This window comes from Vibrio sp. SNU_ST1 (genome assembly GCF_030563405.1).
Taxonomy (GTDB): Bacteria; Pseudomonadota; Gammaproteobacteria; order Enterobacterales; family Vibrionaceae; genus Vibrio.
The window spans coordinates 749,730-807,400 of the sequence record NZ_CP130748.1 but is presented as its reverse complement, the minus strand read 5'-3'; the positions used below and the strand labels follow the sequence as shown (position 1 = coordinate 807,400).

Here is a 57,671-nt window from a genome sequence, read left to right as displayed (position 1 = left end):
CACAATTTTCAGAAAGCTATCATGCGCAGCAGACACCAAATAGCACTGAACAACCACACTGGTCGCGCACTCAAGAACGCGGCACAGTACTCGGCATCAAACTATTGTTAGCTGTGTACTCCCTATTAGGCCGAAGTGTCTTCAACCTAATTTTGCGTGGTGTGATGCGTTACTACCATTTGACAGGCAAGCGCGCGCGAAACGCCTCTGAACAATACCTATTTCAGCTTAAGGCATACGCCGAACAACAGAATATTGAGTTACCGACTGAACTCACCAGTTATAATCACCTGCTTTCGTTTGGCCACACAATGCTCGACAAATTAGCCGCATGGAAAGGTGATTTTTCGGTAGATAATTTGACCGTCCATGGCCACGAGCAATTCGAGAGCATGGTAGAAAATAAGCAAGGTGTACTGATTCTTGGTTCTCATCTTGGCAATATAGAGCTATGCCGTGCTTTGGGCCGTAGACACTCACATATAAAAATTAATGCGCTGGTCTTCACGGAACACGCCGAGCGCTTTAATTCGGTAATGAAAGCCGTTAACCCACAGTCTGATTTAAATCTGATTCAAGTGACTTCGATGGGACCAGATACCGCTATCTTGTTACAACAGAAACTGGAACAGGGTGAGTGGGTTGTAATCGTTGGCGATAGAACCTCCACCAGCAAAGAGGGTCGCTCAGTATGGGCAGAGTTCTTGGGTAAAGAAGCCCCCTTCCCTCAAGGGCCATTTATGTTAGCCTCTGTTCTAAAAACACCAGTATTTTTACTGTTTGGCTTAAGGGATGACTCAAAAGCCAAGCCACATTTTAATGTCTATTTTGAGCATTTTAGCGACAAGATCGAGCTTCCAAGAAAGACTCGCGAACAATCTTTACAACAAGTCGTGCAACAATACGCAGACCGACTTCAGCACTACACACTGAAAGCACCGCTTCAGTGGTACAACTTTTTTAACTTTTGGACATTGAGCAACCAGCACCATGACGAAAAAAAATCCAAATAGCATCACCTTTGGTGCCGAACGCCTCACGATTGAAGATGTTGTCGCTATCTCACAGGGCGCACAAGCCTCGATGAACTCAAGCGATGAGTTCACATCGAAGATCGACCGTGGTGTCGCTTTTTTAGAACGTCTATTGAAAGAAGAAGGCGTGATCTATGGCGTGACAACTGGCTACGGCGATTCATGCACCGTTGCGATTCCACCAAACCTTGTTGATGAACTGCCTCTACACCTCACGCGCTTTCACGGCTGTGGTTTAGGCGAAATACTGTCTCATGAACAAGCTCGTGCCGTATTAGCGACGCGTCTCTGTTCATTGTCGCAAGGAGTATCTGGTGTGACTCACGATCTACTCAACCAGATCGTCACTCTGATTAACCAAGATATTTCGCCACGTATTCCTCAAGAAGGATCGGTTGGTGCCAGTGGCGACCTAACACCTCTTTCTTATTTGGCCGCAGCACTGATTGGTGAGCGTGATGTTATCTACAAAGGTGAAGTTCGCCCAACCAGTGATGTCTACAAAGAGCTAGGTATTAACCCTATCAAGCTCAAGCCAAAAGAAGGCTTGGCCTTAATGAATGGTACTTCTGTAATGACTGCGCTAGCTTGTATCGCCTACAAACGTGCGGAATACCTAGCTCAGCTATCAACAAAAATTACGGCAATGGTGTCTGTAGGTATGCATGGTAACGACTTCCACTTCGATGAAGCGCTATTTGCTGTTAAACCACACCCAGGCCAGCAGCAAGTTGCGGCATGGCTGCGTGATGACCTGCAAGCCGATCGCCCACCACGCAACAGTGATCGCCTACAAGATCGTTACTCACTGCGTTGTGCTCCTCATGTTATCGGTGTGGTTCAAGACTCTCTGCCTTGGCTTCGCCAAATGATCGAGAACGAGCTAAACAGCGCTAACGATAACCCAATTATCGATGGCGACAATGAGCGCGTACTACACGGCGGGCACTTTTACGGTGGCCATATTGCAATGGCGATGGATACCCTGAAAACGGCAGTAGCGAACCTAGCTGACCTGCTTGATCGTCAAATGGCGCAGTTGATGGACTACAAGTTCAATAACGGCCTGCCATTCAACCTAACGGGCGCTGAAGGCGAGCGTAAGCCAATCAATCACGGTTTCAAAGCGGTACAAATCGGCGTGTCAGCTTGGACAGCAGAAGCATTGAAACACACGATGCCTGCAAGCGTATTCTCTCGCTCAACTGAGTGTCACAACCAAGACAAAGTCAGCATGGGTACCATTGCAGCTCGCGACTGTTTACGTGTTCTTGAACTGACAGAGCAAGTTGCCGCTGCATCACTTCTGGCTGGCACACAAGCACTGGAGCTTCGTAAACGCCACAATGAGCTTGATGAACATCACATGAGTGAAAACCTAAAGCACATTCGCGACGAAGTACTGAAAGAGTTTGAATTTATCGTAGAAGATCGACCACTTGAAGGCGACCTTCGCCACTTCATTGATCGTATTCAAAGTCAGCACTGGTCACTTTACTCATAGAGTCATTGGCCTCATAAAGTAGCTACCCCTTTACGCAATATTGTTGAGAGCGATTTATGTCTAAAATCCTTCATCCATTACAATCTGAGGTGACACTTATCACCTCATTCCAAGATGCCGACCCTATGGGGGTGATCTATCACGGCAACTACTTCCGATTCTTTGAAGAAGTAAGATGTATCATGATGGATAAGATTGAGTATAACTACCATGAGATGAAGGATTCGGGCTACATGTGGCCGATCATCGATACACGCGTGAAATACATTAAGGCGATACCTTTCAATCACCAGATCAAAGTATCGGCTAAGTTAACCGAGTGGGAAAACCGTCTGCGCGTTGACTACGAGATTCACGATGCCAACACAGGTGCTCGTATGACACGCGCTCACACTATGCAGGTTGCGGTAACCATCGATGAACAAGAGATGTGCTTCGCTTCGCCAAAAGTATTTACCGATAAAATCGAACACTGGCACCAGTTTGGTTGCTTACCGCAATCTGCTAAGCATCGACTAGCTAACCAGCAATCAACCGAGCTACAACCCGACCCTCAAGTATCGAACACACGGCAGCAGGTGAAACATGAGCCTGTTTAAACACGGACATAAGAAAATCAGCATCGCCCTACTGGGACTTGCCTCTGTGATGGTAAGTAGCTTTGTTGTTGCTAATGAAAGTACAGCTACTGTTGGCTCTATTTCAGAGCTGCAAACCGTGTTAAGCGAAAATAGCATTGTGCGTGGTGAGTTCACTCAAACGCGCAACATGGAAATGTTCGCCCAACCTTTAACATCACAAGGTACTTTCCTGTTAGACAAATCAAATGGTTTGCTTTGGACACAAGCGACACCTTTCCCTGTGAGCTTGGTGCTCACCGATAACAAGCTGAGCCAAAGGTTTGCCGATCAACCCGCTAAAATAATTACCGACCAAGAAAATCCGATGGCGTTTTATTTCAGCCATATTTTTCTTTCAGTGTTCCACGGTGATACGCAAAAACTCCAAGAACAATTTTCACTGTCATTTGAGCCAACAACGAAGCAAAACTCAGACAAAAGTATAAAGAACACATCTTGGACACTGACCCTAACGCCAAAAAGTGCACCAATGAATGCGGTGTTTGAAGCGATCTCTCTGCAAGGACAAAATGATATTGAGCGTATTGAGCTAAAAGAAATTCGTGGAGACAGCACGGTGATCGAATTTAGCCAGTTAAGCCATTTACCGGAAGTACTATCTGATGCCGAAGCGCAACAATTCCAACTCTAGCCTTGCCCTTGCCTGGCTGGTTGTCGTGGTGCTATTTAGCGGACTATTGATTAAACAGTTCGCTTTTTCTTCTTCAGTGCCTATCGAAAGCAACATCATGAAATTGCTTCCTGAAAACCAGCAAGATCCCATGGTAGAGCAAGCATTTCAGCAGATATCCAGCTCAATGAGTGAACAAGTGGTGTTTATCTTAAGTGGTTCTGATAGCAAGAACACTATGGCGGCAACCAAAGCCTTTGAGAATTCGCTCAACCAAAGATCCTTTTCAGGAGAGCCGACACTTTTCAAACGCGTTCAAGGGAAGATCAACGCTAGCACACAAAGCCAATGGAGTGACTTCTATTTTCGTCATCGTGCTCAACTGCTAACAGAGCAACAAAAGGACACACTAACCCATACCCCAGAGTCTCGCGCTCAGTATGTGATTCAGTCGCTGTACAACCCGTTTTCAGGCGTCACGGCTGCAGAGCTATCTCTCGACCCATTCTTGTTATTTCGCGACTACATCAGTGCTGTTAGCGTTCAATCAAGTAACTTTGCTCTGAAAGAGGGATACCTCACCGCTCAATCTAATGAGCAATCCTATACTTTGGTCACGGCTACGCTGGCAGGGTCGCCTTATAGCTTGGCGATTCAAGAGCAACTTCCGGCTCTTGATACACTAGAACGTGAGATTGAGAAACAGTTTGGCGTCAAGGTGCAGCATACCGGTGTTGTGTTCTACGCCAATTACGGTACCGAAAGCGCGAAATCAGAAATCAGTACCATTGGCTTGGGCTCATTGGCTGGTGTGATTTTATTGGTGTGGCTGACGTTTCGTAGTGCGCTACCGCTTGCCTTATCTTTACTCTCTATCAGCACAGGATTACTAGTCGCACTCGCAAGCACCGTTGCTATCTTCGGTAAAATTCACCTGTTCAGCTTGGTATTCGGCACGAGTTTGATTGGCGTATCCATTGATTACTCTTTTCATTACCTAACCGATCGTTTGGCTGCAGGCAGTCAATGGCAAAGTGACAAAGGGCTGAAGCATATTCTGGTTGCGATCACCTTGGGTCTTATCACTAGCTTGATCGGCTACCTAGGTCTATTGGTTGCACCTTTCCCAGGTCTACAGCAACTTGCTTTGTTTTCGTCGATTGGGCTTATTGCAGCTTATGCCAGTGTGGTGTGTTGGTATCCAGTATTGGCCTTCAAGCCGAGCCAACAACGCGAACTTCCGTTAGCGAATCTATGGCATGCGTGGCTAAATTTGTGGAACAAACCTAAATTCAAAGTTGGCTTACCGCTCGGAGTCATAATCGTGAGTTTGGCATCAATCAGCCAGGTTCGTTACGACGATGATATTCGACAACTTCAGGCAATGCCTGATCAACTCAAACAACAAGAGCAAGCCATTACTAAGATCTCAGGGTTAGGCAGTGGTCAGAACATGCTGCTAGTGACAGCCAAGAGCAACCAAAAGCTACTCACAAAATTGGCAGAAATCACCACAAGTTTAGATTCTTTGGTCGATAGTCAAGGTATCTCCGGATATCGCAGCATCAATCAGCACTTGTTAAGTAAACAAGAACAACATGATAACTATCAATTGGTTAAACAACTTTATAGCCAACAAAGCCATATTTTACAAAGTACTCTTGGCTGGCCTACTTTTCCAGAGTTGCCGAAGTTCGAGGCAATTACAGTATCTGGTTTTTTGAAGTCCCCCGTATCAGAGCCTGTTCGACCACTTTGGTTAAAACCTATAGACGGACAAGCCGCGTCGGTCATTTTGATTAAAGACGTCACAAACTCAGAACTGTTCTCTCAATGGCTCGAATCAAGCTTTGCTCAACAACAAGATGTCAAATATCTCAATAAAGCAGACGAAATCTCCACTCTCTTTGCAGAATACAGAGTCAAAATTACCGAGCTACTATTGATAGCATTGGCCGCTATCGGGATGGTTTTAGGTTGGCGCTACGGCGTGAAGCAAAGCCTGTTAATGCTGTTGCCATCGTTGATTGCCGGAGTGGCAGGGTTAGCGGTCACTGGTATTTTAGGCTCTACGCTGAACCTGTTTAATTTACTTGGACTGATTCTGATTTTAGGGATTGGTATCGACTATACCCTGTTCTTTGCTGAGCAGAAGAAATCGCTGAGCACCTTGTTAGCGATTACTCTATCTGGTCTTACAACGTTGCTTTCATTTGGTTTACTGTCGCTGAGTCAGACTCATGCCATTCATAGCTTCGGTGTTACTGTTCTGACAGGGATCTTTGTTGCATGGCTGCTTTCTCCACTCGCAATCAACAACGAACAAGCCACAGAAAAGAACAAACCTCGCGAGGTATTTAGATGAACAAGACAATCAAGATAGTGCTCGCTGTCGTATTTAGCTTCCTGCTCAATGCCTGTTCAATGGTTTATCAACCGCCGTCGGGCGCAAGTGTGTCTATCGACAATGACACCGATCTAGCCTTGCCGCTGCCAGCTGAACTGGGATACTCATTTACGGCGAGCCAGCTGATCAGCGCAACATGGCAAGATGTTACGCAGCAACTTCCTGTTCAAGTCGAAGTCACAGCAAATAAAGTAGTTTTGGCTGGTTTTTCTTCTTGGGGAACTCGTATCCTGTCGCTGCAATATCAAAATCAAGTGATTGATACGCAGGTTTTATCAGGGCTTGGCGCAACTTTACCTCAGCCTGAACAGGTATTATTTAATTTAATGTTGACCCTATGGCCGACTGAAGCATGGGCTCAACCTTTACAAGGCATCGGTTGGTACTTGGTCGATACAGAAAACAGCCGCACCGTATTTGATGAAAACCAACAGCCAATCATTAAAATTGATTACCAAGCAGAGCCCGGAACACACAAAACCACGGGCAATATTGTTTTCAAGCATTTGATTCAAGGCTACACCATCACTATACAAACGTTGAACTCAACGATTGTCGATAACCCAAGTAAGAGCTAAACATCATGCCTATTTATATCCAAGACTGTGGTTTCCACTCCGCATTAGGCTCAAGCATTGCTGACATTCATGGCAGCCTCAGCAATGAATGCGACTCCAATATGGTTGAAGTGCACGATATGCTAAACGATGGTAAGCCAACGGTCGTTGGTAAGGTCGCAGGCGATTTACCAGAAATTCCATCAAATCAGGCTCAATACGCCACTCGTAACAATCAACTGGCGCTATCGGCTCTTAATCAAATCAAAGATTCTATTGCGCAAGCAAAATCACAATTTGGTGCAGATAGAATTGCGGTGGTTATTGGTACAAGTACCTCAGGCATTTCTGATGGTGAAATGGCGTTTAAACACAAGCTTGATCATGGCTCTTTCCCAGACGATTTCCACTATTCAAAACAAGAGCTTAACAATGTATCTGAGTTTGTCAGCCAACACTGCTCACTAACCGGGCCAAGCTACGCGATATCGACCGCCTGCTCATCAAGTGGGCGTGTATTTCTTACTGCCCAGCGCTTGTTAGATTCTGGAATGGCAGATGCTGTGTTGGTTGGAGGTGTCGATACCCTGTGTAAGCTGACGCTCAATGGCTTTCATGGTCTTGAAGCCCTATCAACCACACATTGTAAGCCCTTTAGCGCCTCTCGTGATGGCATCAACATCGGAGAAGCAGCGGCATTTATGTTGCTTAGCAAGGCAAGACCAGCGGCTATCAATACAATTCAAAGTACTTCGAATATCGCTCTATTAGGCTGTGGCGACAGCTCCGACGCACACCATATTTCCGCACCCCATCCTGAAGGGAACGGTGCAGAGCAAGCAATGAGAAAGGCGTTATATTCGGCAAAGTTACGAGCAGAAGACATCGGTTATATCAATGCCCATGGCACCGCAACCCCACTCAATGACTCGATGGAAAGCAAAGCCATTCATCGTATTTTTGCAAACAAGGTTCCCGTCAGCTCAACCAAACCTCTGACCGGACATACTCTTGGAGCGGCAAGTGCGATAGAGGCAGCAATTGCGTGGCATATTTTAAAACATGACTTACCGCTACCCTTACAAAAATGTCAGGATAAAGCTGAAGATATTGAGATTGATTTGGTAGACTGTGCCCAGAAACTTAAAGTAAAGAATATCTTAAGCAACTCGTTCGCTTTTGGTGGCAACAACATTAGCCTGATTTTTGGTGTAATAAATGACTGATATCCCTTCTGTAGACCAACTTCTCCCACACGATGATCCGATGATATTGATCGATCGAGCTATCAACGTTGAGGCATTGTCGATTCACTGTCAGGTCGATATTGGACCACATAATCTGTTCTTTAACGCCGAATCTAAAACCGTACCTGCTTATGTTGGTATCGAATTTATGGCACAGTCGGTTGCTGCATGGTCCGGGTATCATGCGCTTAAAAACGACACTACGCCTCCAATCGGTTTCTTACTGGGATCTCGTCGCTACAAATCTCTCTGTGATCAGTTTACTCAAGGTCAAACCCTTGATATCTACGCTGAACAAGTGATGGTGGACAGCGGCATGGCAGTATTTACGGCCAGAGTCGAAGACCAAGGCGAGCTGGTGGCTCAATGCCAACTGAACGTCTATGTACCAACCGAACAAACATTACAAGAAATGAAAACTAGGAGCCCATCATGACCCGTCAGGTTTTAGTTACAGGTGCCAGCAAAGGCATTGGTAAAGCGATCGCTATCCAACTCGCGAAAGACGGATTTGAAATCGCCGTTCATTACATGGGTGACAAGCAAGGCGCAGAAAATACCCTGAAGTCGATCACTGAACAGGGTGGCGTGGGACGTCTTATCCAATTTGATATCAGCAATCGCAACGAGTGCCGCGAAACGCTTGAATCGGATATTGCGGCATATGGTGCTTACTATGGTGTGGTAAATAATGCAGGTATCACTCGTGATACGGCATTTCCAGCCATGACCGAAGAAGAGTGGGATGGCGTTATCCATACCAACCTCGACAGCTTCTACAATGTACTGCACCCGTGCGTTATGCCAATGGTTCAAAAACGTAAAGGCGGTCGAATCGTTACTCTGGCTTCTGTGTCCGGCATCATGGGCAACCGTGGCCAAACCAACTATGCAGCAGCAAAAGCAGGCGTGATCGGCGCAACTAAGTCCCTTGCTCTAGAACTCGCAAAACGTAAGATCACTGTAAACTGTGTCGCTCCTGGTTTAATCGATACCGGGATGGTTGATGAGCACGTAAAAGATCATGCGCTTCCTCAAGTACCACTACGCCGTATGGGCGAGCCAGAAGAAGTAGCAGGTCTAGTGAGTTACCTCATGTCTGATATTGCGGGCTATGTAACTCGCCAAGTGATTTCAGTAAACGGAGGCTTAGTATGATCCGTCGAGTTGTTGTAACAGGTATGTCAGGTGTCACCGCTTTTGGTAATGACTGGCAACAGATAGAACCAAAACTCCGCGCTTGTGAAAATGCTACCCAATACATGCCAAGCTATGAACAGTATGACGGTTTAAATACCAAGCTTGCCGCGCCTATTAATGACTTTGAACTTCCCGCTCACTATAAGCGTAAACAAATTCGCAGCATGGGTCGTGTATCAAAGCTCGCCACCTTAGCCACTGAGAACGCATTAGAACAAGCAGGTTTGATCGGCCATGATGTATTAGTGAATGGTGAGACTGGCATTGCTTACGGATCATCGACTGGCAGTACCGATGCGGTTAGTGACTTTAGCGTTATGCTTCATGAAAAATCTACTCGCGGCCTAACAGCAACGACTTATGTAAAAATGATGCCTCACACCGCAGCGGTTAACGTAGGATTATTTTTTGGATTAAAAGGCCGAGTCATCCCTACTAGCAGCGCTTGTACTTCAGGTAGCCAAGCGATTGGTTACGCCTATGAAGCAATCAAACATGGTTATCAAACTGTGATGGTTGCCGGAGGTGGTGAAGAGCTATGCCCAACCGAGTCTGCCGTTTTCGATACCCTTTTTGCTACCAGTCTAAAAAACGATACGCCCAAAAAATCCCCTAGCCCTTACGACAGCGAACGCGATGGCCTGGTTATCGGTGAAGGTGCTGGCACGCTTGTTCTTGAAGAGTATGAACATGCGGTTGCTCGTGGTGCAAAGATCTACGCAGAAATCATCGGTTTTGCCAGCAATTGTGATGCAGCCCATGTGACCCAGCCTCAGATGGAAACCATGCAAATTTGTATGGAAAAAGCTCTTAAAGATGCACAAATTTCTGCTGAAAAAATTGGTTATGTTTCGGCGCATGGAACGGCAACAGATAAAGGTGATATTGCAGAAAGTAATGCGACAGCAAATATTTTCGGTGAAGTGCCGATCAGTTCATTGAAAAGCTACTTTGGTCATACGCTTGGCGCATGTGGTGCTATTGAAGCTTGGTTAAGCCTAGAGATGATGCATTCAGGCTGGTTCAATCCTACCTTAAATCTTCAAAACGTCGATGAACGCTGCGGCAAGCTCGATTACATCACAGGTTCTGGACGCGAGTTAAATGTTGAGTATGTAATGAGTAATAACTTTGCCTTTGGCGGAATTAACACCTCAATCATCTTCAAAAAGATTTAAGTTTATTTCTTAGCCAGAATTCAAGACAAATAAAAAGGGTCAGTAACCAAGTTACTGACCCTTTTTTCAATCTAGCACTCGCTCAATTAAGCGTTAGCTTCACGCTCAGCGATGAATTCAAGAGCCATCTTGATGCGAGCGATTACGCGCTCTTTACCAACAAGCTCCATCACTGCATCAACAGAAGGAGACTGGCCGCCACCTGTTACTGCTACGCGAAGTGGCATGCCGATTTTACCCATGCCGACCTCTAGCTCTTCACATACTGCTGCAATCACACCATCTTTGATGTTTGCAGTAGTGAAATCTTCAAGCGCTTCAACCTTAGCAAGAGCAAGCTCTAGTGGGCCTTTAGCAACACCACGTAAGTGCTTCTTCGCTGCGCCAGCTTCAAACTCAGAGAAATCTTCGTAGAAGTAACGAGACTGCTCAGCAAGTTCGATAAGCGTATTACAACGCTCACCAACTAGTGTGATCACTTCAGTGATAGCTGGGCCGTTTGTTGTATCGATCTTTTGTGCGTCTAGGTGCCATTGCAGGTATTTAGCAACGTACTCAGGCTCAGAAGTCTTGATGTAGTGGTTGTTCAACCAAAGCAGCTTATCAGTGTTGAATGCTGAAGCAGACTTGCTGATAGCGTTCAGGCTGAAGAATTCAATCATCTCTTCTTGAGAGAAGATCTCTTGGTCACCGTGAGACCAGCCTAAACGAACTAGGTAGTTGTTTAGTGCATTGGGTAGGTAACCTTCGTCGCGGTATTGCATTACAGAAACAGCACCGTGACGCTTAGAAAGTTTCGCACCGTCATCACCAAGAATCATTGCACAGTGAGCGAAAGTTGGAACTGGCGCGCCTAGTGCTTCATAGATGTTGATTTGACGAGGTGTGTTGTTGATGTGGTCTTCACCACGAACAACGTGTGTAATACCCATGTCCCAATCATCCACAACAACCACGAAGTTGTATGTTGGTGCACCGTCTGTACGACGAATGATTAGGTCATCAAGTTGGCTGTTAGAGATTTCAATGCGACCACGGATTTGGTCATCAAAGACTACACTGCCTTCTTTAGGATTACGGAAACGGATAACGCATGCATCACCTTCTTTTGCTGCTTCGTTTGCTGCAACAATTTTAGGGTGGTTCGCATCGTAACGAGCCATTTCTTTGTTTTCTTCTTGCTCTGCACGAATCTCATCAAGCAGTTCTTTAGACGCGTAGCATTTAAATGCTTTGTCTTCAGCAAGTAGCTTATCAACCATTTCGTTGTAACGGTCAAAACGCTTAGATTGGTAGTAAGGGCCTTCATCCCATTCCATACCCATCCATTGCATGCCTTCTAGAATTGCATCAACCGCTTCTTGAGAGTTACGCTCAAGGTCCGTGTCTTCGATACGTAGAACGAATTCACCACCTTGGTTCTTAGCGAATAGCCAAGAGTAAAGTGCAGTACGTGCACCACCAACGTGAAGATAGCCAGTTGGGCTAGGAGCAAAACGAGTTTTAACCGTCATTTAAATACCTTGATTATGTAGGTGATTCTTTTCGTGATTACCATTACAAAGCCTGCAACAGAAAAATATCACTAAATTTTGGGCGCTATTTTATCACCACCGCTTAAATCTACAATCAGTAGTGAATGATTAATGTGCTGATCTTGTACGAAAGCTATCGAAGAAGCAGAAAACCAACAGCTGAAGCACATGTGATATTCCCTGAATGCACGAATTCTCGTCACGCTTGCGATACGCCTCATCCATTCCGCGATTTAATAACCCAACAAATATCAAATTCTTGAACTTATGTTTGACCTTACCCTTACGGGAAGGTTTATGTTAGGCGTAGATGAGAATTGGAGTATCGATATGAACCATTACACAACTGCGCTCAACGGCCTAAATTGCATGGGATGTGCGAAGAAAGTCCACACACTGTTTGATGGTCTCGATAATACGAAGATCAACGACATATCGCCGACGTACATCGATATTTCAACTCCTTCTAGTTATGTTGAGCTCAATGAACAGTTAGCAACCCTTGGTTATTCCATGGGTAATTCGCTGCACCTTTCATTATCAGGGCTTAGTTGCGGTAAGTGCGTGAACAAGCTGACTCAAGCGCTTGAGCAGACCGAGCAAACCTCAAACCTAGAAGTCAGCAAACATGAATTATCGGTGGTTACTCTGCTTTCAGAACCCGCGCTTATTGAGTTGATCGAAAGTGTGGGTTATCACGCGACTCCTTACTCTGAAATTAGTGAGCCTTTATCGAATTTAGATTCAGAAGACGATAAAAAAACAGCGCCAGTGGAACCGACACAAGCTAAACCTGTAGCTAGCCAATATACCTATCACCTTGTTCTCGAGGGAATGACGTGTGCGAGTTGTGTTTCTTCGGTAGAGAAAGCGCTGAAAAAGAATGAGTTCGTCGACCAAGCTCAGATCAACCTCGCTGAACAGACAGCCTTAGTCTTCACGTCTGAAGCACGTGACGCAATCGAAAGCGCTCTCATAGAATCGGTAAAAACCGCAGGTTATGGTGCCGAGTTCGTTGACGACGCGGCGACTCAACAACAAAAACAGCAAGAACAACAACTTCGTACCCAAAAAGCTTTCCTAAAGAATTCAGTAAGCGCGCTGTTTATCGGTGCTCCGTTGATGGCATGGGGTCTGTTCGGTGGCAGCATGACCATTGCTACATTTAATGACCAATTGGCTTGGGGATTGGTCGGAGTCGTCTGTTTGATACTGCTTGCGACCTCGGGACGCAGCTTCTTTACTAACGCTTGGCAATCACTGATGCACAAGCGTGCGACCATGGATACGTTAGTTGCTTTAGGCACTGGCGCGGCATGGTTCTATTCAATGCTGGTTGTGCTTATTCCATCATGGTTTCCAGAACCATCGCGTCATGTCTATTTTGAAGCAAGTGCAATGATCGTTGGCTTAATTTCTTTAGGGCACTACATTGAAGCCAAAGCCAAAGCGCGTACCACTAAGTCTTTACAGGCGCTGATTGACTTACAGCCTCAAAAAGCGGTAGTTATCGTCGATGGTAAAGAACAAACCATCGCCGTAGAAGCTATTCAAGTCGGTATGCAAGTACGAGTGAGACCGGGAGAAAAAGTCCCTGTCGATGGTGTCGTGGTATCTGGCGAATCTTATATCGATGAATCGATGCTGACTGGCGAACCGCTTCCCAACGTTAAATCGATTAATGATGGCGTTTCAGCAGGTACCATTAATGGTGATGGCAGCCTGATCATTGAAGCGACCGGCATAGGCTCAAGCACCATGCTGGCTCGAATCATCCAGATGGTTCGCCAAGCACAAAGCAGCAAGCCTGCGATTGCGAAGCTTGCCGACTCTATCTCTGCCGTTTTCGTTCCAGTAGTGGTCGCAATCGCAGCCATTGCTGCCTTAGTTTGGTTTTTTGTTGGACCACAACCTAGTGCAAGTTACATGCTCGTGGTATCAACAACAGTGCTAATTATCGCCTGCCCATGCGCTTTGGGCTTAGCGACACCGCTCTCTATTACTGTCGGCGTTGGCAAGGCTGCAGAATTTGGCGTTCTGATCAAGGATGCCGATGTGTTGCAATCCGCAAGCAAAATTGATGCTGTCGTGTTTGATAAAACAGGCACCCTAACTCAAGGTAAGCCAACCGTTCAGCAGGCGTTTTATAGCGATTTATCAGAGCAAGAACTGCTAGCTTACGCCTATTCGGTAGAGGTAGGGTCAGAACACCCATTAGCTAAAGCCGTTTGCCAATATGCAGAGAGCTTACAAGTTTCAGCGCTACCCCATAGCGAGTTCGAAAACCAACGAGGGCTTGGAGTACAAGCAACAATTAACGGCAGGAAAGTTCAAGTGGGCTCACTTAAGTACCTCTCTCAACTCGGTATTGAAACTGAAATTGGCGCGGACTTTATCGAGTTTTGTCGTACACAAGCATGGACCCCCATCTTCGTTGTAATCGATCAAAAGCTGGAAGGCATATTTGGCATTTCAGACGCATTAAAAATAGATAGCAAACAAGCGATAGCTCAACTAAAATCCGCCGGAATTCATACAGTGCTATTAACGGGCGACAACGACTCTGTAGCTCAAGCAATAGGTAAAAGCGTCGGTATCGACGAAGTAATTTCAGAAGTACTGCCAGAGCAGAAAGCGCAACAGATTATTCAGCTGCAACAGCAATATAAGAGTGTTGCCATGGTCGGAGACGGCATTAACGACGCACCGGCTCTTGCTCAAGCGGATATAGGAATAGCAATGGGCAGTGGCAGTGACGTCGCGATCGAAAGTGCGCAAATGACACTGCTCAACTCGTCGCCACTCTCGGTGAGTAATGCGATCGAGCTATCCCAAGCTACCGTGAGAAACATGAAACAGAATTTATTTGGCGCCTTCATCTATAATTCGCTAGGCATCCCTATTGCGGCAGGTGTGCTCTACCCATTTTTCGGGTTTCTGCTTAGCCCGGTGGTTGCAGGAGCTGCGATGGCGATGTCTTCGATTACGGTTGTAAGCAATGCCAACAGGCTAAGACTGTTCAAACCCACTCATTCCAATATCAACAAAAACCATATTCATGAGGTTCACCATGATTCGTAAAATTATGACTCTTACAGCACTCGCTGCAATTTCAGGGCAAGCTCTCGCTACTGATGTTTTAAACCATAAATCCCCATACTGCGGCTGCTGCACTGAATGGACAGAGCATATGCAAGACGCCGGATTTAATGTAACAGAGAAACTCCACGATGACATGAACCCGATCAAGCAGAAGTTAGGAGTAACGCCAGAACTGGCTTCTTGCCATACGGCAGAGATCGACGGTTACGTATTTGAAGGGCACATTCCTGCAGAGGACGTGAAAGCCTTTTTAGAGAACCCACCACGCAATGCGATTGGCTTGGCGGTTCCAGGCATGCCAATGGGCTCTCCGGGCATGGAGTATGGCGATAAGAAAGACGAATATTCTGTGTATGCGTTTAACGATAAAGGCCAGGTGTTTGAATACCGTCATTACAACGGAAAATAGAGCGTAAACAGACCTACGAACAGCAATAAAAATAGAGCCTAGCATTAAGCAAACCCAAGACCGTGGTTTGCTTAATGCTAGGCTCTTTGCTTTTGGACAGTAAAGCAAATCTTGTCGCGGCACCAACCGGGCTGTTAGTACCGCTATGTTTTCGTCGCTAGTTAGCGAAAACTCTATTTAACAAAAAAACTCTATTTAACAAATAAGCTAATTAGCGAAGAAACTCACTTGGATAATAATCTAATCGATTAAACAGCCAAGTGAATCAGCTTAGAAGCCGTAAGATGCACCGAATACGAATGCGTTGTTTGTCTTAGATGCACCGTTTGCGAAATCTACACCGTTAGCTTGGCTGCGGAACTCGAAGTAAGGTTGAACACCTTGACGAGTCCATGTTGCACGAAGCTCGTGGTCCATTGCTTCAGCATCAATCATGTATACGTTGTTGTAGCTAAGCGCTAGGTCTTCGTTTACAGAGTAAGCAATGCGGTTATCCATACGGTAATCTGTGTCAGCATCAGCAGAAGTGTCATCGATGTGTGCACGAGTACGGTTACTAATAGAGATACCGTTATCGAAGTTGTAGCCAATTTTAACCAGTGGACGGAACTGAATGCTCTCGCCAGCAGAGAAGACATGTTGGTAACCCGCTGCAACCCATAGGTTGTCAGTGATATTGAAAGCTTGCTCACCACCAACAGTGATGAATGCATTTGCTTGACCAGTTGTTGCGTCGCCACCAGTTTCAGCAGCAGTTAGACCTTCAAGGTCGCCAAGTTGGATGCCATCAAACTCAGTGTAAACAGTTAAGCCGCCTAGAGAGTTGTCAAACGTGTGGCCAGCTTCTAGAGTCGAAGTCATATCAGAACCGTGGATACGGCCATCGTCGTGAAATTGGATATTACCTGTAACGTAAGAAGAACCAGCGAAAGCACTAGAAGCGAAAGCAAGAGAAAGTGCACTTAGAGCGATAATTTTTTTCATAGTAAACTGCCTTAGTTTAAATTTTTCAGCGACATATCTTCGGTATATCATTCACCTTCGCCGCTTGAGTAATTGGTAGCCTCCCTGGCATGAAATCTATCTTGCTCGAATTAATTTACGTTTCAAAATAAAAGGGCAAACAGAGTGATCTCTCTCACCATCAAAAAAAGGAAAGTTATTTAAATTAAATAAATCAATAACTTAAAAACATAAAAATAGATAAAAAAGGAAACCCAATAATCAAAACGGATCACGATCACGTTATTTCACGGCATAAAATTAGATTCAGTTGTTTCAATCACACCTGATTTATAGTTTTTTATGACCAACTTATTTTTTGAAGAGAAGAATGAGAAGTGCGTCACTTTTGCGATGAAGCTCACCTTATGTGCATTGTTGACGTTATAAACAAAGGCTATTTCTATATGTTTCAGTTTAAGAAATGTACCGAACTTAGTTTGAACGAAAAAAAAGCTCCCACTTTTATCTGAGTAAGATAATAGCTAGGGAGCTCATCTATTAATGTTGCTTATCGATTATTTAACCGATGTTACTCGACTTACTTTCTCGCCACTTTCAGAGATAGAGCGGATGTAAATTTCGCCTGAAACCGATGGACGTTGTTGCTCATCGTACGTTAACCAGTTTTCGCCATCAGCAGAGTACTGAAGCTCTACACCTGGGAATTGAACGTTCATCGCTAGCTTGCCATCAACAACCTGAGCGCCCGGTACTGGTAGTCGGTAATCAATACCTGCTTTCTCAAGCTTAGCCAACTCACGTTGACCTACAATATTCGCGAAGCGATTAAAGTCGCTGTTTAGAGCCTGCTTATTCACCAAGTCAGTATCTTGAGAATATTCAACACCCACTTTGTAGTCGTTTTCCCAATCTGCTCGGTGCCATGCACGCTCAGCTGCTGCAAGTACACGAGGGAACACCATGTATTCATATTGCTCGTCAGTACGTACTGTTTCAGACCAAAGCTGTGCAGACAAACCGTAGAAAGGTTTCGCTTCAATTTCGCCTTTGCCAGAGAAGCCATTGCCGTCACGATCTAGAGATGTTTCTGCGTTTTGTGGCATGTTTTCTGGTGCGAAGCCAAACATCTTACGAGTATCGGTTGCACGCGTTGCCCAGTAGTAACCGCGCTCTGCTGCGTCAACTTCGTATGGCATATCCATGTATACGTAGTCCGGGTTAGAGACAATCACGTCATACCCTTTCGCAGACCAATCGTATACTGATGAAGTACCGCCCCAGTAAAGAACATCCCAGAAGTTCACTCGAGTGCTTTCTGTTGCAAATGCTTTCTCACCTTCGCTGTATTTCAGGCCATCTTGCCATGCTTGGAAATGAGGAATGCCTTTGTCAGCAACAATCTTAGACACCTGCTCTGCAAAGTGACTTGGCAGGTGGCCGAAGTCGCTTACTGTGCCATCAGCGATCAAAGACTGACACTGTGGAGACTGTTGGAATGGCTTATCTTGTTTAGACAAATCGATGTTGCCTTTCCAAGCGACTTTATCTTCTGCATTAATATCTTGTAAGCCAGCGCCTAACTTGATGTTTTTCGCTTCATCGCCGCCGAAGTGCCAAGTCGTTAGTGGAACGCCCGCTTCTTGGTGCATTGCCGCCACTTCAGAGATCACTTTATCGACAAAGTGAGTAGAAGATTCCATACATGGATTAATGAAGCTTTGCTTATCGTAGAACTGAACCGTGGTTACGTTCGATGTATCTTGTGGATCCATCAAGCGATATTCACTTGCTTCAGCCTCTTTACCTTCCGCCATTAGGCGAGTGTAACGCGCTTCCATTGATACCACAGCAGAACGAGCGTGTGCTGGCATATCAATTTCTGGAATTACTTCGATGCTGCGCGCTTTTGCGTAGCTTAAGATCTCGACGTAATCCGCTTTACTAAAGAAACCAGAGCCAAAGTTGTCTGTTGTTGGACCTGAACCTAGCTGAGGCAGTAAACAGCTTTGCTCATCCAAATCAAAACAACGATTAGACCCTACATCCGTTAGCTCTGGTAAACCTGGGATTTCCAAACGCCAGCCTTCATCATCTGTTAAGTGAAGGTGCAGTTTATTCATCTTGTATGCCGCCATTTGGTCCAGCGTTGCTAAGATGGCATCTTTTGAGTGGAAGTTTCGAGCAACATCCACCATCACACCGCGGTAATCAAAGCGCGGTGCATCTTTGATCGACAGTTGTGGTAATGATTCAGCGTTCTGGCTGTCTATTAGGCCAAAAATAGACTGAACTGCGTAGAAAGCACCTGTTTTATCAAACGCTTTAATCGCAATCCCCTCTTTCGAGATTCTTAGTTCATAAGCGCCAGATTTCGCTAAATCACCCGTAAACAGAGTAGGAACAACGGCAACACTAACAGGTAGGTCGCCACTCACATCTACGTTTACCACATCTGCACGTTCTTCAATTGCTACGAACTGCTCAGCATCGAATGCCTCTTTAGGTAAGGCAATACCACCAGCAATATTCACTGAACCTTCACCCGCTTCTACCGACATTGGCGTTGGTAGTAAAGTGGTTGATACGTCTTGCGTTGCTAGATCCGCATTCTTTTCGAAACGCGTAACAGCAGTCGCCATTACGTTGTTGTCATCAGGTGTACGCTTAAGGTTGTTTCCTTCCAAACCGGTTACGAACGACGCGACATCTTCCGTATTCAATGATGCAATCATCTTAGGTTCTGCGTTTGGCGCCGTTACGAATGCACCTGGCATAAAGTCAGTTTCAAACAGTTGCCAGTATTCACTCGTTAACGGAAGAACCACTTCTTCACCAGCCGCAAAGCCGTCAAATTTTTCAGTAGGTTCTAGCTTGTGAAGGTCACCAGTGACACGAGTGATCTTAAATTGCTCATTATCAACATCTAGAATAAGACGAATACTGTGGAAATAGATGCTCCAATCTTTTGAATCAATCGCTTCGCCGTCATTAGTTAGCGTCATGTTTACTTTGTTACATGACGCCCATTCAGCACCTAGGTCCTGACAAGCCAAGCCTTCATTCGCACCATGGTTAGTTAGAATTTCGTACTGCACATCAAGATTATCAGCCAGTGCATCAACTACTTTTTGCTCTGGTGCTTGTGTTACTGCACAACCTGTCAGTCCAGCCAGTACCGCTACAGATAGTAAGTTTCTCTTCAACATCGTATTCACCCATAAATTTAAAATTGAGTCAGAAGCAAAGTGGAGCGCTTCGAAAGTTAGATAAACTATATGGGCTTATTTTTTGCCGTGAATTAAATCAGGTTAATAAAGTGATCGGCTTCAAATCTCAAAAACACTGATAAAATTAATTATATTAAAATCATAAAGTTACAATCTACGGCACTTCCGTCATTTTTATTTTGACGTAAAATTTGAGAAATGAATCACAATCTTTTTAATGAATTTCATAAAATCATGTCGCTGATAGAGAGAAAGGTTTGAGAGTCTGTTCGTCTTGTTATACTTTTCGTACAAACAACGTGACATCGTTCTAAAAAAAAACCGTTAAAATACAACGTCAAAATCAATTTTAACGAGTTCATGTCTTTTAATAGGAGCTTTCATTGCGCACATTTTGGTACGTAACTTTATTCGTTCTCGCATTTTCAGCTAAACAAGCTGCGGCCGAACCTCTTTATTGGAAAGCCAAAAAGGATGATCTGACCCTCACCATCTTAGGTTCCGTGCACGTTGGGGATGAAAGTATGTACCCACTTCCTTCAGCGATCACCGACGCGCTAAAAAACAGTGATGGCTTAGTCATTGAAACGGATATAAGAAAGTCTGATGGCGTTGTGTATCCTCACAACAAACTCACTACAGCCGATGTGCTCAATGAAGAACAGCTGCAATTATTAACCGACATCTCAAAATCATTGGGTATGCCAACACAACAACTGCTTAACTCACCGCCTTGGGCAACCTCTCTTTCTATACAGATGCAGCAGTTAAAAAACCTTGGTTATGGCTCCGCCGGCGGTGTTGATGCGACGCTAGCTTACAAAGCGACTATCCAAGATGTTCCGGTTATCAGTTTAGAACCACTACAATTCCAAATAGACCTGATGACAAAACAAAAGGATGACGGTAAGGAATGGTTAGTCAGTAGCCTTGAGGAATTTGACCAAACTGGTCATGTGGTTCATTGCCTAATTGAAAGCTGGAAAGCGGGTGATTTAGCGAAGCTGGAAGCCTTCGCAGAACTGTCTGAGATGTCGCCTGAACTTGAGAAAGCATTCTTAGCCGATCGAAACATAGACTGGGCAAACAAACTATCCGCCAATGATTGGAAACTTGACTCGAAAGAGAGCTACTTAATTGTGGTTGGTGCCTTGCACCTAATAGGAGAAGGTAACTTATTGCAGTTGTTAGAAGAGAAAGGTTTCAATGTCACTCAACAATCACAAAGCCAACAGGCTCATTGTCAGTTTGAGGCTAGTGACGACAACTAACTAAGTTCGATACCATGACCTCCTCATAATATAACCATTACCTAATAACTGAATCATTACACTTAATCGCACCATAACGGTGTTATTATCTTTCGCTCTTTTATATTCGGTGTTGTTCACATGAAACTAGTACTCTTTGCTTTACCTTTAGCCCTTGCGATCCTCATGCCTACGGTAGCGACGGCTAAAGAAACTTGTACCATCGAACAGTTTCAGGCGATAGACATTCAACCGGATACAAAAGGCGGTGTGTTCGATAAAGAAAGCGGCCAGCTTCTGATTACTGAGAAGCCACCGATGCGCTGCGCCAATATTACGTTCATTACATCGACGACACGCAACCGTATCGCGAGCCAAATGAATAGCAAATTTGAAGCGAGCTTTTACGATGGCCAAACGGGTAACTCTCACTCGGTGACGTTTAACAAAGATGAAGTAAAAGCCGGTTATATTCGAATTGGTCCAAATAACCCTGTTGAAGCGTATGTTTGCTTTGTTACCTCAGAGACGCCAATCAGGAACATCACATGTGATGTGAAGTAAACAGATTTTCGGTTGGCTTATAGAATCAATCCTTGTCCCTAAGCTAGGTGATAAAATAACAAGAGATTCCCGACTCGCTCCTTCGTCGCTCTAGGGAATGGCACATATACCAGAACGCAAAAAAGCCGTAGCCCCCTCTATTACGAGAGTGCTACGGCTTTCTTCAATGTGGCAGTGAAAAGCTTTGAATATAAGGCGAACCCCACTTTGGCTCTAATCCTATTTCCTATGATCTGAAACGACAAAAGCCTGCTCAATGAGCAAGTTTTCTTAATGTGGTCAGTGAAGAGCTTGTTTTGAACATCAGGCGAACCCCACTTTGGTTCTGATCCTATTTCCTATGATCTAAAACGGCGAAAGCCTGCTCGTTGAGCAAGCTTTCTCAATGTGGCCAGTGAAGAGCTTATTTTGAACATCAGGCGAACCCCACTTTGGTTCTGGTCCTATTTCATATGATCTAAAACGACAAAAGCCTGCTCATTGAGCAGGCTTTCTTAATGTGGTCAGTGAAGAGCTTGTTTTGAATATCAGGCGAACCCCACTTTGGCTCTAATCCCATTTCCTATATTCTAAAACGACGAAAGCCTGCTCATTGAGCAGGCTTTCTTAATGTGGTCGGTGAAGAGGGATTCGAACCCCCGACCCTCTGGTCCCAAACCAGATGCGCTACCAAGCTGCGCTATTCACCGAGATATCTAACAGGCTGATTGCCTGTCGATGAAGCGTATAATACGGATTCTGAATTTATCCGCAAGGGCTTTTTGCTCTCTTTTTTACAATACCGAATCGTTCGAACAAAAGACGTACAGGTAAAATGCTAATGTGACGAAAAACACACAGTTGCCAACAAGTATTTAACTTATGCAACAGGATTGATCCAGATCAGTGAATTGATAACACCAATTAATACACTAACTCGTGTCATATAACTTTGAGGTATACACATGGACTTTTGGCTAGAACTCCTATTTGGTAATGCGGTGGGACTATCTTCAATGATAGTAATCTTCGGGGCTCTAGGTCTCATGATGTTCTATGGAGGCTTCTTCATCTACAAAGTTATGACTGAAAAATCTCCTCACTAGAATCGCTCAGCCTAAATTACCTACTTGTAAGTATCATTTTCTTTAAGTAGGTATAAACGCTTTGCACCGGATCTGACTTATTGTCTTCTCCGGTTTTTTCATTTTTAAACCCAGCTTCAACTTAGGTATACTTACCCTATCCTTCTCCAACTTGAGATACACACTATGTCTCATGATGACGACTTAGATCTATTCCAAGAAATGATGGGCGATGTTAAACGTATCGACCATGACACCGCCGAACACCAAAAAGTACACCGAGTGACAGAATCTCACCTTGCCAAGCGTGAAGCCGCTATGTGGCTGTCTGACGACGAGAAAGACTACTTATCATTAGACTACTCTCCAATGATCAAACCTGACGATGTCATTGCTTATAAGAAAGATGGTGTACAAGAAGGCGTATACAAAAAGCTGCGCTTGGGCAAGTATCCAATTCAAGCTAAACTCGACCTTCACAGGAAAACACTGAAAGACGCTCGTAACGAAGTACTCTCATTTTTGCGTCAGTGTTTAAGAATGGATGTTCGCACCGTTATCATTGTCCATGGTAAAGGTGAGCGTTCGAATCCACCAGCAATGATGAAAAGCTACGTGGCAAATTGGCTAACACAAATTAACGATGTTCAATGTGTTCATTCTTCTCAGCAATTTCACGGTGGTACAGGCGCTGTCTATGTCATGCTCAGAAAGAGTAATGACAAAAAGCTAGAGAACAGAGAGCGCCACCAAAAGCGCAGCAGTTGATAAGTTGAGATAGATAAGTAAGCCGATAGCGGTCTTGCATCAAGAGCGATATTTCGTGCCTAGACTCACACCAAGTGCTAAAATTGTCCTCAGTTAACGAATTCCAACTCAAAGCAACTATTCAGAGGTTGCTTTTTGTTTATCTATATTTCCGTTGTGAAACGCTAAGAGAATATCATGTCACAAGAATCCCAAGCTAAACGCCTTAATAAATACATCAGTGAAACTGGTTTTTGCTCACGCCGTGAGGCCGACAAACTCATTGATGCAGGCCGAGTTACTATTAATGGCAAGATCCCTGAAATGGGTACTAAAGTCTTGCCAGGTGATGATGTTGAGATCGACAATAAACCTGTTCGCTCAAAAGAGAAGCCTATTTACATTGCTCTTAATAAACCAACAGGTATCACCTGTACTACTGAGCGTGATATTCCAGGCAACATCGTCGACTTTATAGGTCACCACAAGCGTATATTCCCTATTGGTCGTCTAGATAAGCCTTCTGATGGTCTTATCTTCTTGACCAACGATGGCGACATCGTAAACAAAATCCTACGTGCAGGTAACAACCACGAGAAAGAATACGTGGTACGTGTAGATAAGCCGATTACGACTGAGTTCTTGAAGCAAATGGGCGCTGGCGTTCATATTCTCGATACTGTTACCTTGCCATGTAAGGTAGAGAAAGAGACCAAGTTCTCGTTTCGCATCACATTAACGCAAGGCCTTAACCGTCAGATTCGCCGTATGTGTGAAGCTCTCGGATATGAAGTATTTAAGCTTCGCCGAGTTCGTATTATGAACATCTCATTAGACGGCATTCCTAACGGAAAATGGCGCTACCTGAGCGACGAAGAGATCACTGAAATCTTGGCGATGTGTGAAGGCTCAGTAAGTACTGAAGATGCGTCAAAAATGAACGCGAAAGGTCAACGCATTCGTAAAGCGACCGACGCGAAACTCTTTGATAGCCGTGAAGAGAACCAAACTTCAACTGCGCGCCGTAATCAAAACGAGAACCGCACTCGCACTTACCGCGGTAACAATGCGGATGAATTCCGTCATGCGCCTAACTCAAAGCGTGGCCGTAACTCATCAAACGGTGAAAGCGGTGGCGGTGGCAATACCGAGAACTGGAAATCAAACTCTCGTTCAGAGCGTTCTAATTCAGATAAAAACCGTTCGGATCGCAATCGCACAGATCGCGACAATAACGAACGTAGAAGCGGTAAACCGACAAACCGTAGTCAAGATTCAAACAGACCGAACAAACCTGCACCGAAACGTGTTAGTGGTACTTTAGGTTTGAAGAAGTAGTCAGAATCCTTTCAAACGGGACTGCCTATAAAGAAACGCCCGCTAGATTAGTCTAGCGGGCTTTTTATTTGTGATCATGTACGTTTATCATTATGGAAAGCACAAGCTACAGGCATAGTTCAGCAAACTGACCACGCGTAAGTAGTACTAAGTCTTTCGGGTCTAGCTCGATCTCTAACCCTCTCTTCCCTGCACTCACACATATCGTTTCAAAATCGGTAGCGCTGGAATGAACAAAGGTAGGCAATGCTTTTTTCTGACCAAGAGGACTGATTCCTCCCACCACATAACCTGTGGTTTTCTGAGCAATATCTGGATCAGCCATCTCTGCTTTTTTACCTTTCGCCGCTTTTGCTGCAAACTTTAGATTTAGCTTCTGATCGACGGGAATAACGGCAACCGCCAAATCTTTCGCCACACCATTCAAGCTGAACAAAAGCGTTTTGAATACACGTTTGGGATCTTGACCAAGCGCTTCGACAGCCTCTAATCCATAATTCGTGTTATTCGCATCATGATGATACTGATGCACACTGTGAGCGATTTTCTTTTTCTTGGCGAGATTGATTGCAGGGGTCATAACAAATCCAAACGATAGATAAACAAAAAGCGACGCCGAGGCGTCGCTTTAGTTAAATTTATCATGGTGCTTGAGTCAATCTAATTTAGCACCTAATGATTCAATTAACTGGGTTCAATTACTTGTAAACCATTTGACCTGAAGGCGCGTACTTGTTCACATCAACAGGGCTGTTTGCTTCTAGGTACTCTTTTAGTACTTCAGCGTCAACAAAACCTGTGTTCACAAAGCCAGGGTGATCAGACAATTTAGGGTAACCGTCACCGCCAGCAGCGTTAAAGCTTGGTACCGTAAAGCGGTATGTTTCATCTAAACGAAGCTGCTTACCACCGATGAAGACATTCGATACTTCACCATCAGCAACCGTCATAGAAATACCTGCAAACTGTGCATAAGCACCTGAATCAACAGGTTTAGTCGCCACTACGTTTAGGTAATCTAGAACTTCTTTACCAGTCATATCAGTGTAAGTCAGGATGTTTGCAAAAGGCTGTACTGTTAGTACATCTTTATAAGTCACATCGCCGGCTTCAATTGAGTCACGAACGCCACCAGAGTTCATCACAGCGAAGTCTGCTTTTGCACGCTCCATGTGAGAAGTCGCAATCAAACGACCTAGGTTAGTTTGTTGGAAGCGAACTACGTTACGGTCACCTTCAAGCTTGCCATTTGTCTCAGCGATTTGAACTTCTAACTGAGCTTGGCCCTGTTCTTGGAAAGGACGTAGGAATTCAAGCAGCTCTGGATCTTGTGCGATTTCATCTTGAATAAGAACACGTTGCTTCTTACCGTCAATCTTAACTTTCTTCTTAAGGTTAACGGGAACCAAGTCGTAGCTCACCATCTCTAGTTCGCCGTTACGGAATTCGTAATCAGCACGGCCTACGTACTTGCCCCACTCGTGAGCTTGAACGATGTAAGTACCGTTTTGAACGTCGGGTTTACACTCATCACCCGGCTTGAAGTTTTGCTTCGCAACGTTAGGGCCTTCCATACATACAGGCTCTTGAGAGTGGCCACCAACGATCATATCTAGATCGCCTTCATTTAGGTAACGAGCTAGTGCTACATCACCCGGAGCATTAACACCACGCTGACCATTTTCGTAGTGACCCATGTGAGTCACAGCGAAGATTAGATCTGGTTTTTCTGTTTCTTTAAGTTCAGCGATCAGTTTCTTCGCTTCTTCTTTAGGGTCGCGGAAATCGATACCAGCAATAAATTCTGGGTTACCAATTTTCGCAGTATCTTCAGTCGTTAGACCGATAACAGCAATCTTGATACCTTGCTTTTCAAACATCTCGTAAGCTTGGAATTTACGTTCGCCTGTCGCTTTGTCGTAGATGTTTGCAGATAACATTGGGAAGTTTGCCCAGTCGATCTGTTTTTGCAGTACGTCTAGTGAGTTATCGAACTCATGGTTACCCAATGCCATTGCATCGTAACCAATTTTATTCATACCTTTAAAATCAGGTTCTGCATCCTGAAGGTCTGACTCTGGTACACCAGTGTTGATGTCACCGCCAGATAGAAGCAACACGCTACCGCCTTCTGCTTCAACTTCTGCACGAAGTTGGTCAACAAGCGTTTTACGTGCAGACATGCCGTATTCGCCGTATTTGTTCTGCCAAAAACGACCATGGTTGTCATTCGTATGCAGGATAGTTAGCTTATAAGTTTCGTCTTGGTTCCAATCATGAGTTGGTTGAGACGCACATCCAGCTAAAGTAGCTAGGATTGCAGCACTTAGTGCTGTCTTTAGAATAAGGCGTTGCTTCATTGTCATACCTTTGAACTTTTTAGGGGAATCCACTGCTTTCTATAATCTATTGTGACTCCTTGTCTGGAGTTCGAACAATAAGACTTCAACATGACTAATCTTAAATTAACATTCTAAATGTAACACGACGATTTCATATTTATGTCGAATTGGTCACGCATAGATCAACAGTTAAGTGTAACAAAATTATGAGATTACACTCAAACTTCCCCTGCATCACAGGCAATCGTTTACTTATAAAGTGTGATGAGCGTCAGTAATTCACTACAAACAGGACAGACCTCACACACCTATACCGCTTTCTTAGGGAATCAGAGGCTCTGTTAACAAGGATTTAATCGCCTATCGTAGATTGACGCACTGTAAAACAAGTTCGTGAACAGCCAGACTGACAGCTTAGTCATAGCCCAAACAGGCCGAGGCTTCGGTGAACTAAACGGATGTTCCATTAAAAAACGCCCAACTCTAAGAGTTGGGCGTTTGTCTATTACAATCAAATAACGAGTTAACATTCTCTAGTTAATACTAGTGATTTAACATCAGATAAAGCTATTTGATTTCGATGTGCTCGAAGCCTTTGATAAGGTCATCAAGTGCTTTCATCTGCTTCAAGAACGGTTCTAGTTTATCTAGAGGTAGCGCCGATGGGCCATCACAGCGTGCTTCATCCGGGTTAGGGTGAGCCTCAAGAAACAGACCAGCAATACCCGTCGCAATGCCCGCTTTAGCTAGTTCAACCGTTTGCTCACGACGACCGCCAGATGCAGCACCTGATGGATCACGCATTTGAAGCGCGTGAGTCACGTCGAAGATAATTGGGCTGCCGTTTGATGATTTTTTCATTACACCGAAGCCAAGCATATCAACAACTAAGTTGTCATAACCCATGCAAGAACCACGTTCACAAAGAATAATGTTGTCGTTGCCACACTCAGCAAACTTATCAACGATATTACCCACTTGATCTGGGCTCATGAACTGAGGCTTCTTCACGTTGATTACCGCGCCAGTCTTAGCCATAGCTTCAACAAGGTCGGTTTGACGAGCTAGGAACGCTGGAAGTTGGATTACATCAACCACATCAGCAACAGGCTGAGCTTGTGCTTCTGTGTGGATATCAGTAATGATCTTCACGCCAAAAGTATCTTTCAGCTCTTGGAAAATTTTAAGACCTTCTTCCATGCCAGGACCACGGTATGAGTGAACTGAGCTACGGTTTGCTTTGTCGAAAGACGCCTTAAATACATAAGGGATACCCAGCTTCTCTGTTACTTTCACGTAGTGCTCACAGATCTGCATTGCTAGATCGCGAGATTCAAGAACGTTCATACCTGCAAATAGCGTAAATGGCTTGTCATTAGCAATTGGCATATTGCCAATGTGAACTGTTTTCTGTTCCATCATATTCTCTCTAAATAATTATTAATTAGTGAACAACCACTGTCTTTTCGTTCATGACGTTCACTTGAGATTTTAGTAGCTCAGATGCAGGGTCATCTGGGCATTGGTCGATAAAATATTGATAATCTGTAGCAGCGACTTGATGACAGTCTAGCTGCTGATAAATAAAGCCGCGGTCGCGGATTTCATACGGATCATCCGGCACAAACGTTAAGGCAAGGTCGGTACACTTCAATGCAAGTGTATAACGCTCTTCTCGCAGCAATGCACTCTTAAGTAACGCTAGCCACTTACCAATAATCGTTGGGTGGTCAGCAACTTCTAAGTGTTCAGCTTTCACCTTAGCTAGTGGGCCATCGTGCCCAATAAGCCATGCTCGTAAAGTTTGCACGCCAACGTACTCGCCGTTGTACGGGTTAATGTATACAGCAGCTTGCCCGAACCAACTCACTTTAAGTAAGAATTGAGTTGGGAAAGATACGCCTTCAACAGGGAAGCCTAACTTGCGACCTAGATACAGAAAGATCGCACCAAGACTCACTGGAATGCCTTTTTTCCTCTCAAGCACTTTATCGATAAATGCGTTTTCCGAAGAAAAGTACGCCTCTTTATCGCCGGCAAAGCCCCACTCATAAAAGAATAGTCGAATAAAGGATTCAAACTTCTGCTGTTCATCCGTTTCGTTGACCAAAGCAAACTCGGCGTCTTTTAACAATCTCGCTAGCTCTTGCTCAGCCCAACTGTCTTGAGTTTCAGGGTTAATCGCTTTATTTAAGATCAATGCACCTTCAGCTAACTCTAGCTGGTCAAAGTCTTCATCAAAAAATTCGTACATAGGTTGTTAACCGAAATAAGGAGATAATTAACCGAAAAATGTTGGTGTCTTCGTCATTGCAATTTTACCTGCCATCGCTAACCAGCCAAGCGCACCAAAGAAAGAGAACACTCTCAGTAGCTTGTTTTTACCTAGCTTAAGCGCAAAAAAGCCCAGTGCGATGTAAGCCATAACACAAGTTAGTTTTTCGGTTAACCATGGTGCTGCTGGTGTAAATGGAATAAAGCCAGTGATAAAAATCAAACCAATACCCGAAAGCAACAGCAATGAGTCATTGATATGAGGGAAACGCTGTAAGAAAGGATGCTTAAGCTTCGGTGAGTTAGCCATCATAAGAGCGAAACGAATCGAAAGAAGCAGTGCGCTTATAGCAATCGTTAATAGGTGAAAATGTTTTAAACCTTCGTACATGGTATTCCTTTATATTTTTATATGTCTTTCGTTAACACGAGCCACACAATACCCGTTAATGCTCTGTAGTTCTGCGTTAATTCTCTGTATTTCTGCGTTAAATGCATTATCGAGTTAAACGTATTTTCGAGTTAAAGGTATCAATTTAGCAAGTTCATCATCTATTGCTCACAAGATGATTAACAGCAGCCTATAAACAGTAACGACCCAATGTCACTCGGTCATTACCCCCGTAATCTTTCTCTGTCACAACATCGAGATAACCGAGCGCCTGCATAATCTCACGTACAGCTAAACCTTGGTCGTAACCGTGTTCAAACGCTAACCAACCTTCGTTTTCTAAAAAGCCACGTGCGTTTTCAGAGATGTATCGAATATCCGCGAGCCCTTTCTCTTCAGCCACTAACGCCGTAATAGGCTCAAAGCGTACATCACCTTGAGACAAGTGAGGATCATTCTTCTCAATATATGGCGGGTTAGAGACAATCAACGAGAACTTCACCGCTTCTTTTTCAGAGTTAGCTAGGTTCAAAGGCTCAAACCAACTGCCGTGTAAAAAGGTGGCGTTGGTGATATTCAAGCGTCGCGCATTTTCTGTCGCAAGTTGTTGCGCTTCCGGACGAAGATCAATTCCCGTCACTGGTCGGTTCGGCATCTCAGACGCCAATGCCAAAGCAATCGCACCTGTACCGGTTCCTAAATCGAGAATCGCACCTTGCTTGCCATACGTTTTGTCTAACGCCACTTCAACCAAACGTTCCGTATCTGGACGTGGAATTAAAGTAGAAGGAGAGACTTTTAACGGCAGCGACCAAAACTCACGTTCACCAACAATATAAGCCACAGGCTCACCGGTTAAGCGACGTCTTAGAAGGGTATTGAATTCGGATTCTTGTTCTGAAGTGAGATGCTTCTCAGGCCAAGTCAGTAGGTAAGATCTTGGTTTATCTAAGGCGTGGCAAAGCAGTACCGCAGCATCAATCGAGGGCGATGTGTTATCGCCCTCTTGAAGCTGTACGATTGCTGACTTTAAAGCACTTTCAACCGTATATGCTGACTGCATAGTAATTAGTTGTGCTCAGCAAGTGCTGCTAGTTGATCGGCTTGGTGCTCTTGTAGAACAGGATCAAGCAGGCTTTGCATATCACCTTCCAGAACTTCGTTCAGGCGGTAGATAGTTAAGTTGATGCGGTGATCAGAAACACGGCCTTGAGGGTAGTTGTACGTACGAATACGGTCACTACGGTCACCAGAACCTAATAGGTTACGACGTGTATCGGAAATCGCGGCAGCACGACGCTCTTCTTCAGCTTGAACGATACGAGCCGCAAGAACAGCCATCGCTTTCGCTTTGTTTTTATGCTGAGAACGCTCGTCTTGACACTCTACTACTGTACCTGTTGGTAAGTGAGTAATACGGATTGCTGAATCCGTGGTGTTAACGTGCTGACCACCCGCGCCAGATGCACGGAAAGTATCAATCTTAAGGTCGCCAGCTTTGATCTCAGGAAGATCTGCTTCTGGTATCTCAGGCATAACCGCAACGGTACATGCTGATGTATGAACACGACCTTGAGATTCAGTCTCAGGTACACGTTGTACACGGTGACCACCAGACTCGAACTTCATTGTGCCGTAAACAGCATCGCCACTGATTTTAGCGATCATCTCTTTAAAGCCGCCCTGCTCTGAAACATTGCTGCTCATCACTTCGACGCGCCAGCCTTTTTTCTCGGCAAACTTAGAGTACATACGGAAAAGGTTACCCGCAAAGATACCCGCTTCATCACCACCTGCGCCGGCACGAATCTCTAAGAAACAGTTACGCTCATCGTTTGGATCTTTTGGAATCAGAAGAATTTGCAGCTCATCAGTCAGACGTTCAATGTTCGCTTTCGCATCTTTGATTTCTTCTTGAGCCATTTCACGCATTTCTGCGTCGTCTTCATTTGCCATCTCTTCAGCAGCTTCTAAATCTTCTTGAGCTTGCTGGTATGATTTAAAGCACCCCGTCACCTCTTCTAATTGAGAATACTCTTTTGACAAGGCACGGAATTTATCTTGATTCCCAAGTACATCGGGATCACCAAGTAGATGTTGAACTTCTTCATAGCGTTCAACAAGTGTTTCAAGCTTTATTAGAATCGAGGCTTTCATAATGTCTTATTCTGTTGGAGGTCGAATATTATTGAGGGTTTTCTAAGCCCAAACTCTGTCTAATGACCGTTAATTTTGCAGGTTCTCCTTGCTCTGCTGCACTTTGGAGTGCACGCGTTGGAGCATGGATCAATTTGTTTGTGAGCTTGTTACTTAGCTCAAGTAAAACTTTTTCAGGGTCACCGCCAGCGGCAAGTGATTGTAAACTCTTACTTAATAATTCTTCTCGGATTTCATTGGCCGATTTGCGATAGTCACGAATACTGTCTACCGCTTGCAGTGAACGCATCCAACTCATGAATGCCGCACTTTCTTCACTAACGATAGCTTCCGCTTGGATAGCTTCCACTTTACGTTGTTCAATGTTGCCATCAACAATCGACTGCAGATCATCAACGGAATATAGGTAAGCATCATTTAGATCGCCTACCTGAGACTCAACGTCTCGGGGAACTGCAATATCAACCAACAACATCGGTTGATGTTTTCTTGTCTTAAGTGCGGTCTCAACCATGCCCTTCCCGATAATAGGCAGTGGACTAGCGGTTGAGCTGATCACGATATCCGCTCGATGCAGGTGATCGGGGATTTCATTGAGGCTAATCACTTCAGCACCAAACTCTTCAGCTAGCCCTAAAGCACGCTCACGAGTTCGGTTGGCCACAATCATCTTGGTGCAACCATTCGCTGAAAGGTGTTTTGCCACCAATTCAATCGTCTCACCCGCACCTACCAATAACACCGTTGATTCAGCAATCGACTCAAAGATGTGTTTGGCTAATGTGCAAGCTGCGTAAGCAACTGAAACCGCACTGCCACCAATTTCGGTTTCAGTTCGAACACGCTTAGCGACAGAAAATGATTTCTGAAACAGTTTTTCCATTGAAGCATCAACAGATTTGTTATCTCGAGAGTCTGTATAAGCTTGCTTCACCTGACCTAAAATCTGTGGTTCACCCAACACCAGAGAGTCCAAACCACAGGCAACGCGCATTAAGTGCTTAATCGCAGCTTGTTCTTCATGGATGTAGATACTCGGTTTTAATTCTTCAGGGCTAACTTGATGAAATACAGACAGCCAATCGATCAACTTGTTTTTTGCCACGCCTTTGACGTCACAATACACTTCAGTTCGATTACAGGTAGAAAGTATGACACTTCCATTTACGTGTGCATTTGCGTTAAGTTGCTTAAGTGCCTCAGATAATTTATCTGGACCAAAAGCGACTTTTTCTCGCAATTCAACCGACGCTGTATTGTGATTGATACCTACGGCAAGCAAAGACATGTATCAGAAGTTCTCGATCAGGGAATGGAAACAAGGGGCGAATTTTACTTGATGCATGGCTCTATTTAAAGAGCAAGCGGGATTTGTTTTCCTGAGTTCGTGAATTCAATGCTATAGTTGAGACGTTTTTTAGATAAATTTGAACAAGTTGTGAGCAAATATGAGCAAGCTTCGAAAAATCACGTCTCTTATTTTTTTGACCATCATTATGGTAGGTTGCTCGTCTATACCAGAACAACCGACCAGCGTTGAGTGGCAAAGTCACCAAAACCGGCTTTTACAGATAGAAAACTATCAAGCTTCAGGCAAGCTCGCTTACATTTCTCCAGAGCAACGCCAAAGCCTAAACTTCATATGGAAGCACTCCCCAAATCAAAGCCAATTAAGACTGACCACTTTCCTTGGTCAAACCGCCTTGAACCTTACAATTGACAGCTCGGGTGCCAAAGTAGTCACTTACGATGATCAAGTATTCACCCATGCAAGTGCATCTGTATTAGTAGAGCAACTTACTGGATTGCAGATCCCCATTGTTCACCTACCACAATGGTTCCTTGGCATTCCCGACCAAGCAGACAGCTACCAACTCAACAGCACTAACACGCTTGAATCTCTGTCTAAACAAGTCAGCAGTCAATTGTGGACCCTGAATTTTGCTAACTATCGCAATACAGATATGCCGAGTACACTATTATCTGGTGAAGACAACAGGAACTCTAGTGAAGACAGCACGAACGTAGAGACAATTCCCCTCCCTACTCGATTGTCATTCAAGCAAGACGAGAACAAAATCAACATTGTAGTTTCGAAGTGGACACTGAAAAAATGATAACAACGCCAACGCACTGGCCTTCGCCAGCTAAGCTGAATTTATTTCTCTATATCACTGGCCAACGCGACAATGGCTATCACGAACTTCAGACCCTATTTCAGTTTGTCGACTTTGGCGATGAACTTACGGTTACCGCAAACCGAGAAACAAGCTCGATAACAATCACACCTAAAATTCCAGGTGTTGCGACAGAAGATAACCTGATTTGGAAAGCCGCAACTGCCCTCCAACAATACACATCGACGACTTTCGGTGCGGATATTGAGCTAAAGAAAGTGCTTCCTATGGGAGGTGGTATTGGTGGAGGTTCTTCAAATGCTGCGACCGTGTTAGTCGCTCTCAACCATTTATGGCAACTCAACCTTTCTGATAATCAGCTAGCAGAGATCGGTTTGAAGCTTGGTGCAGACGTTCCGGTCTTCGTTAAAGGCCATGCTGCCTTTGCTGAAGGGGTTGGAGAACAACTGCAACCCGCCAATCCGGATGAAAAATGGTATCTCGTTGTTAAACCTCAAGTGAGCATAGCAACTGTAGACATATTCACACATTCAGAATTAACTCGAAATACGCCGAAGCGAGCACTATCAACGCTTCTAGAGCAAGAATACGTAAACGATTGCGAAAAAATTGTGCGAATGCTGTACCCAGAGGTTGATAAGCAACTTTCATGGCTGCTACAATACGCGCCGTCGAGATTGACTGGTACAGGTTCGTGCGTTTTTGCTGAATTTAGCAGCAAAAAAGAAGCCGAACTGGTGCTAGAGCAACTACCTGACACAGTTTCCGCGTTTGTCGCGAAAGGACGAAACATTTCGCCTTTGAAAGAAACTTTGGCTGAATACCAATCAGCCCACCCACAATCTATTTAAAACTGGACGCAACCCGAGGTTTCCACCGTGCCTGATATGAAGCTATTTGCTGGTAACGCAACACCTGAACTAGCCCAACGTATTGCTGATCGTCTATACATCTCTCTTGGCGATGCTACTGTAGACCGTTTTTCTGATGGCGAAGTCGCTGTTCAAATCAATGAAAACGTTCGTGGTAGCGATGTATTCCTGATTCAATCAACTTGTGCACCAACCAATGACAACCTTATGGAATTGGTGGTAATGATTGACGCAATGCGCCGTGCTTCTGCTGGCCGTATTACTGCTGTAATCCCTTACTTCGGTTATGCCCGTCAAGATCGTCGTGTACGTTCTGCTCGTGTGCCTATTACTGCAAAAGTTGTTGCAGATTTCCTTTCTAACGTTGGCGTTGACCGCGTTCTTACTATCGACCTACACGCGGAGCAAATCCAAGGCTTCTTCGATGTACCTGTTGATAACATTTTCGGCACTCCAGTTCTTCTAGAGGACATGGCTAACCGTGGCCTAGAAAACCCAGTAGTGGTTTCTCCAGACCTTGGTGGTGTTGTACGTGCTCGTGCTACAGCTAAAGCACTAGGTGATGTTGACATCGCTATCGTTGATAAGCGTCGTCCACGTGCTAACGTTTCTGAAGTAATGAACCTAATCGGTGATGTTGAAGGTCGTGACTGTGTTATCGTTGATGACATGATCGATACTGGTGGCACACTGTGTAAAGCAGCTGAAGCGCTTAAAGAGCGCGGTGCTAAGCGTGTATTCGCTTACGCAACTCACGCTGTATTCTCTGGTACTGCTGCAGAAAACATCCGCAATTCAGTTCTAGACCAAGTTATTGTTACCGATTCAATCAAGCTTTCTCCAGAAATGGCCGCGACAGGTAAAGTGACTGAGCTAAGCCTTTCTCGCATGCTTGCTGAAGCGATTCGTCGTATCAGCAACGAAGAGTCTATCTCTGCGATGTTCAACTAATCAAAGCTCTATAGCTTTGCTTTAGCAGAACAATCTGAAAAAGATATTAAGCACTTCATTCGATGAAGTGCTTTTTTTATATCTAACGACCACAAAGTGAATTTGACCACAGTTTTGAATCATTGAGTTGCTATCAGCTAGCTCGCACCTTTTTAATAAACTGTGATATCATACGGCGCTTTTTGAAATCCCAAGAGAGATCCATACCTTGAGCCAACAAATAAAACTTCTCGTTGGACTGGCTAATCCAGGTCCAGAATACGCCAAAACTCGCCACAATGCGGGTGCTTGGGTAGTTGAAGAATTAGCACGTGTACACAACGTGACACTGAAGAACGAACCAAAGTTCTTTGGCCTAACGGGTCGTATCATGGTTCATGGTGAAGATCTTCGTTTGCTGATCCCAACGACTTTTATGAACTTGTCAGGCAAAGCTGTTGCTGCCTTAGCAAAGTTCTACCAAATTAAACCCGAAGAGATCATGGTCGCTCACGATGAGTTAGATCTTCCTCCAGGTATTGGAAAGTTTAAAAAAGGTGGTGGTCATGGTGGACATAATGGTCTAAAAGACATCATCAGTAAGCAGGGTAACAATAAAGAATTCTATCGTCTTAGATTAGGCATTGGCCATCCAGGACACAAAGATAAAGTTGCAGGTTATGTATTAGGCAAAGCTCCTGCGAAAGAGCAAGAGTGTATCGAGGCTGTCGTTGACGAATCGGTTCGTAGCCTAGACATCTTATTAAAAGATGGCCTACCAAAAGCACAAAATCGCTTACATACGTTCAAAGCAGAATAAGGTTTATATCATGGGTTTTAAATGTGGCATCGTTGGTCTACCAAACGTTGGTAAGTCAACTCTGTTTAACGCACTGACTAAAGCAGGCATCGAAGCAGCAAACTTTCCATTTTGTACGATCGAACCAAACACAGGTATCGTTCCGGTTCCAGATCTACGCTTAGATGCATTAGCAAAAATTGTTAATCCACAGAAGATCCTTCCAACGACAATGGAATTCGTAGATATCGCAGGCCTAGTTGCTGGCGCATCTAAAGGCGAAGGTCTAGGTAACAAGTTCCTAGCTAACATCCGCGAAACTGATGCTATCGGTCACGTTGTACGCTGCTTTGAAAACGAAAACATCGTTCACGTCTCAGGTAAAGTATCACCTATCGAAGATATCGAAGTGATCAACCTTGAGCTAGCTCTTGCCGATCTAGATAGCTGTGAACGTGCAATATTCCGCAATGCTAAAAAAGCAAAAGGCGGCGATAAAGACGCTAAATTCGAAACTACGGTTCTTGAAAAGCTACTACCTATCCTGACTGAAGGTGGTATGGCTCGTACTGTTGAACTTGCTAAAGAAGAAGTAGCGGCGATCGACTACCTTAACTTCCTAACGCTTAAGCCAACAATGTACATCGCAAACGTTGCTGAAGATGGTTTTGAAAACAACCCTTACCTAGACGCAGTTCGTGAGTACGCAGAAAAAGAGAACAACGTTGTTGTTGCTGTTTGTGCTGCAATCGAATCTGAGCTTTCTGAACTTGACGATGAAGATCGTGAGGAGTTCCTTGCAGACATGGGTATCGAAGAACCAGGCCTTAACCGAGTGATCCGCTCTGGTTACGAACTACTGACTCTTCAGACTTACTTCACTGCGGGTGTTAAAGAAGTTCGCGCTTGGACGATCCCTGTAGGTGCGACTGCACCACAAGCTGCAGGCAAGATCCACACCGACTTCGAAAAAGGATTCATCCGTGCAGAAGTAGTTGGTTACGAACATTTCATCGAATTTGGCGGTGAAAGCGGAGCAAAAGATGCAGGCAAATGGCGTCTTGAAGGCAAAGAATACATCGTTAAAGATGGCGATGTTGTTCACTTCCGTTTCAACGTTTAATTACCGATAAACATCTAATAAAAGGCCAGTGAATTCACTGGCCTTTTTCGTTTTCGCTCTTTCTAAAGAGCTTCTTATCCAAAACTTAACTTCCTATATATATCGGCATTTGAACCTATTTCTTGCTGACAAATACGCCTCTTTGACTAAAAAGAAACCGAACAGATGTTTATTCGTGATTTATTCAAAAAAAAAGTTGACGGGTTTCACTCAACTCCGCATAATGCGCCCCGTTCACAACGAAGCGGCAACGTCTCGAAATGAGCAACAATTTGGAAATGGCTACTTAGCTCAGTTGGTTAGAGCACATCACTCATAATGATGGGGTCGCAGGTTCGAATCCCGCAGTAGCCACCATTTCCTAAGCACTCTGTTTGTTATTAAACGTATGTCTTTTGACAACAAAGAGTTTTTAGGAAATAAAGCGGTCGTGGCGGAATTGGTAGACGCACCAGATTTAGGTTCTGGCGCCGAGAGGTGTGAGAGTTCAAGTCTCTCCGACCGCACCATATTGAGATATCTTAATTGATATCATTGTTGGGCTATCGCCAAGCGGTAAGGCACTGGCTTTTGATGCCAGCATTCCCTGGTTCGAATCCAGGTAGCCCAGCCACAATTTAAAGTGTAATTATCTTTAAAAAGATAATGGCATTGAAAGCGAGATTATATTATATTACTCCGCTCTCAGATGGCTACTTAGCTCAGTTGGTTAGAGCACATCACTCATAATGATGGGGTCGCAGGTTCGAATCCCGCAGTAGCCACCATTCTTTCTTTATGAAAGAAGAAAACAAACAACGTTATATTGAATCACCAATGTCGATATAACTATACTCTTCGCTAGGCTCTTTACTTAGTTGAGAGAAAAGCTTTGCTGCGGTCGTGGCGGAATTGGTAGACGCACCAGATTTAGGTTCTGGCGCCGAGAGGTGTGAGAGTTCAAGTCTCTCCGACCGCACCATTATTTAGATATCTTAATTGATATCCTGTTGGGCTATCGCCAAGCGGTAAGGCACTGGCTTTTGATGCCAGCATTCCCTGGTTCGAATCCAGGTAGCCCAGCCACTATTGAAACTCTTTGTTTTTACTTAGCTTATTTTTAAGCTAAATAGCAAACCAAGAGCACAACGTTATATCGAATCACCAATGTCGATATAACTATAAAGATTTGCTGCGGTCGTGGCGGAATTGGTAGACGCACCAGATTTAGGTTCTGGCGCCGAGAGGTGTGAGAGTTCAAGTCTCTCCGACCGCACCATTATTTAGATATCTTAATTGATATCCTGTTGGGCTATCGCCAAGCGGTAAGGCACTGGCTTTTGATGCCAGCATTCCCTGGTTCGAATCCAGGTAGCCCAGCCACTATTAAAACTCTTTGTTTTTTTACTTAGCTTATTTTTAAGCTAGATAGCAAACCAAGAGCACAACGTTACATCGAACCACCAATGTCGATATAACTATAAAGCTTTGCTGCGGTCGTGGCGGAATTGGTAGACGCACCAGATTTAGGTTCTGGCGCCGAGAGGTGTGAGAGTTCAAGTCTCTCCGACCGCACCATTATTTAGATATCTTAATTGATATCCTGTTGGGCTATCGCCAAGCGGTAAGGCACTGGCTTTTGATGCCAGCATTCCCTGGTTCGAATCCAGGTAGCCCAGCCACTATTGAAACTCTTTGTTTTTACTTAGCTTATTTTTAAGCTAAATAGCAAACCAAGAGCACAACGTTATATCGAATCACCAATGTCGATATAACTATAAAGATTTGCTGCGGTCGTGGCGGAATTGGTAGACGCACCAGATTTAGGTTCTGGCGCCGAGAGGTGTGAGAGTTCAAGTCTCTCCGACCGCACCATTATTTCTCTTTAATTAGAGATAAAATAGTGAATACATAAAATTCATTATTGGCTACTTAGCTCAGTTGGTTAGAGCACATCACTCATAATGATGGGGTCGCAGGTTCGAATCCCGCAGTAGCCACCATTCTTTCTTTATGAAAGAAAAACAAACAACGTTATATTGAGTCACCAATGTCGATATAACTATAAAGATTTGCTGCGGTCGTGGCGGAATTGGTAGACGCACCAGATTTAGGTTCTGGCGCCGAGAGGTGTGAGAGTTCAAGTCTCTCCGACCGCACCATTATTTAAATATCTTAATTGATATCCTGTTGGGCTATCGCCAAGCGGTAAGGCACTGGCTTTTGATGCCAGCATTCCCTGGTTCGAATCCAGGTAGCCCAGCCACTATTAAAACTCTTTGTTTTTTACTTAGCTTATTTTTAAGCTAGATAGCAAACCAAGAGCACAACGTTACATCGAACCACCAATATCGATATAACTATAAAGCTTTGCTGCGGTCGTGGCGGAATTGGTAGACGCACCAGATTTAGGTTCTGGCGCCGAGAGGTGTGAGAGTTCAAGTCTCTCCGACCGCACCATTATTTAGATATCTTAATTGATATCCTGTTGGGCTATCGCCAAGCGGTAAGGCACTGGCTTTTGATGCCAGCATTCCCTGGTTCGAATCCAGGTAGCCCAGCCACTATTGAAACTCTTTGTTTTTACTTAGCTTATTTTTAAGCTAAATAGCAAACCAAGAGCACAACGTTATATCGAATCACCAATGTCGATATAACTATAAAGATTTGCTGCGGTCGTGGCGGAATTGGTAGACGCACCAGATTTAGGTTCTGGCGCCGAGAGGTGTGAGAGTTCAAGTCTCTCCGACCGCACCATTATTTCTCTTTAATTAGAGATAAAATAGTGAATACATAAAATTCATTATTGGCTACTTAGCTCAGTTGGTTAGAGCACATCACTCATAATGATGGGGTCGCAGGTTCGAATCCCGCAGTAGCCACCATTCTTTCTTTATGAAAGAAAAACAAACAACGTTATATTGAATCACCAATATCGATATAACTATAAAGATTTGCTGCGGTCGTGGCGGAATTGGTAGACGCACCAGATTTAGGTTCTGGCGCCGAGAGGTGTGAGAGTTCAAGTCTCTCCGACCGCACCATCATTGAATAGAACCCAGCTTTTTAGCTGGGTTTTGTTTTATCTGTAATCTGTAAGCCAAGTCACCAAGTATTCTCTTCTATAACCTCACTTTTAATACGTTTTTATAAGACAATGTCAGCTCCACTTTCTAATTGAGTATGACTAGCCTATGAAAACCCTCCCCTTAACGATCGGTTGCTACACAGATACACCAAGTAAAAGCCATGGTGTTTATCAAACTCAGTTAGATCTAGAAACAGGAAAACTATTACCTCTAGAGTTGATTGCCAAGTGCACCAACCCCTCTTTTGTTACTGTGACAAAGACTGGGATCTATACCGCATCTGAAGTTAGCCAACAAGAACAACCACAGCTGATTCATATACCCAATGTTGATTCCAAGATAACGTCTAACGCAAGTCTCATCTCCGGAGATCACCCCTGTCACGTCGCGATAGATCCACACAATAAATTTGCTATCACATCGCAATATTCATCAGGGACATTCGATATCTTTAGTTTAAGTATCAACGGCAATATCGATAAACGGCTCAAAACACTCAAAATGGTTGGTTCTGGACCTAATGCAGAAAGACAAACTGGCCCACATGCTCATCAAAGCCTTTTCCTGAAGAACTCTCCGCAGTTTGTCACCGTCGATCTCGGAGCCGATCGAATCAACTTCTATTGCTTTGACGAAGAACAAGAAGAGTTCCTTGATGAACCAATGCAATCTATCAAAGTGCGTGCAGGGAATGGACCTCGTCACTTAATCTTTAACCAAGCTGAAGATAGAGCCTATGTGGTGTGTGAGCTCTCTGAAACAATATTGATTTTGGAAAAGTCTTTAGGGGTGTGGAATATTGTGGAAGAGGTTGATGCATTAGCAAATATGGAGAAAGGAGAAGCAGCGGCTGCAATTAAGCTATCGCCAGATGAGCAATTCCTTTATGTGTCTTGCCGACATCAATCAAGAATCAGTAGCTTCAAGGTCGACTCTGAGACTCAAAAGCTGACTTTCATTAACAGTTACGACACTGAAGGAAAATTCCCAAGAGATTTTCATATAACTGACGATGGACAATGGCTCATCGCTGTAAACCAACACTCAAATAACATCACCTCATTCAAGCGTGACATTGAAGATGGTTCTCTAACCTATACCGGGTACTCGTTAGACCTTGATGCACCAGTTTGTGTCACTCAGCAACAATAAGCGTTACAACAGAAAAGGAGAGCACCGGCTCTCCTTCTCTATATAAATAACCAGAGCTAACCGTATTAAAGGCCCAAGGCGTATTTCAATACTTGAGCTTTAATCGGCCCTGAGTTCTCTGCTAACTTTAGTGCAGCATTGCGGACAAACTTTAATGGGCCAATATCATTACTGAACGTTTTGTAGAAAAAGTCCATGCCACTTTGCATCATTAGATTGTCACCTCTTCTGATCACTTCATAGCGTCTCGCCACAGATTGATTCAATTCACCTTTCTCTTTAGTGATATCCAATAGTGCTGATACATCTTTAAAGCCCAAGTTAACACCCTGCCCTGCTAGAGGGTTAATCGTATGTGCAGAGTCTCCGACTAAAATACAGTTATTCTTCGAGTATGATTGAGCATGACGTCGTGTCAGAGGGAATGAGCCCGAGTTCAACACTTTCACATCACCCAGTTCTTCAGGGAAGCTAGTGATAACTTCATTACGTAATTTTTCTGGGCTCATCGCAGAAAGTTGCTTAATACGAGATGGCGAGTCATACCAGACCAAAGATCCTTGGCCAATCTCTTTACCTTCAGAATCAAGTGAGCATAACGGCAAAAATGAACGAGGGCCACTTGGTAGAAACTGCTGCCAAGTAATATCTTGTTGAGATTGCTCTGTTTCGACATTGATAAGCATGCAGTGTTGTCGGTAATCCCAAGCCGTAATACCTATCCCAGCTTGCTGACGAACAGCTGAATTTGCACCATCAGCACCAATCACCCACTTGGCTGATAACTGAGTACCCGAGTGAAGCTTAACGATATTGGTTTCACCAAACTCAATCTCATCTAGCTTTTCTGGACATAACAAATCGAGATTGTCATAGGCATCAAATTGAGACCATAAGCCTAACTGAATAAGTCTGTTCTCGACGATATAGCCTAAACGGGGCAGATCCAGTGATGCGGCATCAAATCGAGTGCGACACTCAGGGTGCTCCCACGTTTCTAAACGCTTATAAGAACAGACGCGCATCGCTGAGATACTTTGCCATGCACCTAAATCTTCAAGCAAATCGACCGATGCTTGAGAAATCGCAGACACACGAATATCCATCGCTTGTGACTCATCAAAAGCTTGTGGGGCAAAACCTTCGATCACCGCAACACTTAGCCCTTGCTTTGCAAAACCGACCGCTGTTGCTGCGCCAACCATGCCGCCACCGACTACTACAATATCGTAACTGTTCATATTTTGTACTTATCAATTTGATTCTTTGACTGTTTTTGATTGTACTTTTTCATAACGAACTTGTAACCAAAAACCTTATTCAAAAAAAGGGTTATCCCTTATGGCATATGGCGTTAACGATAATAAAAACCACTACATAAGAGATTTGTTCAGACTACTAGTCAGTCGGTTTTGAAACCAGTACAATACGCCGCTTGCCGCTAGAGCCTGTAATAAAATTGAATACCGAATTATGACGAACGGAGCTAGCGGATGAATAATGGGCGATTTGCTCCCTTAAATTAAACTAACGATCGAGCGAACATATAATGAGTAAGAAACTGCTAATTAAAACTTGGGGCTGTCAGATGAATGAATACGATTCATCAAAAATGGCCGACCTGCTTAACGCTGCAAATGGCTATGAGCTAACTGAAGTACCTGAGGAAGCAGACGTACTACTATTGAATACTTGTTCTATCCGCGAAAAAGCGCAAGAAAAAGTATTCCACCAGCTTGGTCGTTGGAAAACGCTTAAAGATAAAAAAGAAGGTGTGGTGATCGGTGTGGGTGGCTGTGTAGCGACTCAAGAAGGTGATCACATTCGTCAACGTGCACCTTACGTAGACGTTATCTTTGGCCCACAAACATTACACCGTTTGCCAGAGATGATTAAGTCATCACTGTCTAACGAAAAGCCAGTAATGGACATTTCTTTCCCAGAGATCGAAAAGTTCGATAACCTGCCAGAGCCAAAAGCAGACGGCGCAACAGCCTACGTTTCTATCATGGAAGGTTGTTCTAAGTACTGTACTTACTGCGTTGTTCCATATACTCGTGGTGAAGAAGTTAGTCGTCCAATGGATGATGTGCTGTTCGAAGTTGCACAACTTGCAGATCAAGGCGTACGTGAAGTAAACCTGCTAGGCCAAAACGTAAACGCATTCCGAGGCCCTACTCACGAAGGTGACATCTGCACATTTGCAGAGCTCCTTCGCCTAGTTGCGTCTATCGACGGTATCGACCGTATTCGTTTCACAACAAGCCACCCACTTGAGTTTGGTGACGACATCATTGAAGTTTACAAAGATACCCCTGAACTAGTGAGCTTCCTTCACCTACCAGTACAAAGTGGTAGTGACCGTATTCTTACGATGATGAAGCGTCCACATACGGCTATCGAGTACAAATCTATTATCCGTAAACTGCGTAAAGCTCGTCCTGACATTCAAATCAGCTCTGACTTTATTGTTGGTTTCCCTGGTGAGTCTAAGCAAGACTTCCAAGATACAATGAAGCTAATTAAAGAAGTTGATTTCGATATGAGCTTCAGCTTTGTTTTCTCTCCACGTCCAGGTACGCCAGCGGCCGATTACCCATGTGATGTACCAGCACAAGAGAAGAAAGATCGTCTGTACGAACTGCAACAAACAGTAAACACACAAGCTATGCGTTTCTCTCGTCTAATGCTAGGCACAGAGCAGCGTATTCTTGTTGAAGGCCCATCAAGAAAGAATCTCATGGAACTGCGTGGCCGTACTGAAAACAGCCGTGTTGTGAACTTCGAAGGTTCTGCAGACCTAATCGGTCAGTTTGTAGATGTGAAGATCACTGAGGTTTACACTAACTCACTACGTGGTGAGCTAGTTCGCACAGAAAAAGACATGGGTCTACGCGTTGTAATGACTCCAGCAGAAATGATGGAAAAAACAAAACGTGAAGACGAGCTAGGTGTAGCGACATTTACGCCATAGGCAATACAACGGTTTGAGCACAAAGCACAAACACAAAGCTTGAAATTACCTAACTAAGTGACCATCTTAGAAATAGGGATATCACCATCAAAAGCCCGGTCTAAATCGGGCTTTTTGCTCTTTTTTGTATTTAAGAGTGAGTGGCACAAAATGAGAGGCTAATTTGAGCAATAAAATCGTTACCTTAGAGATAAATCTAAAGCCAGCAGACAACAAGCGCTTGGCAAGTTTATGCGGACCATTTGACGACAACATCAAGCATCTTGAGCGTCGCCTAGGCGTTGAGATTAATTACCGTAGCAACTTTTTTACGATTGTCGGTAAGCCTCACACTACAGCCGCCGCTTTAGACATCATCAAACACCTCTATGTTGAAACGGCTCCAGTTAAAGGCAACATAATCGATATCGAACCAGAGCAAGTGCATCTGGCGGTCACTGAGTCTGGTATTTTGGAGCAACACATCGAGTCTGAAATCGACTACGGCAAAGAAGTGACCATTAAGACTAAAAAAGGCGTCATCAAACCTCGTACGCCAAACCAAGCACAATACCTAATGAACATGGTCACTCATGACATCACTTTTGGTATTGGACCTGCTGGTACTGGTAAAACGTACTTAGCTGTCGCGGCTGCGGTTGATGCACTTGAACGTCAAGAAGTTCGCCGAATCCTACTAACTCGCCCTGCTGTTGAAGCTGGTGAGAAGCTTGGTTTCCTTCCTGGAGACCTAAGCCAGAAAGTCGATCCATATTTGCGTCCACTTTACGATGCACTGTTTGAGATGCTCGGCTTTGAGCGAGTTGAGAAATTAATTGAACGTAACGTAATTGAAGTTGCGCCACTGGCTTACATGCGTGGTCGTACATTGAATGATGCGTTTATCATTCTTGATGAGAGCCAAAACACCACGGTAGAACAGATGAAAATGTTCTTAACTCGTATCGGTTTTAACTCACGCGCTGTGATCACTGGTGATATTACACAAATCGATTTACCTCGTGGTGCAAAATCAGGCTTACGCCATGCGACTGAAGTCCTCAATGAAGTAGACGACATTAGCTTTAACTTCTTCATGTCTGAAGACGTCGTTCGTCACCCTGTGGTTGCCCGTATCGTCAATGCATACGAGAAATGGGAAGCGAAAGACCAGAAAGAGCGCAAAGAGTTTGAAAAGCGTAAACGAGAAGAAAGAGAAGCCAAACTTCTTGAGGCTCAGCAAGCCGTTACGACACAATTAGCAACACAAAATAGCTCTGTCATTGCAGAACAAGGTGATAAATAGATGTCTATTGAACTAGACCTGCAATTAGCGGTCGAAAATGAGCAAGGTCTTCCATCTGAGCAAGATATTCAACTTTGGTTGGACAAGACAATCCCTCAGTTTCAAGAGAACGCCGAGTTGACGGTTCGTATTGTTGATACACAAGAAAGCCACCAACTCAATCATGACTATCGTGGAAAAGATAAGCCAACTAACGTGCTGTCTTTCCCATTTGAAGCACCACCAGGAGTGGAATTAGATCTACTGGGTGACCTCATTATTTGCCGCCAAGTTGTCGAAAAAGAAGCAGAAGAGCAAAGTAAGCCTCTGCTAGCACACTGGGCTCATATGGTTGTACATGGCAGTCTGCATCTGCTAGGTTATGATCATATCGAAGATGATGAAGCTGAAGAGATGGAGTCACTCGAAACAGAAATCATGCAAACTATGGGGTTTGAAGACCCGTATATTCTAGAAAAGTAAATCGATTCTAGTAAAGTAGGTTGCAGAGAAACAATAACTCATCGAACCTGTGATTTTTGCAGGAATCTGAGTTGTAACGTGTGCTATCACACTTCTGATAGCGTTATTTTTTGAGAAATCATGAACGAAGGTAACCCCCCCACTTCTGAGGGAAGTAAAAAATCTGAAGGTCCGAGTAGAAAGTCCTTCTTTGAACGCCTAGGCCAACTATTTCAAGGTGAAGTAAAAGATCGCCAAGAGCTCGTGGATGTAATCCGCGACTCAGAAATTAATGACCTAATTGACCACGACACGCGCGACATGCTCGAGGGTGTAATGGAAATTTCAGAGATGCGAGTACGCGATATCATGCTGCCTCGCTCTCAAATGGTTACAGTTGAACGCACCGATGATTTAGATACATTGATTGCGCTTATTACTGATGCTCAACACTCTCGCTACCCAGTGATCAGTGAAGATAAAGACCATGTTGAAGGCATTCTATTAGCGAAGGACCTACTTAAGTATTTGGGTTCAGAAAGTGCCCCATTTGATATCGAACAAGTGATTCGCCCTGTCGTGGTTGTTCCTGAAAGTAAGCGTGTTGATCGCCTACTCAAAGAGTTCCAAGAAGAGCGCTACCACATGTCTATCGTTGTCGATGAGTTTGGCGGAGTTTCTGGCCTGGTAACCATTGAAGATATCCTCGAAGAAATCGTTGGTGAAATTGAAGACGAGTTCGACGATGAAGAAGAGCTAGATATTCGTAAGCTGAGTAAGCATACTTTCTCTGTTAAAGCTTTAACCACTATTGAAGAGTTCAACGATACGTTTGGAACTGAGTTTAGTGATGATGAAGTGGATACGGTAGGCGGCATGGTTATGACTGCACTCGGTCACCTGCCGGTTCGTGGCGAAATTGTAGAGATTGAAAACTACCATTTCAAAATAACATCAGCAGATAACCGTCGTGTGATTCAGCTACAGGTAACCATTCCTGACGAACAGCCTCTTCCGACTATCGAAGAATAACAACTTCTCTCTAAAGAGATGACATAAATTAGATGACTAAGACCTTTATTCATCGCCTATTACGGCCGCTTGCGGCCGTTTTTGTTGGCGCTATAACCACCCTTTCATTCGCTCCATATTCTATATGGCCTCTTGCTATTCTCAGCCCAGCGTTGTTGCTGTTACTGATCCACAACCGCTCTCCTAAAAGTGCGCTTTGGATTGGCTACGCATGGGGTTTGGGTCAATTCACGACAGGTATCAGCTGGGTATACGTCAGCATTGATGGTTTTGGCGGCATGCCACTGGCAGCCAACCTATTTTTGATGTCATTGCTTGTTGGCTACCTAGCGGTTTATTCAGGTCTATTTACCTGGAGTTTGAACAAGTTCTTCCCTGCCAATAACCTAAGCCGCTTTTTCCTTGCAGCTCCTGCGTTGTGGTTAATCAGTGATTGGCTACGTGGCTGGGTAATGACGGGCTTCCCTTGGCTTTGGTTAGGCTACAGCCAAATCGATTCGCCACTAGGTTCATTCGCGCCGATTGGCGGCGTAGAGCTAGTAACTCTAGCGATCATTGTTTCAGCCTCTGCATTCACTTATACGATTGTTAACAGGACCTGGAGTATCGCTATCATTCCTGCCGTCGTATTTAGCACCGGTTTTGGTATTCGCAACATCGATTGGGTCACGCCGAACCCTGCAAAAACCACGTCAGTCGTTTTAATACAAGGCAACGTCGATCAAGACAGCAAATGGCTACCAAGTCATCGCTGGCCAACCATGATGAAATACACCGACCTAAGCAGAGAAAATTGGGACGCTGATATCATCATCTGGCCTGAAGCGGCTATTCCAGCATTTGAGGTAGAAATTCCTTCTTTCCTACGTAACTTGGATAGCGCAGCCAAGATGAACAACAGCTCGATCATCACAGGCGTGCTTAATCAGTCTGAAGATAAGAAATACTACAACAGTGTTCTTTCTCTCGGCGTGAATCCATATGGTGAGTACAGCTATGATCCAAACGAACGCTACCACAAGCATCACCTATTGCCATTTGGTGAGTTTGTACCGTTTGAAGAGATCCTACGCCCGTTAGCACCGTTCTTTAATTTGCCAATGTCATCGTTTAGCCGTGGTGATTACGTTCAACCAAACATCGTTGCTAATGGTCGTCACCTAGCGCCAGCACTGTGCTATGAGATCATCTTTAATGATCAAGTTCGACAGAATGTCACCGATGAAACGGACTTTATTCTCACGCTCTCTAACGATGCGTGGTTCGGCCGTTCAATTGGCCCGTTGCAACATATGGAAATCGCACAGATGCGTGCTCTAGAGCTTGGTAAGCCACTTATTCGCTCGACCAACAATGGCGTAACGGCAGTAACGGATCACAAAGGTAAAATCATCAAGCAAATCCCGCAATTTGAAACGGCAGTATTAAAAGCTGAGCTTGTTTCAACGGATGGTCAAACACCTTATCACGTGGTCGGTACTTGGCCGCTGTATATTTGGGCAATGTTCAGTTTGGTAATTGGTTGGCTTGTAAGAAGAAAAGACTAGATTCGAAATTCGGCGGAAAATGTTTAGGGGTTGATCGACTGGATCACCCCTTTTCATTACTGTGGTTTAAAGTTGATAGCGCTATGGCTCAGGTATTTACGGCTTAAGCGCTTTGCGGCTAAACCCTTTCGAACCACATTTAATGCATGGAATGATATTAGTTGGGTGGTTATATTCAGTTTGATGCCCACACTCATCACATACCAAGGTTCCCAAGCCTATGACCTCACCCGCTTGATATAAACCTTGGTGTTCTAAGTCTTGGAACAGCTCGACCCATTCCACCTTGGTGCGATCTGTAATATCTAAAAGGCCTTGCCATATGGAATCTGCAATCATCAAATAGAATGGACCGCTTTTACTCTCTTCATAGCTTTCGGAAAACTCTTTCAAATCCGATTTCACGTAGGCTGAAATCAACGACAGCTCATCTTTGGTCATATCATTGGCTGCTTTCGCAAACTTGCCCGACGTTTCGATTTTATTGTTGAGCTCTTCAGGACTATGCTTCAGCGTTTCAATCATCTCTTCGACGACTTCTTCATAGAGCGCTTTTTTCTTCGGCATAACGACCTCCTTAAGATAACCAACCTTTTAGTGAGCAAACGGGTGCGCCGCAATGCACTCCCGCTCACAAACAAATGCAATTCATACCCTTAAGTATAGCTGTCCTATGTAATTCAGTTGAATTTACGCAATCAACCGCGCTGCAACTGCAAGTATGAAGGGTATAACTATTGTTGTACTCAGCTCCTTTAGGTATTCTATGACGATCTGTAAGATTCTGTTCTAACCGAACTCACAAATTCCAAGATAACCGGATACCATCGATGCAAGAACAATATAACCCGCAAGAGATTGAACAAAAGGTTCAACAACACTGGGATGACAGCGAGACTTTCGTTGTAAGTGAAGACCCAAATAAAGAAAAATTCTACTGTCTTTCTATGTTCCCTTACCCAAGTGGCCGACTGCACATGGGTCACGTGCGTAACTACACCATCGGTGATGTGGTATCTCGTTTCCAACGTCTACAAGGCAAAAACGTAATGCAGCCAATTGGTTGGGATGCATTCGGCCTACCTGCAGAAAACGCAGCTGTTAAAAACAACACAGCGCCTGCACCATGGACTTACGAAAACATCGAATACATGAAGAACCAACTTAAGCTTCTAGGCTTTGGCTACGACTGGAACCGTGAATTCGCAACCTGTACACCTGAGTACTACCGTTGGGAACAAGAGTTCTTCACTAAGCTTTACGAAAAAGGCCTAGTTTACAAGAAGACCTCTTCTGTTAACTGGTGTCCAAACGACCAAACTGTACTGGCAAACGAGCAAGTAGAAGACGGCTGCTGCTGGCGTTGTGATACTCCAGTAGAGCAAAAGAAAATTCCACAGTGGTTCATTAAAATCACTGAGTACGCTCAAGAGCTACTAGACGATCTAGATAACCTTGAAGGTTGGCCTGAAATGGTTAAGACCATGCAGCGCAACTGGATCGGCCGCTCTGAAGGTGTTGAGCTATCTTTTGCTGTTAACGGCGAAGAAGCACCACTAGAAGTGTACACAACACGTCCTGATACACTAATGGGTGTTTCTTACGTTGGTATCGCTGCAGGTCACCCTCTTGCAGAGAAAGCATCGAAGAACAACCCAGAGCTTGCTGCATTCGTTGAAGAGTGTCGTAACACTAAAGTGGCTGAAGCTGAACTAGCAACGATGGAAAAGAAAGGTATGGATACTGGCCTAACGGCTATCCACCCTCTTAACGGTCGTGTTGTCCCTGTTTACGTAGCTAACTTCGTTCTTATGGATTACGGCACAGGCGCGGTAATGGCGGTTCCAGCTCACGATCAACGTGACTACGAATTCGCAACTAAGTACGGCATCGATATCATCCCAGTAATAAAACCAGAAGACGGTTCTGAGCTAGATGTGTCTGAAGCGGCTTACACTGAGAAAGGTGTCCTGTTCGATTCTGGTGAATTCGATGGTCTTGCGTTCCAAGAAGCATTCGATGCAATCGCTGCGAAACTAGAAGCTGAAGGCAAAGGTAAGAAGACAGTAAACTTCCGTCTACGTGACTGGGGTGTATCTCGTCAACGTTACTGGGGGGCTCCAATCCCAATGGTAACTACTGAAGACGGTGAAGTTCACCCAGTACCAGCAGACCAATTGCCAGTCATTCTTCCAGAAGACGTAGTAATGGATGGTGTTACTAGCCCAATCAAGGCAGATAAGTCTTGGGCTGAAACAACATTCAACGGCGAACCAGCTCTACGTGAGACTGACACGTTCGATACGTTCATGGAGTCTTCATGGTACTACGCTCGTTACTGTTCACCACAAGCTGATGACATTCTAGATCCAGAGAAAGCAAACTACTGGCTACCAGTGGACCAATACGTTGGTGGTATCGAGCACGCTTGTATGCACCTTCTTTACTCTCGTTTCTTCCACAAGCTTCTTCGTGATGCGGGTTACGTGACATCTGATGAACCGTTCAAGCAACTACTATGTCAAGGCATGGTTCTGGCTGACGCGTTCTTCCACACAAACGAAAAAGGCACGAAAGAGTGGATTGCTCCAACTGACGTGACTATCGACCGTGACGCGAAAGGCCGCATTGAAAAAGCAGTCGATAACCAAGGCCGCAACGTTGAGCACTCAGGCATGATCAAAATGTCTAAGTCTAAGAACAACGGTATCGACCCCCAAGAGATGGTAGACAAGTACGGTGCTGATACAGTACGTCTATTCATGATGTTTGCATCACCTGCAGACATGACACTTGAGTGGCAAGAGTCTGGCGTTGAAGGCGCAAACCGCTTCCTTAAGCGTGTTTGGAAATTGGTTCACGCTCACTCTGCTAAAGGTGCTGCTGAATCTGTTGACGCTTCTGCGCTATCTGGCGACCAAAAAGCACTTCGCCGTGATATCCACAAGACTATCGCGAAAGTAACGGACGATATCGGCCGTCGCCAAACGTTCAACACAGCCATCGCTGCGATCATGGAACTGATGAACAAGCTAGCGAAAGCGCCACAAGAATCTGTACAAGATCGCGCAATTCTTGATGAAGCGCTAAAAGCGGTTGTTCGCATGCTTTACCCAATGACTCCACACATCTCTTACGAAATGTGGATTGCACTAGGTGAATCAAACGTAGACTCAGCAACATGGCCAACTTTCGATGAGAAAGCGCTAGTTGAAGACGAGAAAACTATCGTTGTTATGATCAACGGTAAGCTACGAGCAAAACTAACGGTTGCTGCTGACGCGACAGAAGAGCAAGTTCGTGAGCTTGGTCTAAACGATGAGAACGCTAAGAAGTTCCTAGATGGCTTAACTATTCGTAAAGTTATCTTCGTTCCTGGCAAGCTTCTGAACATCGTAGCTAATTAATATTGGCTAACTAACAGTGCAGACTAAAACGAGCTAGATCATTTTAGTCTGTACATATTACTGCTAAAGCGAACTTAATTCGTTTTTAGCAGTCTGTAGACAGGGGATTTAACTTACCCTGTCTGCTTATTTAAATGTTTTAGATTCATAGCCAAGCAATGCGAACGAACTAAAGCCTTTAAATAAGTATTCTACCTTCATGAGAGCCATCAAATAATGCGCCTGATTTCACTATCTTCACTGAAAGTTACGATTGTTGTTTTAACCGTTAGTCTTCTAAGTGCCTGTGGTTTCCACCTACGTGGTGATTACTCTGTGCCAGAAGAGCTCAACAAGATCTCTGTGACCAGTTACGACCAATACAGTACGTTTACACGTATGATGAAAAGCCAGCTGCGTATGATTGATGTCGAAATTGTACCGCCTGCAGAAAATACGCCTAACTTACACGTTATTAGCGAGAGAGTCGGCGAGCGAACGCTGTCTCTTTATCAAGGTTCTCAAAAAACAGGTCCTCGAGCAGCAGAAAAAGAGCTAACGTTCAGAGCAAGATACCGCGTAACTATCCCGGATTTAGGTTCAAAGACATTCTCAACCAGCGTAACCCGCAGCTATCTAGATAACCCGTTAACCGCACTTGCGAAATCGGTTGAACGAGACATGATCGAAGATGAAATGCGCAAGCTTGCAACAAGCCAAATCCTTCGTCAGATGGCTCGATTAAAAGCTAATATTGCTGCTGATAGTATGAATTTAGAAGCACTAGAGCATGTTCAAGTCAAAGAGCTTGAGAAGCAGTACAACATCAAAAATATTGAAATTGAAGACATTGAGATCGCACCGACTTCTGAAGAACAGCCGACACTCAGTGAATCCGCTGAATAATAGGTTTATTTAATGCGTATTTTTGCTGATCGTTTATCTGAGCAACTTGCTAAGCAGTTAAGCAACGTTTACCTAATTTTTGGTAACGAACCTTTACTGCTGCAGGAAAGCCGAGAAGCGATTCAAAAGACAGCCAAAGAGCAAGGCTTCGAAGAACGCCACCGCTTTGCTATTGATAGCAGTCTGGACTGGAATCAAGTCTACGACTGCACTCAAGCATTGAGCCTATTCTCTAGTCGTCAGCTCATCGAGCTTGAATTACCAGAGTCCGGGGTCAATGCCGCAATAGCAAAAGAGCTGATCGCAATTTCAGAGCATATCCATAGCGATATCTTGTTGATCTTGGTGGGCACCAAGCTCACTAAGGCTCAAGAGAGCGCTAAGTGGTTTAAAGCGCTCTCTAATCAAGGACATTGGGTCAGCTGTTTAACTCCAGACGTTAGCCGATTACCTCAGTTTGTCCAAACACGCTGTCGTAAAATCGGCTTGTCACCGGATCCTGAAGCGATACAAATGTTGGCGCAATGGCATGAGGGTAATCTATTTGCACTCACCCAAAGCCTAGAAAAACTGGCTCTTCAATACCCAGATGGAAAGCTCACATTAGTACGCTTAGAAGAATCGCTGAGTCGACACAACCATTTTACTCCCTTCCATTGGAGTGATGCGTTATTAGCGGGCAAAGGCAACCGTGCACAGCGAATCCTGCGTCAGTTAGAAGCCGAAGGTGTCGAACCCGTTATCTTATTGCGCAGCATACAACGTGAGCTTGCTCTACTATTACAAATGCAGCAACAAATGAAGCAGATGCCAATCGCGCAGGTATTTGAAAAGCACCGTATCTGGCAATCCAAAAAACCTCTTTATAACGCCGCGCTAACAAGAGTTTCGATATCTCAATTACACTCCCTGTTTGCGCTACTCACTCAAGTAGAATTGATGACAAAAACGCAATATGAACAGTCGCCTTGGCCACTAATTCATCAGTTAAGTGTAGAGTTTTGTATCCCTTCAGCTTCAATCCCATTTCACGCATAAAAGCGTGGTATATTCTAGGGTCAACAGACCCTAAAAAGCTAAACTCAGATTAAAGGAACACCCCGTGTTACGTGAAGAACTAAAAGATTTTCTTGCAGACAAAGCCGACGACATGAAAGCAGAATCGATTGTGACTATCGATGTAGAAGGCAAATCAAGTGTTACTGACTACATGATTGTTTGTACTGGTACCTCTAAGCGCCATGTTGCCTCTATTGCACAGCATGTTGCTGATGAAGTGCGCAAGGCCGGTATGAATCCCCTTGGTATGGACGGCCAACAAGAAGGTGAATGGGTTGTTCTAGATATGGGCACAAGCATGCTTCACGTTATGCAAGAAGAGCATCGTGAACTGTACCAACTAGAAAAACTTTGGGGCTAAGCTTTGAAGATCCAGTTAATCGCAGTTGGTACAAAAATGCCAAAGTGGGTTGAAGAAGGCTTTAACGAATATAAACGCCGCTTCCCTCATGATATGCCATTAGAACTCATTGAGATCACTGCGGGAAAACGCGGTAAAAATGCCGATATTGCACGTATTCTTCAAAAAGAAGGCGAAGCAATGTTAGCTGCAGTTCCAAAAGGCAACCGCATTGTCACACTCGATATCCCGGGAAGAAAGTGGGATACGCCTCAACTCGCAGAGCAATTGGAAAGTTGGAAGCTGGATGGCCGTGACGTTTCTATCCTTATTGGCGGGCCTGAAGGATTAGCACCAGCATGTAAAGCGTCAGCAGACCAAAGCTGGTCTCTGTCAGCACTTACGCTCCCTCACCCATTAGTACGCGTTATCATGGCTGAAAGCTTGTATCGAGCTTGGAGCGTCACTGCTAACCACCCTTATCATCGAGAATAAGCGTTAATGTTACGTAAACGTAGCCAAATTCGTGATTACAAAGCAGAAGCACGACTATTTACTAGTCGTGCTTTTGTTGCGTTTGCAGGGATTATAGTGATGATGAGCTTACTGGTTGTGAACCTTTACAACATCCAAGTTAATCAATATCAGGACTATAAAACCCGCTCCAACGACAACCGCATCAAGGTTGTTCCAATCGCACCCAACCGTGGTTTAATTTACGACCGCAACGGTGTACTTCTTGCAGAAAACCGGCCCGTTTTTAATCTGGAGATCACCCCAGAAAAAGTCAAAAACATGGAAGATACGCTTGTTCGTTTACAAGCGTTAATCGACATACCACCGGAGCGTATCGAACGTTTTAATCGTGATCGTCGTAATTCACGTCGCTTCAAATCAGTACCTATTCTTAATCAGCTCACAGAAGAACAAGTGGCGGTCTTTTCTGTAAATCAACATAAGTTCCCAGGCGTTGAAGTGACAGGTACGCTAAAACGTTTCTACCCTTATGGTGATGTGTTAACTCACGTGATTGGCTACGTATCGCGCATCAACGACCGCGATATGCAACGCTTAGTACGAGAAGAAAAAGACGCCAATTACCAAGCTACCCGCGATATCGGTAAACTCGGCATTGAGCGCTATTACGAAGACATGCTACACGGCACCGCTGGCTATCAAGAAGTCGAAGTAAACAGCCGTGGACGAGTGATCCGTACTCTTAAATTTGTGCCTTCGGCTCCAGGCAAAGATATCGTGCTCAACTTGGATATCAAACTGCAGCTATACGTTCATAAGTTACTTGATGGCCGCCGTGGTTCAGCCGTGGTTCTCGACCCGAAAGACAATGGCGTGTTAGCCATGGTTTCCAGCCCAAGCTACGACCCAAATGCCTTTGTGCATGGTATTTCCTCGAAAGGTTATAATGCCCTGCTTCAAGACAAAGACCGACCTTTAGTTAACCGCGCAACGCTAGGGATTTATCCGCCAGCATCGACGATCAAACCCTTCATTGCAGTCGCAGCTCTACAAGAAGGCGTAATTACTCCGAACACTACGCGTAACGACCCTGGTTACTGGAAGATACCCAATTCGAAAACGAAACCATTTCGTGACTGGTTACGCTGGGGACACGGTGTCGTTGACATAGAGAAAGCCATTGAAGAATCGGTTGATACCTTCTTCTACCAAATTTCATTTGATTTAGGCATCGATCGCTTATCAAAATGGATGATGTTATTCGGTTTTGGTGATTACACTGGCATCGACATTTACGAAGAAAGCAAAGCGAATATGCCCACTCGCGAATGGAAAATGGCCAGACACCGTGTACCTTGGTATCAAGGTGACACCATCCCTGTCGGTATTGGCCAGGGTTACTGGACAGCAACACCAATGCAGATAGCAAAAGCGACTTCAGTACTGGTCAATGAAGGAGAGGTAACCGCTCCCCATTTACTGCGTGCGACAATTGAGAACGGTCAACCGTTCGATGAACAAACGATATCTGAAATCGAAACGTACCCTCCGGTAACGGGTGTTAAGCAGAGATACTGGGATATCGCGCAAGAAGGCATGAGATTGGTAAACCACGGAAAGAAAGGCACAGCAAGACGCTCATTCCAAAAAATGTCTTATCAAACTGCTGGTAAATCAGGTACTGCACAAGTATTCGGTCTAAAAGAAGATGAAGAATATAACGCAGATGAAATCGCAGAACATTTACGCGATCATGCCCTCTTCACCGGTTATGCGCCTTTTGAAGCTCCTGAAGCGGTCGTAACTATCGTTTTGGAGAATGCCGGTGGTGGTTCATCAAATGGTGGCCCAGTTGTAAGAAGAATTTTAGACCATATTATTCTTGCAGAAGATTATGAAAGTGAGCCAATAAAATAATGAAACTTGATCCTTCAACTGGACGAAATAGAGCCCTATTTGAACGGCTGCATATCGACCTACCGCTATTGCTTGGCATTCTGGTTTTAATGGGCTTTGCCCTATTGATCATGTACAGCGCAAGTGGACAAAGCCTTGCGATGATGGATCGCCAAGCGATGCGTATGGTGCTGTCTTTAGGTGTGATGATCTTCTTAGCACAAATTTCACCTCGAACTTACGAGACCTTGGCTCCACTACTGTTTGCGGGCGGTGTCATCTTACTATTAGGCGTATTGTTCTTTGGTGAGGCCTCTAAGGGGGCTCAGCGCTGGTTAAACTTCGGTTTTATTCGATTCCAACCCTCGGAATTATTGAAGCTTGCAGTACCTTTGATGTTGGCTCGATTTATTGGTAAGCGCTCACTCCCACCGACTTTCCAAACCTTGGCTATTTCATTAGTAATGGTGTTTGTACCTACCATCCTTATCGCTAAACAACC

The 57,671-nt window shown here is 44.5% G+C and carries 47 protein-coding genes, 20 tRNA genes and 1 pseudogene (1 of these 68 only partly in view); 54 read left to right on the top strand and 14 right to left on the bottom strand.

Annotated features, from left to right (window positions below):
• Nucleotides 1-44 precede the first annotated feature (44 nt).
• From Q5H80_RS21115 to Q5H80_RS03590, 10 genes and pseudogenes are all read left to right on the top strand, one after another.
• Nucleotides 45-1,013, top strand: a pseudogene (locus tag Q5H80_RS21115) (glycosyltransferase family 2 protein); the annotation flags it as partial.
• Nucleotides 991-2,538, top strand: coding sequence for a histidine ammonia-lyase (gene hutH, locus Q5H80_RS03630; RefSeq protein WP_304568831.1), 1,548 nt, complete (start codon nucleotides 991-993; stop codon nucleotides 2,536-2,538). The pseudogene Q5H80_RS21115 and the gene hutH, both read left to right, overlap by 23 nt.
• 56 nt (nucleotides 2,539-2,594) lie before the next feature.
• Nucleotides 2,595-3,137: a thioesterase family protein gene (locus Q5H80_RS03625; RefSeq protein WP_304568830.1), complete on the top strand. Its 543-nt coding sequence runs from the start codon at nucleotides 2,595-2,597 to the stop codon at nucleotides 3,135-3,137.
• A complete protein-coding gene (locus Q5H80_RS03620; protein ID WP_304568828.1) occupies nucleotides 3,124-3,810 on the top strand; it encodes an outer membrane lipoprotein carrier protein LolA in 687 nt (228 codons plus the stop codon). The genes Q5H80_RS03625 and Q5H80_RS03620 overlap by 14 nt, the downstream gene beginning before the upstream one ends.
• On the top strand, nucleotides 3,782-6,154 hold the full coding sequence (locus Q5H80_RS03615) for an MMPL family transporter (RefSeq protein WP_304568826.1): 2,373 nt from the start codon (nucleotides 3,782-3,784) through the stop codon (nucleotides 6,152-6,154). The genes Q5H80_RS03620 and Q5H80_RS03615 overlap by 29 nt, the downstream gene beginning before the upstream one ends.
• On the top strand, nucleotides 6,151-6,774 hold the full coding sequence (locus Q5H80_RS03610) for a DUF3261 domain-containing protein (RefSeq protein WP_304568825.1): 624 nt from the start codon (nucleotides 6,151-6,153) through the stop codon (nucleotides 6,772-6,774). The genes Q5H80_RS03615 and Q5H80_RS03610 overlap by 4 nt, the downstream gene beginning before the upstream one ends.
• Nucleotides 6,775-6,779: 5 nt before the next feature.
• Nucleotides 6,780-7,979 carry a beta-ketoacyl-[acyl-carrier-protein] synthase family protein gene (locus tag Q5H80_RS03605; RefSeq protein ID WP_304568823.1) on the top strand — a complete coding sequence of 400 codons (1,200 nt, stop codon included), beginning with the start codon at nucleotides 6,780-6,782 and terminating at the stop codon, nucleotides 7,977-7,979.
• The gene (locus Q5H80_RS03600; RefSeq protein ID WP_304568822.1) at nucleotides 7,972-8,436 is read left to right on the top strand and encodes a hotdog family protein; all 465 of its coding nucleotides are present in this window, start codon (nucleotides 7,972-7,974) and stop codon (nucleotides 8,434-8,436) included. The genes Q5H80_RS03605 and Q5H80_RS03600 overlap by 8 nt, the downstream gene beginning before the upstream one ends.
• Nucleotides 8,433-9,158 carry a 3-ketoacyl-ACP reductase FabG2 gene (locus Q5H80_RS03595; protein WP_304568821.1) on the top strand — a complete coding sequence of 242 codons (726 nt, stop codon included), beginning with the start codon at nucleotides 8,433-8,435 and terminating at the stop codon, nucleotides 9,156-9,158. Before Q5H80_RS03600 ends, Q5H80_RS03595 begins: the two co-directional genes overlap by 4 nt.
• Entirely contained in the window at nucleotides 9,155-10,378 is a 1,224-nt protein-coding gene (locus tag Q5H80_RS03590; RefSeq protein ID WP_304568820.1) for a beta-ketoacyl-ACP synthase, read from the top strand. Before Q5H80_RS03595 ends, Q5H80_RS03590 begins: the two co-directional genes overlap by 4 nt.
• An 86-nt stretch (nucleotides 10,379-10,464) precedes the next feature.
• Here Q5H80_RS03590 and gltX read toward each other — a convergent pair whose 3' ends face one another.
• Nucleotides 10,465-11,892 (bottom strand): glutamate--tRNA ligase, encoded by a 1,428-nt coding sequence (gene gltX, locus Q5H80_RS03585; protein ID WP_009848605.1) that lies wholly within the window; start codon nucleotides 11,890-11,892, stop codon nucleotides 10,465-10,467.
• A 318-nt stretch (nucleotides 11,893-12,210) separates the two neighbouring features.
• Between gltX and Q5H80_RS03580 the strand changes: the two genes are divergently transcribed.
• On the top strand, nucleotides 12,211-14,994 hold the full coding sequence (locus Q5H80_RS03580) for a copper-translocating P-type ATPase (RefSeq protein WP_304568818.1): 2,784 nt from the start codon (nucleotides 12,211-12,213) through the stop codon (nucleotides 14,992-14,994).
• Entirely contained in the window at nucleotides 14,984-15,424 is a 441-nt protein-coding gene (locus Q5H80_RS03575) for a DUF411 domain-containing protein (RefSeq protein ID WP_304568817.1), read from the top strand. The genes Q5H80_RS03580 and Q5H80_RS03575 overlap by 11 nt, the downstream gene beginning before the upstream one ends.
• A 270-nt stretch (nucleotides 15,425-15,694) precedes the next feature.
• On the opposite strand, the gene Q5H80_RS03570 is transcribed toward Q5H80_RS03575, so the two are convergent.
• Together Q5H80_RS03570 and Q5H80_RS03565 are read right to left on the bottom strand one after the other, a co-directional pair.
• Nucleotides 15,695-16,408 (bottom strand): oligogalacturonate-specific porin KdgM family protein, encoded by a 714-nt coding sequence (locus tag Q5H80_RS03570; protein WP_009848608.1) that lies wholly within the window; start codon nucleotides 16,406-16,408, stop codon nucleotides 15,695-15,697.
• 536 nt (nucleotides 16,409-16,944) lie between these two features.
• The gene (locus Q5H80_RS03565) at nucleotides 16,945-19,596 is read right to left on the bottom strand and encodes a beta-N-acetylhexosaminidase (RefSeq protein ID WP_304568814.1); all 2,652 of its coding nucleotides are present in this window, start codon (nucleotides 19,594-19,596) and stop codon (nucleotides 16,945-16,947) included.
• Nucleotides 19,597-20,000: 404 nt separating this feature from the next.
• Here Q5H80_RS03565 and Q5H80_RS03560 point away from each other — a divergent pair, with 404 nt between their 5' ends.
• Complete coding sequence (locus Q5H80_RS03560) at nucleotides 20,001-20,888, top strand: TraB/GumN family protein (RefSeq protein ID WP_304568813.1); 888 nt, start codon at nucleotides 20,001-20,003, stop codon at nucleotides 20,886-20,888.
• A 120-nt stretch (nucleotides 20,889-21,008) separates the two neighbouring features.
• Nucleotides 21,009-21,431 (top strand): hypothetical protein, encoded by a 423-nt coding sequence (locus tag Q5H80_RS03555; protein ID WP_304568812.1) that lies wholly within the window; start codon nucleotides 21,009-21,011, stop codon nucleotides 21,429-21,431.
• A 612-nt stretch (nucleotides 21,432-22,043) separates the two neighbouring features.
• On the opposite strand, the gene Q5H80_RS03550 is transcribed toward Q5H80_RS03555, so the two are convergent.
• Nucleotides 22,044-22,120: transfer RNA gene (locus tag Q5H80_RS03550), tRNA-Pro, on the bottom strand.
• Between the two features lie 255 nt (nucleotides 22,121-22,375).
• On the opposite strand from Q5H80_RS03550, the gene Q5H80_RS03545 reads away from it, so the two are divergent.
• The 3 genes from Q5H80_RS03545 to rluF all read left to right on the top strand — a co-directional run bounded on the left by Q5H80_RS03545 (nucleotide 22,376) and on the right by rluF (nucleotide 24,580).
• Nucleotides 22,376-22,516: a DUF3149 domain-containing protein gene (locus tag Q5H80_RS03545; RefSeq protein WP_004736246.1), complete on the top strand. Its 141-nt coding sequence runs from the start codon at nucleotides 22,376-22,378 to the stop codon at nucleotides 22,514-22,516.
• Nucleotides 22,517-22,681: 165 nt separating this feature from the next.
• Nucleotides 22,682-23,263, top strand: coding sequence for a DNA endonuclease SmrA (gene smrA / locus Q5H80_RS03540; RefSeq protein WP_304568809.1), 582 nt, complete (start codon nucleotides 22,682-22,684; stop codon nucleotides 23,261-23,263).
• Nucleotides 23,264-23,440: 177 nt separating this feature from the next.
• On the top strand, nucleotides 23,441-24,580 hold the full coding sequence (rluF, locus tag Q5H80_RS03535; RefSeq protein WP_304568807.1) for a 23S rRNA pseudouridine(2604) synthase RluF: 1,140 nt from the start codon (nucleotides 23,441-23,443) through the stop codon (nucleotides 24,578-24,580).
• 106 nt (nucleotides 24,581-24,686) lie between these two features.
• Here rluF and ybaK read toward each other — a convergent pair whose 3' ends face one another.
• The 8 genes from ybaK to hemA all read right to left on the bottom strand — a co-directional run bounded on the left by ybaK (nucleotide 24,687) and on the right by hemA (nucleotide 33,032).
• A complete protein-coding gene (gene ybaK / locus Q5H80_RS03530; protein ID WP_009848722.1) occupies nucleotides 24,687-25,160 on the bottom strand; it encodes a Cys-tRNA(Pro) deacylase in 474 nt (157 codons plus the stop codon).
• Nucleotides 25,161-25,278: 118 nt separating this feature from the next.
• Entirely contained in the window at nucleotides 25,279-26,940 is a 1,662-nt protein-coding gene (ushA, locus tag Q5H80_RS03525) for a bifunctional UDP-sugar hydrolase/5'-nucleotidase UshA (RefSeq protein ID WP_304568805.1), read from the bottom strand.
• A 549-nt stretch (nucleotides 26,941-27,489) separates the two neighbouring features.
• The gene (kdsA, locus tag Q5H80_RS03520; protein ID WP_304568804.1) at nucleotides 27,490-28,344 is read right to left on the bottom strand and encodes a 3-deoxy-8-phosphooctulonate synthase; all 855 of its coding nucleotides are present in this window, start codon (nucleotides 28,342-28,344) and stop codon (nucleotides 27,490-27,492) included.
• 22 nt (nucleotides 28,345-28,366) lie between these two features.
• On the bottom strand, nucleotides 28,367-29,176 hold the full coding sequence (locus Q5H80_RS03515) for a SirB1 family protein (protein ID WP_304568802.1): 810 nt from the start codon (nucleotides 29,174-29,176) through the stop codon (nucleotides 28,367-28,369).
• Between the two features lie 27 nt (nucleotides 29,177-29,203).
• A complete protein-coding gene (locus tag Q5H80_RS03510; protein WP_009848726.1) occupies nucleotides 29,204-29,587 on the bottom strand; it encodes a SirB2 family protein in 384 nt (127 codons plus the stop codon).
• 190 nt (nucleotides 29,588-29,777) lie between these two features.
• Nucleotides 29,778-30,650, bottom strand: a complete 873-nt coding sequence (gene prmC, locus Q5H80_RS03505) for a peptide chain release factor N(5)-glutamine methyltransferase (protein WP_304568790.1) — start codon at nucleotides 30,648-30,650, stop codon at nucleotides 29,778-29,780.
• A 5-nt stretch (nucleotides 30,651-30,655) separates the two neighbouring features.
• Nucleotides 30,656-31,744: a peptide chain release factor 1 gene (gene prfA / locus Q5H80_RS03500; protein ID WP_009848728.1), complete on the bottom strand. Its 1,089-nt coding sequence runs from the start codon at nucleotides 31,742-31,744 to the stop codon at nucleotides 30,656-30,658.
• A 28-nt stretch (nucleotides 31,745-31,772) separates the two neighbouring features.
• The gene (gene hemA, locus Q5H80_RS03495; protein ID WP_009848729.1) at nucleotides 31,773-33,032 is read right to left on the bottom strand and encodes a glutamyl-tRNA reductase; all 1,260 of its coding nucleotides are present in this window, start codon (nucleotides 33,030-33,032) and stop codon (nucleotides 31,773-31,775) included.
• 160 nt (nucleotides 33,033-33,192) lie between these two features.
• On the opposite strand from hemA, the gene lolB reads away from it, so the two are divergent.
• From lolB to Q5H80_RS03370, 25 genes are all read left to right on the top strand, one after another.
• A complete protein-coding gene (gene lolB, locus Q5H80_RS03490) occupies nucleotides 33,193-33,861 on the top strand; it encodes a lipoprotein insertase outer membrane protein LolB (RefSeq protein ID WP_304568788.1) in 669 nt (222 codons plus the stop codon).
• Nucleotides 33,858-34,733, top strand: coding sequence for a 4-(cytidine 5'-diphospho)-2-C-methyl-D-erythritol kinase (gene ispE / locus Q5H80_RS03485; RefSeq protein WP_304568786.1), 876 nt, complete (start codon nucleotides 33,858-33,860; stop codon nucleotides 34,731-34,733). The genes lolB and ispE overlap by 4 nt, the downstream gene beginning before the upstream one ends.
• Nucleotides 34,734-34,760: 27 nt before the next feature.
• Nucleotides 34,761-35,705: a ribose-phosphate pyrophosphokinase gene (locus Q5H80_RS03480; protein ID WP_012603389.1), complete on the top strand. Its 945-nt coding sequence runs from the start codon at nucleotides 34,761-34,763 to the stop codon at nucleotides 35,703-35,705.
• 208 nt (nucleotides 35,706-35,913) lie between these two features.
• A complete protein-coding gene (gene pth, locus Q5H80_RS03475) occupies nucleotides 35,914-36,504 on the top strand; it encodes an aminoacyl-tRNA hydrolase (protein WP_010439162.1) in 591 nt (196 codons plus the stop codon).
• Between the two features lie 10 nt (nucleotides 36,505-36,514).
• The gene (gene ychF, locus Q5H80_RS03470) at nucleotides 36,515-37,606 is read left to right on the top strand and encodes a redox-regulated ATPase YchF (RefSeq protein WP_029223110.1); all 1,092 of its coding nucleotides are present in this window, start codon (nucleotides 36,515-36,517) and stop codon (nucleotides 37,604-37,606) included.
• A 280-nt stretch (nucleotides 37,607-37,886) separates the two neighbouring features.
• Nucleotides 37,887-37,963: transfer RNA gene (locus Q5H80_RS03465), tRNA-Met, on the top strand.
• Between the two features lie 67 nt (nucleotides 37,964-38,030).
• A tRNA-Leu gene (locus Q5H80_RS03460) sits at nucleotides 38,031-38,115 on the top strand.
• 29 nt (nucleotides 38,116-38,144) lie between these two features.
• Nucleotides 38,145-38,219 (top strand) — tRNA-Gln (locus tag Q5H80_RS03455).
• Nucleotides 38,220-38,296: 77 nt separating this feature from the next.
• A tRNA-Met gene (locus Q5H80_RS03450) sits at nucleotides 38,297-38,373 on the top strand.
• A 109-nt stretch (nucleotides 38,374-38,482) separates the two neighbouring features.
• Nucleotides 38,483-38,567, top strand: a tRNA-Leu gene (locus Q5H80_RS03445).
• A gap of 29 nt (nucleotides 38,568-38,596) precedes the next feature.
• Nucleotides 38,597-38,671: transfer RNA gene (locus Q5H80_RS03440), tRNA-Gln, on the top strand.
• Between the two features lie 108 nt (nucleotides 38,672-38,779).
• Nucleotides 38,780-38,864: transfer RNA gene (locus tag Q5H80_RS03435), tRNA-Leu, on the top strand.
• A gap of 29 nt (nucleotides 38,865-38,893) precedes the next feature.
• Nucleotides 38,894-38,968 (top strand) — tRNA-Gln (locus Q5H80_RS03430).
• Nucleotides 38,969-39,078: 110 nt separating this feature from the next.
• Nucleotides 39,079-39,163: transfer RNA gene (locus tag Q5H80_RS03425), tRNA-Leu, on the top strand.
• 29 nt (nucleotides 39,164-39,192) lie between these two features.
• Nucleotides 39,193-39,267: transfer RNA gene (locus Q5H80_RS03420), tRNA-Gln, on the top strand.
• 108 nt (nucleotides 39,268-39,375) lie between these two features.
• Nucleotides 39,376-39,460 (top strand) — tRNA-Leu (locus tag Q5H80_RS03415).
• A 51-nt stretch (nucleotides 39,461-39,511) separates the two neighbouring features.
• Nucleotides 39,512-39,588: transfer RNA gene (locus tag Q5H80_RS03410), tRNA-Met, on the top strand.
• Between the two features lie 74 nt (nucleotides 39,589-39,662).
• A tRNA-Leu gene (locus Q5H80_RS03405) sits at nucleotides 39,663-39,747 on the top strand.
• A gap of 29 nt (nucleotides 39,748-39,776) precedes the next feature.
• Nucleotides 39,777-39,851: transfer RNA gene (locus Q5H80_RS03400), tRNA-Gln, on the top strand.
• 109 nt (nucleotides 39,852-39,960) lie between these two features.
• Nucleotides 39,961-40,045 (top strand) — tRNA-Leu (locus Q5H80_RS03395).
• A 29-nt stretch (nucleotides 40,046-40,074) separates the two neighbouring features.
• A tRNA-Gln gene (locus tag Q5H80_RS03390) sits at nucleotides 40,075-40,149 on the top strand.
• A 108-nt stretch (nucleotides 40,150-40,257) separates the two neighbouring features.
• A tRNA-Leu gene (locus tag Q5H80_RS03385) sits at nucleotides 40,258-40,342 on the top strand.
• Between the two features lie 51 nt (nucleotides 40,343-40,393).
• A tRNA-Met gene (locus Q5H80_RS03380) sits at nucleotides 40,394-40,470 on the top strand.
• 74 nt (nucleotides 40,471-40,544) lie between these two features.
• Nucleotides 40,545-40,629: transfer RNA gene (locus Q5H80_RS03375), tRNA-Leu, on the top strand.
• A gap of 150 nt (nucleotides 40,630-40,779) precedes the next feature.
• Nucleotides 40,780-41,826 carry a lactonase family protein gene (locus tag Q5H80_RS03370; protein WP_304568756.1) on the top strand — a complete coding sequence of 349 codons (1,047 nt, stop codon included), beginning with the start codon at nucleotides 40,780-40,782 and terminating at the stop codon, nucleotides 41,824-41,826.
• A gap of 65 nt (nucleotides 41,827-41,891) precedes the next feature.
• On the opposite strand, the gene Q5H80_RS03365 is transcribed toward Q5H80_RS03370, so the two are convergent.
• Nucleotides 41,892-43,067, bottom strand: coding sequence for a 2-octaprenyl-3-methyl-6-methoxy-1,4-benzoquinol hydroxylase (locus Q5H80_RS03365; RefSeq protein WP_304568754.1), 1,176 nt, complete (start codon nucleotides 43,065-43,067; stop codon nucleotides 41,892-41,894).
• A gap of 308 nt (nucleotides 43,068-43,375) precedes the next feature.
• Between Q5H80_RS03365 and miaB the strand changes: the two genes are divergently transcribed.
• The 5 genes from miaB to lnt all read left to right on the top strand — a co-directional run bounded on the left by miaB (nucleotide 43,376) and on the right by lnt (nucleotide 49,105).
• Nucleotides 43,376-44,800, top strand: coding sequence for a tRNA (N6-isopentenyl adenosine(37)-C2)-methylthiotransferase MiaB (miaB, locus tag Q5H80_RS03360; protein WP_304568752.1), 1,425 nt, complete (start codon nucleotides 43,376-43,378; stop codon nucleotides 44,798-44,800).
• A 163-nt stretch (nucleotides 44,801-44,963) separates the two neighbouring features.
• A complete protein-coding gene (locus Q5H80_RS03355) occupies nucleotides 44,964-46,085 on the top strand; it encodes a PhoH family protein (RefSeq protein ID WP_304568750.1) in 1,122 nt (373 codons plus the stop codon).
• Nucleotides 46,086-46,547 carry an rRNA maturation RNase YbeY gene (gene ybeY / locus Q5H80_RS03350; protein ID WP_304568749.1) on the top strand — a complete coding sequence of 154 codons (462 nt, stop codon included), beginning with the start codon at nucleotides 46,086-46,088 and terminating at the stop codon, nucleotides 46,545-46,547.
• Between the two features lie 120 nt (nucleotides 46,548-46,667).
• Nucleotides 46,668-47,558 (top strand): CNNM family magnesium/cobalt transport protein CorC, encoded by an 891-nt coding sequence (gene corC, locus Q5H80_RS03345; protein WP_304568748.1) that lies wholly within the window; start codon nucleotides 46,668-46,670, stop codon nucleotides 47,556-47,558.
• A 32-nt stretch (nucleotides 47,559-47,590) separates the two neighbouring features.
• Nucleotides 47,591-49,105, top strand: a complete 1,515-nt coding sequence (gene lnt / locus Q5H80_RS03340; protein WP_304568746.1) for an apolipoprotein N-acyltransferase — start codon at nucleotides 47,591-47,593, stop codon at nucleotides 49,103-49,105.
• Nucleotides 49,106-49,201: 96 nt separating this feature from the next.
• Here the strand turns inward: lnt and Q5H80_RS03335 are convergent, their stop codons facing one another.
• Entirely contained in the window at nucleotides 49,202-49,672 is a 471-nt protein-coding gene (locus Q5H80_RS03335; protein ID WP_304568744.1) for a zinc ribbon-containing protein, read from the bottom strand.
• A 263-nt stretch (nucleotides 49,673-49,935) separates the two neighbouring features.
• On the opposite strand from Q5H80_RS03335, the gene leuS reads away from it, so the two are divergent.
• The 7 genes from leuS to rodA all read left to right on the top strand — a co-directional run.
• Nucleotides 49,936-52,512: a leucine--tRNA ligase gene (gene leuS, locus Q5H80_RS03330; protein ID WP_304568742.1), complete on the top strand. Its 2,577-nt coding sequence runs from the start codon at nucleotides 49,936-49,938 to the stop codon at nucleotides 52,510-52,512.
• Nucleotides 52,513-52,728: 216 nt separating this feature from the next.
• A complete protein-coding gene (gene lptE, locus Q5H80_RS03325) occupies nucleotides 52,729-53,397 on the top strand; it encodes an LPS assembly lipoprotein LptE (RefSeq protein WP_304568740.1) in 669 nt (222 codons plus the stop codon).
• 12 nt (nucleotides 53,398-53,409) lie between these two features.
• Nucleotides 53,410-54,435: a DNA polymerase III subunit delta gene (holA, locus tag Q5H80_RS03320; RefSeq protein WP_304568738.1), complete on the top strand. Its 1,026-nt coding sequence runs from the start codon at nucleotides 53,410-53,412 to the stop codon at nucleotides 54,433-54,435.
• A gap of 64 nt (nucleotides 54,436-54,499) precedes the next feature.
• The gene (rsfS, locus tag Q5H80_RS03315) at nucleotides 54,500-54,817 is read left to right on the top strand and encodes a ribosome silencing factor (RefSeq protein WP_086048887.1); all 318 of its coding nucleotides are present in this window, start codon (nucleotides 54,500-54,502) and stop codon (nucleotides 54,815-54,817) included.
• A gap of 3 nt (nucleotides 54,818-54,820) precedes the next feature.
• The gene (rlmH, locus tag Q5H80_RS03310) at nucleotides 54,821-55,291 is read left to right on the top strand and encodes a 23S rRNA (pseudouridine(1915)-N(3))-methyltransferase RlmH (RefSeq protein ID WP_304568735.1); all 471 of its coding nucleotides are present in this window, start codon (nucleotides 54,821-54,823) and stop codon (nucleotides 55,289-55,291) included.
• A 6-nt stretch (nucleotides 55,292-55,297) separates the two neighbouring features.
• Nucleotides 55,298-57,190 carry a penicillin-binding protein 2 gene (gene mrdA, locus Q5H80_RS03305; protein WP_304568733.1) on the top strand — a complete coding sequence of 631 codons (1,893 nt, stop codon included), beginning with the start codon at nucleotides 55,298-55,300 and terminating at the stop codon, nucleotides 57,188-57,190.
• Nucleotides 57,190-57,671, top strand: the 5' portion of a protein-coding gene (rodA, locus tag Q5H80_RS03300) for a rod shape-determining protein RodA (RefSeq protein ID WP_009848472.1). Its footprint extends 640 nt past the window's final position; only the first 482 of its 1,122 coding nucleotides appear in the window; its start codon is at nucleotides 57,190-57,192; its stop codon lies off the right edge, out of view. The genes mrdA and rodA overlap by 1 nt, the downstream gene beginning before the upstream one ends.

Excerpts from the sequence above, each read along its gene's own strand:
- hutH (WP_304568831.1), top strand. The coding sequence starts at position 991 with ATGACGAAAAAAAATCCAAATAGCATCACCTTTGGTGCCGAACGCCTC.
- Q5H80_RS03565 (WP_304568814.1), bottom strand. The coding sequence starts at position 19,596 with ATGTTGAAGAGAAACTTACTATCTGTAGCGGTACTGGCTGGACTGACA.
- Q5H80_RS03370 (WP_304568756.1), top strand. The coding sequence starts at position 40,780 with ATGAAAACCCTCCCCTTAACGATCGGTTGCTACACAGATACACCAAGT.
- Q5H80_RS03570 (WP_009848608.1), bottom strand. The coding sequence starts at position 16,408 with ATGAAAAAAATTATCGCTCTAAGTGCACTTTCTCTTGCTTTCGCTTCT.
- hemA (WP_009848729.1), bottom strand. The coding sequence starts at position 33,032 with ATGTCTTTGCTTGCCGTAGGTATCAATCACAATACAGCGTCGGTTGAA.
- prfA (WP_009848728.1), bottom strand. The coding sequence starts at position 31,744 with ATGAAAGCCTCGATTCTAATAAAGCTTGAAACACTTGTTGAACGCTAT.
- Q5H80_RS03610 (WP_304568825.1), top strand. The coding sequence starts at position 6,151 with ATGAACAAGACAATCAAGATAGTGCTCGCTGTCGTATTTAGCTTCCTG.
- Q5H80_RS03365 (WP_304568754.1), bottom strand. The coding sequence starts at position 43,067 with ATGAACAGTTACGATATTGTAGTAGTCGGTGGCGGCATGGTTGGCGCA.
- Q5H80_RS03510 (WP_009848726.1), bottom strand. The coding sequence starts at position 29,587 with ATGTACGAAGGTTTAAAACATTTTCACCTATTAACGATTGCTATAAGC.
- Q5H80_RS03615 (WP_304568826.1), top strand. The coding sequence starts at position 3,782 with ATGCCGAAGCGCAACAATTCCAACTCTAGCCTTGCCCTTGCCTGGCTG.
- Q5H80_RS03555 (WP_304568812.1), top strand. The coding sequence starts at position 21,009 with ATGAAACTAGTACTCTTTGCTTTACCTTTAGCCCTTGCGATCCTCATG.
- Q5H80_RS03335 (WP_304568744.1), bottom strand. The coding sequence starts at position 49,672 with ATGCCGAAGAAAAAAGCGCTCTATGAAGAAGTCGTCGAAGAGATGATT.
- holA (WP_304568738.1), top strand. The coding sequence starts at position 53,410 with ATGCGTATTTTTGCTGATCGTTTATCTGAGCAACTTGCTAAGCAGTTA.
- Q5H80_RS03595 (WP_304568821.1), top strand. The coding sequence starts at position 8,433 with ATGACCCGTCAGGTTTTAGTTACAGGTGCCAGCAAAGGCATTGGTAAA.
- Q5H80_RS03515 (WP_304568802.1), bottom strand. The coding sequence starts at position 29,176 with ATGTACGAATTTTTTGATGAAGACTTTGACCAGCTAGAGTTAGCTGAA.
- leuS (WP_304568742.1), top strand. The coding sequence starts at position 49,936 with ATGCAAGAACAATATAACCCGCAAGAGATTGAACAAAAGGTTCAACAA.
- Q5H80_RS03605 (WP_304568823.1), top strand. The coding sequence starts at position 6,780 with ATGCCTATTTATATCCAAGACTGTGGTTTCCACTCCGCATTAGGCTCA.
- smrA (WP_304568809.1), top strand. The coding sequence starts at position 22,682 with ATGTCTCATGATGACGACTTAGATCTATTCCAAGAAATGATGGGCGAT.
- rluF (WP_304568807.1), top strand. The coding sequence starts at position 23,441 with ATGTCACAAGAATCCCAAGCTAAACGCCTTAATAAATACATCAGTGAA.
- ushA (WP_304568805.1), bottom strand. The coding sequence starts at position 26,940 with ATGAAGCAACGCCTTATTCTAAAGACAGCACTAAGTGCTGCAATCCTA.
- gltX (WP_009848605.1), bottom strand. The coding sequence starts at position 11,892 with ATGACGGTTAAAACTCGTTTTGCTCCTAGCCCAACTGGCTATCTTCAC.
- Q5H80_RS03575 (WP_304568817.1), top strand. The coding sequence starts at position 14,984 with ATGATTCGTAAAATTATGACTCTTACAGCACTCGCTGCAATTTCAGGG.
- lptE (WP_304568740.1), top strand. The coding sequence starts at position 52,729 with ATGCGCCTGATTTCACTATCTTCACTGAAAGTTACGATTGTTGTTTTA.
- Q5H80_RS03545 (WP_004736246.1), top strand. The coding sequence starts at position 22,376 with ATGGACTTTTGGCTAGAACTCCTATTTGGTAATGCGGTGGGACTATCT.
- ispE (WP_304568786.1), top strand. The coding sequence starts at position 33,858 with ATGATAACAACGCCAACGCACTGGCCTTCGCCAGCTAAGCTGAATTTA.
- miaB (WP_304568752.1), top strand. The coding sequence starts at position 43,376 with ATGAGTAAGAAACTGCTAATTAAAACTTGGGGCTGTCAGATGAATGAA.
- Q5H80_RS03590 (WP_304568820.1), top strand. The coding sequence starts at position 9,155 with ATGATCCGTCGAGTTGTTGTAACAGGTATGTCAGGTGTCACCGCTTTT.
- lnt (WP_304568746.1), top strand. The coding sequence starts at position 47,591 with ATGACTAAGACCTTTATTCATCGCCTATTACGGCCGCTTGCGGCCGTT.
- Q5H80_RS03580 (WP_304568818.1), top strand. The coding sequence starts at position 12,211 with ATGTTAGGCGTAGATGAGAATTGGAGTATCGATATGAACCATTACACA.
- Q5H80_RS03625 (WP_304568830.1), top strand. The coding sequence starts at position 2,595 with ATGTCTAAAATCCTTCATCCATTACAATCTGAGGTGACACTTATCACC.
- mrdA (WP_304568733.1), top strand. The coding sequence starts at position 55,298 with ATGTTACGTAAACGTAGCCAAATTCGTGATTACAAAGCAGAAGCACGA.
- corC (WP_304568748.1), top strand. The coding sequence starts at position 46,668 with ATGAACGAAGGTAACCCCCCCACTTCTGAGGGAAGTAAAAAATCTGAA.
- lolB (WP_304568788.1), top strand. The coding sequence starts at position 33,193 with ATGAGCAAGCTTCGAAAAATCACGTCTCTTATTTTTTTGACCATCATT.
- Q5H80_RS03600 (WP_304568822.1), top strand. The coding sequence starts at position 7,972 with ATGACTGATATCCCTTCTGTAGACCAACTTCTCCCACACGATGATCCG.
- ybaK (WP_009848722.1), bottom strand. The coding sequence starts at position 25,160 with ATGACCCCTGCAATCAATCTCGCCAAGAAAAAGAAAATCGCTCACAGT.
- ychF (WP_029223110.1), top strand. The coding sequence starts at position 36,515 with ATGGGTTTTAAATGTGGCATCGTTGGTCTACCAAACGTTGGTAAGTCA.
- Q5H80_RS03620 (WP_304568828.1), top strand. The coding sequence starts at position 3,124 with ATGAGCCTGTTTAAACACGGACATAAGAAAATCAGCATCGCCCTACTG.
- prmC (WP_304568790.1), bottom strand. The coding sequence starts at position 30,650 with ATGCAGTCAGCATATACGGTTGAAAGTGCTTTAAAGTCAGCAATCGTA.
- kdsA (WP_304568804.1), bottom strand. The coding sequence starts at position 28,344 with ATGATGGAACAGAAAACAGTTCACATTGGCAATATGCCAATTGCTAAT.
- ybeY (WP_304568749.1), top strand. The coding sequence starts at position 46,086 with ATGTCTATTGAACTAGACCTGCAATTAGCGGTCGAAAATGAGCAAGGT.